The 55,580-nt window shown below is 75.7% G+C and carries 56 protein-coding genes (3 of these 56 running past the window's edge); 25 read left to right on the top strand and 31 right to left on the bottom strand.

Annotated elements, in window-relative coordinates:
• From O7628_RS24940 to O7628_RS24930, 3 genes are all read right to left on the bottom strand, one after another.
• Window positions 1-1,041, bottom strand: partial view of an FAD-dependent oxidoreductase gene (locus O7628_RS24940; RefSeq protein ID WP_278134170.1) — the 5' portion only. It extends 75 nt beyond the left edge of the window; only the first 1,041 of its 1,116 coding nucleotides appear in the window; its start codon is at window positions 1,039-1,041; the stop codon falls past the left edge of the window.
• A 123-nt stretch (window positions 1,042-1,164) separates the two neighbouring features.
• On the bottom strand, window positions 1,165-2,133 hold the full coding sequence (locus tag O7628_RS24935; RefSeq protein WP_278134168.1) for an aldo/keto reductase: 969 nt from the start codon (window positions 2,131-2,133) through the stop codon (window positions 1,165-1,167).
• Complete coding sequence (locus O7628_RS24930; protein WP_278134167.1) at window positions 2,130-2,939, bottom strand: SDR family oxidoreductase; 810 nt, start codon at window positions 2,937-2,939, stop codon at window positions 2,130-2,132. The genes O7628_RS24935 and O7628_RS24930 overlap by 4 nt, the downstream gene beginning before the upstream one ends.
• A 174-nt stretch (window positions 2,940-3,113) precedes the next feature.
• Between O7628_RS24930 and O7628_RS24925 the strand changes: the two genes are divergently transcribed.
• Window positions 3,114-4,118: an LLM class flavin-dependent oxidoreductase gene (locus O7628_RS24925; protein ID WP_278134165.1), complete on the top strand. Its 1,005-nt coding sequence runs from the start codon at window positions 3,114-3,116 to the stop codon at window positions 4,116-4,118.
• An 84-nt stretch (window positions 4,119-4,202) separates the two neighbouring features.
• Here O7628_RS24925 and O7628_RS24920 read toward each other — a convergent pair whose 3' ends face one another.
• Window positions 4,203-5,162 (bottom strand): helix-turn-helix domain-containing protein, encoded by a 960-nt coding sequence (locus O7628_RS24920; RefSeq protein WP_278136396.1) that lies wholly within the window; start codon window positions 5,160-5,162, stop codon window positions 4,203-4,205.
• A gap of 103 nt (window positions 5,163-5,265) precedes the next feature.
• On the opposite strand from O7628_RS24920, the gene O7628_RS24915 reads away from it, so the two are divergent.
• On the top strand, window positions 5,266-5,964 hold the full coding sequence (locus O7628_RS24915; protein ID WP_278134163.1) for a DJ-1/PfpI family protein: 699 nt from the start codon (window positions 5,266-5,268) through the stop codon (window positions 5,962-5,964).
• 12 nt (window positions 5,965-5,976) lie between these two features.
• Window positions 5,977-6,285 carry a hypothetical protein gene (locus O7628_RS24910; RefSeq protein ID WP_278134161.1) on the top strand — a complete coding sequence of 103 codons (309 nt, stop codon included), beginning with the start codon at window positions 5,977-5,979 and terminating at the stop codon, window positions 6,283-6,285.
• A gap of 58 nt (window positions 6,286-6,343) precedes the next feature.
• Here the strand turns inward: O7628_RS24910 and O7628_RS24905 are convergent, their stop codons facing one another.
• The 6 genes from O7628_RS24905 to O7628_RS24880 all read right to left on the bottom strand — a co-directional run bounded on the left by O7628_RS24905 (window position 6,344) and on the right by O7628_RS24880 (window position 12,704).
• A complete protein-coding gene (locus tag O7628_RS24905) occupies window positions 6,344-7,288 on the bottom strand; it encodes an acyltransferase domain-containing protein (RefSeq protein ID WP_278134160.1) in 945 nt (314 codons plus the stop codon).
• A gap of 69 nt (window positions 7,289-7,357) precedes the next feature.
• Window positions 7,358-7,810, bottom strand: a complete 453-nt coding sequence (locus O7628_RS24900; RefSeq protein ID WP_278134157.1) for a protein phosphatase — start codon at window positions 7,808-7,810, stop codon at window positions 7,358-7,360.
• A 23-nt stretch (window positions 7,811-7,833) separates the two neighbouring features.
• Window positions 7,834-8,742 carry a hypothetical protein gene (locus O7628_RS24895; RefSeq protein WP_278134155.1) on the bottom strand — a complete coding sequence of 303 codons (909 nt, stop codon included), beginning with the start codon at window positions 8,740-8,742 and terminating at the stop codon, window positions 7,834-7,836.
• 128 nt (window positions 8,743-8,870) lie between these two features.
• Entirely contained in the window at window positions 8,871-10,502 is a 1,632-nt protein-coding gene (locus tag O7628_RS24890) for an ABC-F family ATP-binding cassette domain-containing protein (protein WP_278134153.1), read from the bottom strand.
• 225 nt (window positions 10,503-10,727) lie between these two features.
• A complete protein-coding gene (locus O7628_RS24885) occupies window positions 10,728-11,522 on the bottom strand; it encodes a class I SAM-dependent methyltransferase (RefSeq protein ID WP_278134151.1) in 795 nt (264 codons plus the stop codon).
• 126 nt (window positions 11,523-11,648) lie between these two features.
• Entirely contained in the window at window positions 11,649-12,704 is a 1,056-nt protein-coding gene (locus O7628_RS24880; protein WP_278134149.1) for a substrate-binding domain-containing protein, read from the bottom strand.
• Window positions 12,705-13,165: 461 nt separating this feature from the next.
• Here O7628_RS24880 and O7628_RS24875 point away from each other — a divergent pair, with 461 nt between their 5' ends.
• Window positions 13,166-15,265, top strand: coding sequence for a cellulase family glycosylhydrolase (locus O7628_RS24875; protein ID WP_278134147.1), 2,100 nt, complete (start codon window positions 13,166-13,168; stop codon window positions 15,263-15,265).
• 99 nt (window positions 15,266-15,364) lie between these two features.
• On the opposite strand, the gene O7628_RS24870 is transcribed toward O7628_RS24875, so the two are convergent.
• Window positions 15,365-16,192 (bottom strand): PIG-L family deacetylase, encoded by an 828-nt coding sequence (locus O7628_RS24870; protein ID WP_278134145.1) that lies wholly within the window; start codon window positions 16,190-16,192, stop codon window positions 15,365-15,367.
• Between the two features lie 73 nt (window positions 16,193-16,265).
• Between O7628_RS24870 and O7628_RS24865 the strand changes: the two genes are divergently transcribed.
• A complete protein-coding gene (locus tag O7628_RS24865) occupies window positions 16,266-16,979 on the top strand; it encodes a hypothetical protein (RefSeq protein WP_178064341.1) in 714 nt (237 codons plus the stop codon).
• A gap of 120 nt (window positions 16,980-17,099) precedes the next feature.
• On the opposite strand, the gene O7628_RS24860 is transcribed toward O7628_RS24865, so the two are convergent.
• Window positions 17,100-17,918 (bottom strand): IclR family transcriptional regulator, encoded by an 819-nt coding sequence (locus O7628_RS24860; RefSeq protein WP_218107437.1) that lies wholly within the window; start codon window positions 17,916-17,918, stop codon window positions 17,100-17,102.
• A gap of 131 nt (window positions 17,919-18,049) precedes the next feature.
• On the opposite strand from O7628_RS24860, the gene O7628_RS24855 reads away from it, so the two are divergent.
• Both O7628_RS24855 and dmpG read left to right on the top strand, forming a co-directional pair.
• Complete coding sequence (locus tag O7628_RS24855; RefSeq protein WP_278134144.1) at window positions 18,050-18,985, top strand: acetaldehyde dehydrogenase (acetylating); 936 nt, start codon at window positions 18,050-18,052, stop codon at window positions 18,983-18,985.
• Window positions 18,982-19,995 (top strand): 4-hydroxy-2-oxovalerate aldolase, encoded by a 1,014-nt coding sequence (dmpG, locus tag O7628_RS24850; RefSeq protein ID WP_278134142.1) that lies wholly within the window; start codon window positions 18,982-18,984, stop codon window positions 19,993-19,995. The genes O7628_RS24855 and dmpG overlap by 4 nt, the downstream gene beginning before the upstream one ends.
• Before the next feature lie 26 nt (window positions 19,996-20,021).
• Here the strand turns inward: dmpG and O7628_RS24845 are convergent, their stop codons facing one another.
• The 6 genes from O7628_RS24845 to O7628_RS24820 all read right to left on the bottom strand — a co-directional run bounded on the left by O7628_RS24845 (window position 20,022) and on the right by O7628_RS24820 (window position 27,510).
• Complete coding sequence (locus O7628_RS24845; RefSeq protein WP_278134140.1) at window positions 20,022-20,852, bottom strand: hypothetical protein; 831 nt, start codon at window positions 20,850-20,852, stop codon at window positions 20,022-20,024.
• Window positions 20,849-21,358 carry a sigma-70 family RNA polymerase sigma factor gene (locus O7628_RS24840; protein ID WP_074478772.1) on the bottom strand — a complete coding sequence of 170 codons (510 nt, stop codon included), beginning with the start codon at window positions 21,356-21,358 and terminating at the stop codon, window positions 20,849-20,851. The genes O7628_RS24845 and O7628_RS24840 overlap by 4 nt, the downstream gene beginning before the upstream one ends.
• A gap of 103 nt (window positions 21,359-21,461) precedes the next feature.
• On the bottom strand, window positions 21,462-22,115 hold the full coding sequence (locus O7628_RS24835) for a hypothetical protein (RefSeq protein ID WP_278134138.1): 654 nt from the start codon (window positions 22,113-22,115) through the stop codon (window positions 21,462-21,464).
• A gap of 156 nt (window positions 22,116-22,271) precedes the next feature.
• Entirely contained in the window at window positions 22,272-23,873 is a 1,602-nt protein-coding gene (locus tag O7628_RS24830; protein ID WP_278134136.1) for a PucR family transcriptional regulator, read from the bottom strand.
• 74 nt (window positions 23,874-23,947) lie between these two features.
• Window positions 23,948-26,680 (bottom strand): molybdopterin cofactor-binding domain-containing protein, encoded by a 2,733-nt coding sequence (locus O7628_RS24825; protein WP_278134134.1) that lies wholly within the window; start codon window positions 26,678-26,680, stop codon window positions 23,948-23,950.
• Window positions 26,677-27,510, bottom strand: coding sequence for an FAD binding domain-containing protein (locus O7628_RS24820; RefSeq protein WP_278134131.1), 834 nt, complete (start codon window positions 27,508-27,510; stop codon window positions 26,677-26,679). The genes O7628_RS24825 and O7628_RS24820 overlap by 4 nt, the downstream gene beginning before the upstream one ends.
• Window positions 27,511-27,862: 352 nt before the next feature.
• On the opposite strand from O7628_RS24820, the gene O7628_RS24815 reads away from it, so the two are divergent.
• From O7628_RS24815 to O7628_RS24775, 9 genes are all read left to right on the top strand, one after another.
• Window positions 27,863-28,534, top strand: coding sequence for an NTP transferase domain-containing protein (locus O7628_RS24815; protein WP_278134130.1), 672 nt, complete (start codon window positions 27,863-27,865; stop codon window positions 28,532-28,534).
• On the top strand, window positions 28,527-29,636 hold the full coding sequence (locus tag O7628_RS24810; RefSeq protein ID WP_278134129.1) for an XdhC/CoxI family protein: 1,110 nt from the start codon (window positions 28,527-28,529) through the stop codon (window positions 29,634-29,636). The genes O7628_RS24815 and O7628_RS24810 overlap by 8 nt, the downstream gene beginning before the upstream one ends.
• Before the next feature lie 248 nt (window positions 29,637-29,884).
• A complete protein-coding gene (gene uraD / locus O7628_RS24805) occupies window positions 29,885-30,391 on the top strand; it encodes a 2-oxo-4-hydroxy-4-carboxy-5-ureidoimidazoline decarboxylase (protein WP_278134127.1) in 507 nt (168 codons plus the stop codon).
• Window positions 30,378-30,731, top strand: coding sequence for a hydroxyisourate hydrolase (gene uraH / locus O7628_RS24800; protein ID WP_278134125.1), 354 nt, complete (start codon window positions 30,378-30,380; stop codon window positions 30,729-30,731). Before uraD ends, uraH begins: the two co-directional genes overlap by 14 nt.
• Before the next feature lie 3 nt (window positions 30,732-30,734).
• Window positions 30,735-31,589 carry a factor-independent urate hydroxylase gene (gene pucL / locus O7628_RS24795; RefSeq protein ID WP_278134123.1) on the top strand — a complete coding sequence of 285 codons (855 nt, stop codon included), beginning with the start codon at window positions 30,735-30,737 and terminating at the stop codon, window positions 31,587-31,589.
• 4 nt (window positions 31,590-31,593) lie between these two features.
• Window positions 31,594-32,949 (top strand): 8-oxoguanine deaminase, encoded by a 1,356-nt coding sequence (locus O7628_RS24790; RefSeq protein ID WP_278134120.1) that lies wholly within the window; start codon window positions 31,594-31,596, stop codon window positions 32,947-32,949.
• A complete protein-coding gene (allB, locus tag O7628_RS24785) occupies window positions 32,946-34,262 on the top strand; it encodes an allantoinase AllB (protein WP_278134118.1) in 1,317 nt (438 codons plus the stop codon). Before O7628_RS24790 ends, allB begins: the two co-directional genes overlap by 4 nt.
• Window positions 34,259-35,335, top strand: a complete 1,077-nt coding sequence (gene alc, locus O7628_RS24780; protein WP_278134116.1) for an allantoicase — start codon at window positions 34,259-34,261, stop codon at window positions 35,333-35,335. The genes allB and alc overlap by 4 nt, the downstream gene beginning before the upstream one ends.
• A 125-nt stretch (window positions 35,336-35,460) precedes the next feature.
• A complete protein-coding gene (locus O7628_RS24775; protein ID WP_141724046.1) occupies window positions 35,461-36,009 on the top strand; it encodes a hypothetical protein in 549 nt (182 codons plus the stop codon).
• A 113-nt stretch (window positions 36,010-36,122) separates the two neighbouring features.
• Here O7628_RS24775 and O7628_RS24770 read toward each other — a convergent pair whose 3' ends face one another.
• Genes O7628_RS24770 through O7628_RS24760 form a run of 3 tightly spaced genes read right to left on the bottom strand, consistent with a single transcriptional unit; the run spans window position 36,123 to window position 39,207 of the window.
• Complete coding sequence (locus O7628_RS24770; RefSeq protein ID WP_278134113.1) at window positions 36,123-37,319, bottom strand: ABC transporter permease; 1,197 nt, start codon at window positions 37,317-37,319, stop codon at window positions 36,123-36,125.
• Window positions 37,316-37,996: an ABC transporter ATP-binding protein gene (locus O7628_RS24765; protein ID WP_278134111.1), complete on the bottom strand. Its 681-nt coding sequence runs from the start codon at window positions 37,994-37,996 to the stop codon at window positions 37,316-37,318. The genes O7628_RS24770 and O7628_RS24765 overlap by 4 nt, the downstream gene beginning before the upstream one ends.
• Entirely contained in the window at window positions 37,993-39,207 is a 1,215-nt protein-coding gene (locus O7628_RS24760) for an efflux RND transporter periplasmic adaptor subunit (RefSeq protein ID WP_278134109.1), read from the bottom strand. Before O7628_RS24760 ends, O7628_RS24765 begins: the two co-directional genes overlap by 4 nt.
• Window positions 39,208-39,385: 178 nt before the next feature.
• On the opposite strand from O7628_RS24760, the gene O7628_RS24755 reads away from it, so the two are divergent.
• Both O7628_RS24755 and O7628_RS24750 read left to right on the top strand, forming a co-directional pair.
• Complete coding sequence (locus O7628_RS24755; protein WP_278134107.1) at window positions 39,386-40,075, top strand: response regulator transcription factor; 690 nt, start codon at window positions 39,386-39,388, stop codon at window positions 40,073-40,075.
• Window positions 40,076-40,086: 11 nt separating this feature from the next.
• Window positions 40,087-41,886 carry a HAMP domain-containing sensor histidine kinase gene (locus O7628_RS24750; protein WP_278134106.1) on the top strand — a complete coding sequence of 600 codons (1,800 nt, stop codon included), beginning with the start codon at window positions 40,087-40,089 and terminating at the stop codon, window positions 41,884-41,886.
• An 84-nt stretch (window positions 41,887-41,970) separates the two neighbouring features.
• Here O7628_RS24750 and O7628_RS24745 read toward each other — a convergent pair whose 3' ends face one another.
• Window positions 41,971-42,576, bottom strand: a complete 606-nt coding sequence (locus O7628_RS24745; RefSeq protein WP_278134104.1) for a YdeI/OmpD-associated family protein — start codon at window positions 42,574-42,576, stop codon at window positions 41,971-41,973.
• A gap of 65 nt (window positions 42,577-42,641) precedes the next feature.
• Window positions 42,642-43,058 (bottom strand): helix-turn-helix domain-containing protein, encoded by a 417-nt coding sequence (locus tag O7628_RS24740; protein ID WP_278134102.1) that lies wholly within the window; start codon window positions 43,056-43,058, stop codon window positions 42,642-42,644.
• 53 nt (window positions 43,059-43,111) lie between these two features.
• Between O7628_RS24740 and O7628_RS24735 the strand changes: the two genes are divergently transcribed.
• Window positions 43,112-43,930: an SDR family NAD(P)-dependent oxidoreductase gene (locus O7628_RS24735; protein WP_278134100.1), complete on the top strand. Its 819-nt coding sequence runs from the start codon at window positions 43,112-43,114 to the stop codon at window positions 43,928-43,930.
• A 12-nt stretch (window positions 43,931-43,942) separates the two neighbouring features.
• Here O7628_RS24735 and O7628_RS24730 read toward each other — a convergent pair whose 3' ends face one another.
• From O7628_RS24730 to pcaH, 7 genes are read right to left on the bottom strand one after another with little or no spacing between them, the layout of a single operon-like run.
• Complete coding sequence (locus O7628_RS24730) at window positions 43,943-45,052, bottom strand: Gfo/Idh/MocA family oxidoreductase (protein ID WP_278134098.1); 1,110 nt, start codon at window positions 45,050-45,052, stop codon at window positions 43,943-43,945.
• On the bottom strand, window positions 45,022-45,732 hold the full coding sequence (locus tag O7628_RS24725) for a ThuA domain-containing protein (RefSeq protein WP_178064319.1): 711 nt from the start codon (window positions 45,730-45,732) through the stop codon (window positions 45,022-45,024). Before O7628_RS24725 ends, O7628_RS24730 begins: the two co-directional genes overlap by 31 nt.
• A 41-nt stretch (window positions 45,733-45,773) precedes the next feature.
• Window positions 45,774-46,160 (bottom strand): 4-carboxymuconolactone decarboxylase, encoded by a 387-nt coding sequence (pcaC, locus tag O7628_RS24720; RefSeq protein ID WP_278134095.1) that lies wholly within the window; start codon window positions 46,158-46,160, stop codon window positions 45,774-45,776.
• Window positions 46,157-46,954 (bottom strand): 3-oxoadipate enol-lactonase, encoded by a 798-nt coding sequence (gene pcaD, locus O7628_RS24715; protein ID WP_278134093.1) that lies wholly within the window; start codon window positions 46,952-46,954, stop codon window positions 46,157-46,159. The genes pcaC and pcaD overlap by 4 nt, the downstream gene beginning before the upstream one ends.
• Window positions 46,951-48,303, bottom strand: a complete 1,353-nt coding sequence (gene pcaB / locus O7628_RS24710) for a 3-carboxy-cis,cis-muconate cycloisomerase (protein ID WP_278134091.1) — start codon at window positions 48,301-48,303, stop codon at window positions 46,951-46,953. The genes pcaD and pcaB overlap by 4 nt, the downstream gene beginning before the upstream one ends.
• Entirely contained in the window at window positions 48,278-48,850 is a 573-nt protein-coding gene (gene pcaG, locus O7628_RS24705) for a protocatechuate 3,4-dioxygenase subunit alpha (protein WP_278134089.1), read from the bottom strand. The genes pcaB and pcaG overlap by 26 nt, the downstream gene beginning before the upstream one ends.
• On the bottom strand, window positions 48,843-49,598 hold the full coding sequence (pcaH, locus tag O7628_RS24700) for a protocatechuate 3,4-dioxygenase subunit beta (RefSeq protein ID WP_278134087.1): 756 nt from the start codon (window positions 49,596-49,598) through the stop codon (window positions 48,843-48,845). Before pcaH ends, pcaG begins: the two co-directional genes overlap by 8 nt.
• Window positions 49,599-49,877: 279 nt before the next feature.
• On the opposite strand from pcaH, the gene O7628_RS24695 reads away from it, so the two are divergent.
• From O7628_RS24695 to O7628_RS24670, 6 genes are all read left to right on the top strand, one after another.
• Window positions 49,878-51,050, top strand: a complete 1,173-nt coding sequence (locus tag O7628_RS24695) for a 4-hydroxybenzoate 3-monooxygenase (RefSeq protein ID WP_278134085.1) — start codon at window positions 49,878-49,880, stop codon at window positions 51,048-51,050.
• 359 nt (window positions 51,051-51,409) lie between these two features.
• Window positions 51,410-52,231, top strand: coding sequence for an ABC transporter substrate-binding protein (locus O7628_RS24690; protein WP_278134084.1), 822 nt, complete (start codon window positions 51,410-51,412; stop codon window positions 52,229-52,231).
• A 72-nt stretch (window positions 52,232-52,303) separates the two neighbouring features.
• Entirely contained in the window at window positions 52,304-53,104 is an 801-nt protein-coding gene (locus O7628_RS24685) for an ABC transporter permease (protein WP_278134082.1), read from the top strand.
• Entirely contained in the window at window positions 53,101-53,925 is an 825-nt protein-coding gene (locus O7628_RS24680) for an ABC transporter permease subunit (protein ID WP_278134080.1), read from the top strand. The genes O7628_RS24685 and O7628_RS24680 overlap by 4 nt, the downstream gene beginning before the upstream one ends.
• A complete protein-coding gene (locus tag O7628_RS24675; protein ID WP_278134078.1) occupies window positions 53,918-54,727 on the top strand; it encodes an ABC transporter ATP-binding protein in 810 nt (269 codons plus the stop codon). The genes O7628_RS24680 and O7628_RS24675 overlap by 8 nt, the downstream gene beginning before the upstream one ends.
• A gap of 26 nt (window positions 54,728-54,753) precedes the next feature.
• A protein-coding gene (locus O7628_RS24670; protein ID WP_278134075.1) for a PaaX family transcriptional regulator C-terminal domain-containing protein crosses the window boundary here: on the top strand, window positions 54,754-55,580 show its 5' portion. The gene runs 61 nt beyond the window's last position; only the first 827 of its 888 coding nucleotides appear in the window; it begins with the start codon at window positions 54,754-54,756; the stop codon falls past the right edge of the window.
• Window positions 55,565-55,580 carry the final stretch of a long-chain fatty acid--CoA ligase gene (locus O7628_RS24665; RefSeq protein ID WP_278134073.1) on the bottom strand. Its footprint extends 1,511 nt past the window's final position, so 16 of the gene's 1,527 nt are visible here — the last part of the coding sequence; the start codon falls outside the window, past its right edge; it ends in the stop codon at window positions 55,565-55,567. The genes O7628_RS24670 and O7628_RS24665 overlap by 77 nt on opposite strands.

Genomic DNA, 55,580 nt, shown 5'->3' with positions numbered 1-55,580 from the left:
CAGGTCACCGGCGTGCACGCTCAGGGTCACCCCGCTGTGCGAGACGGCGAAGTGGAAGTTGGGCAGGTCGACCACGCGACCCAGCACCGGCAGGCCGTCACCGGGGATGGGGCGCTCGCCGACCCGCACGCTCTCCACGACCACGTGCCGCATCCCCGGGTACAACGCGCGGCCGGCGGCGAGCACCCTGTCGACCGCCGGTTGGTCGACGCTGGTCCGGCCGCCGTCGTCGAGGTGCACGGCATCGTCGATCTCGTGGGTGTGCAGCAGGAGCCGTCCGCCGCCGTCGGGGCGCAGGTGGACACCGGGCGCGTGGACGACGCGGGACACCGCGACCGCGGCCGGGGAGGTGTAGACGAGCACGCCCCGGGTGTTGCGCATCGGCAGGGCCAGCCCCGCCAGGCCGGCGATCCGGGCGGCCCCCGGCCCCGCGCAGTTCACGACCGCGTCGGCGACGATCCTCCGCCCCGAGGCGAGGCGCACGGACCGGACCAGGCCGTCCGCCACCTCCAGACCGGTGACGGCGTCGTCGCGCACCAGCTCCGCGCCGGCGACGACCGAGGTCGAGAGCAGGTGGCCGACCAGCCGGGTCGGCTCGATCCAGCCCTCCTGCGGGAAGTAGGCGATCCCGTCGTCGGGCAGCTCGGCGGGGTTCATGTCCGGCTCCAGGCGCAGCGCCTGCGCCCGGGTGAGCCAGCGCGCCTCGTATCCGTAGTCGAGGACGCCGTCGACCTTCCGGCGCAGTCTCGCGCGCCCGGCCTCGTCGTCGGCCCATTCCAGGTTGCCGCCCTCGTGGTACCAGTCGCCCAGTGGCGCCTCGGCTGCCAGCCTGCGGTGTGCCGCCATGCCCGCGACGCTCAGGTCGTGGTACGCCCGGGGCTGCTTGCCGCAGGAGTTGGTCCAGGAGAACGTCGCGCCGGAGACGCCGGAGGCCGGCGCCGCCGCGTCGACGACGGTGACGCGGGCGTCGCGCCGGGTCAGCGCGGCGGTCACCGCCGCGCCGTAGACGCCGGCGCCGATGACGACTACGTGCTCAGCCATGGTGATCGGGGCTCCGTTTCTCTCCGGGGGACGGGGCGGGTCTTCGACGGAGACGTCAACCGGACACCTGGGTCCGGCCGGTGCTCAGCCCGGCGGGGCGCGGGCGACCGGCGACGGAGCGGGTCACGGGTCGACGAGTCCGTCGGCCCGCAGCTCATCCCACAGGGCGTCGGGCACCGGCGCGGCGGCGAGGCGCGCGTTGCGCGCGACCTGTTCGGCGTCGGCCGCGCCGAACAGCACGGAGACGACGGCGGGATGCCGCGCCACGAAGGCCATGGCCGCCTGCGGCAGGCTCACCCCGTGCGCGCGGCACACCTGCGCGATCCGCACCGCCCTGGCGTACGTCGCCTCCGGCACCGGCCCGTAGTCGTAGGTCCGGCCCGGCGGCTCGGTGGCGAGGATGCCGCTGTTGAAGACCCCGGCGGCGAGCACCCCGACCGACCGTTCCCGGCACCGGGGCAGCAGCGTCCGCGCCGCCGACTGGTCGAGCAGGGTGTAGCGGCCGGCGAGCATCACGACGTCGACGTCGGTGTCGGCGACGAACCGCTCCAGCATCCGCCACTGGTTCATCCCGACGCCGATCGCGCCCACCACGCCGGCGTCGCGCAGCTCGTGCAGGGCCGGGTACGCCTCGTCGACCGCCTGCCGCCAGTGGTCGTCGGGGTCGTGGATCAGCACGACGTCCACCCGGTCGAGGCCGAGCCGGGCGAGGCTGGACTCCAGCGACCGGCGTACCCCGTCGGCGCTGAAGTCCCAGCGGCGCGCGTGGTCGGCGGGCACGTCGAACCCGCCGGCGTCGTCGCGCAGGTGCGCGGTCCGCGGCGACGGCACCAGGATCCGGCCGACCTTCGTGGAGACCGTGAACTCGGCGCGGGGCCGGCCCGCCAGCGCCGCGCCGAGCCGGCGCTCCGACAGGCCAAGGCCGTAGTGCGGGGCGGTGTCGTAGTAGCGGATGCCGGCCTGCCACGCGGCCTCGACCGCCCGGCGGGCCGTGTCGTCGTCGACCGCCCGGTACAGGTTGCCGATCCCGGCCGCGCCGAACCCCACGGCGGTCACCGGGGCCGACGAGCGCCCCAGGCGGGTGGTCCTCATGCCGTCTCCTCGTTGCCGGATCGGGGGTGGGCGCCCGGCGGGGAGCCGCCGGCGTCGGCCGTCCGGACGCGCAGCCCGTGCACGCCGCCGTCGACGGCGAGCACGGTCCCGGTGGTGGAGGCCGCCAGCGGGCTGGCCAGGTAGGCGATCGCGGCGGCGACCTCGTCGGCGGCGACCAGCCGCCCCATGGGTTGGCGGGCCCGCAGGGCGGCGAGCTCGGCGGCCGGGTCGGCGGCGGAATCGAGCAGCCGGCGCACCCAGGGGGTGTCGGCGGTGCCCGGGTTGACGCAGTTGACCCGGATCCCCTCCGCGACGTGGTCGGCGGCCATGGCGAGGGTCAGCGCCTGCACGGCGCCCTTCGTGGCGCTGTAGAGCGCCCGGTCGGGCAGGCCCACGGTCGCCGCGATGGAGCAGGTGTTGACGACGGCCGCGCAGGCGGAGGCCCGCAGGTGGGGCAGGGCCGCCCGGGTGACCCGGACGATGCCCACCACGTTGACGTCGAAGACCCGGTGCCACTCGTCGGCCGGGTTCGCCTCGACCGACCCCTGCGCGCCGACCCCGGCGTTGTTCACCAGGATGTCGATGCCGCCGAGGTGGTGGGCCGCGGCGGCGACGGCATCGGTCACCGACGGGTCGCTCGTGACGTCGCAGCGCAGGCCGTGCAGCGGGGCCGGCAGCCCGAACGGGTCCAGGTCTAGGCACGCGACGGCCGCCCCCCTCCCGGCGAGCATGCGGGCGGTCGCCAGGCCGATGCCGGAGGCGCCGCCGGTCACCACGGCGGTCAGTCCGGTGAACTCGCCGGTCATGACTCTCCCCACTCGGTCCGGACGCGGCCGTCCCGGCCGGCGCGGTCGCTCGTCGTCTCCCGTCGAAGCATCGCACCGAAACCCCGGCGACGCAGTCACCACCGGCCGCCCATTTCCCATGACCCAGGGGGGTTATCGTGGTGGCGTCCTCTCCCACCAGCGACGGAGCCCCCGGTGCCCCTGCACAAGCTCGGCTTCCTCACGATCGGCCTCTTCGACGAGGCGGACCCCCGGGCGGGCCACGAGTCGACGCTGAGCCTCATCGAGCTCGGCGAGCAGCTCGGCTTCGACAGCGCCTGGGTGCGCCACCGCCACCTCCAGTTCGGCATCTCCTCGCCGGTCGCCGTGCTCGCGGCGGCCTCGCAGCGCACCCGCCGCATCGAGCTCGGCACCGCGGTCACCCCGCTCGGCTGGGAGAACCCGCTGCGCCTCGCGGAGGACCTGGCCACGGTGGACGTCCTCTCCGGCGGCCGGTTGAACCCGGGGGTCAGCGTGGGCCCGCCGATGCACTACGACCGGGTGCGGCACGCGTTGTACCCGGACACCGGCGACGCCGAGGACTTCGGCCACGCCCGGGTCCGCCGGCTGCTCGACCTCGTCCGCGGGGAGCCGGCCGGCGACGTCGACGGCGTCGAGGGCTTCGAGGCGTACTCCCGCCGGGTGCAGCCGCACTCCCCCGGCCTGATCCACCGGATGTGGTACGGCGCCGGCAGCCTCCGGTCGGCGCGCTGGGCCGGCGAGCAGGGCATGAACCTGCTGACCAGCAGCGTGGTCAAGGCCGAGGAGTCCACCGACTTCGACGACATCCAGCTCGCGCACATCCGCGCGTACCGCGCCCACCACCCGGACGGTCCCGCCGCGCGGGTGTCGCAGGGGCTGGTGGTCGTTCCCACCGACAGCGCCACCGCCGGGCAACGCGCCCGCTACGAGGAGTACGTCCGGCGACGTCTCCCCCGGACGACGTCGCCGCAGGGGCCGCAGCGGATGGTCTACGCCCGCGACCTGATCGGGCCGGCCGAGCGGATCGCCGAGGAGCTGGTCTCCCTCGCCGCGTTCCGGGAGGTCGGCGAGGTGGCCTTCGCGCTGCCCTTCACCTTCGACCACGCCGACTACGTGCAGCTGCTCACCGACATCGCGACCCGGCTGGGGCCCCTGCTCGGCTGGCAGCCGGCGCGCTGACGCCGAGCGGGCCCGCCCGCCGGGCGGCTCGGTGCGGCAACCGCGGATGGCCAGGGGCGGCCGCGGCATCCCGGCCATCGGCGCTCAACGTGTGGTGGCCGGCGACGGTGGACGGAAGGTGGTGCGGTAGGCGTGCGGGGCCACGCCGCTCAGTCGCTTGAACTGGGTGCGGAAGTGGGCCGGTGACGCGAAGCCGGCCAGGTGCGCGATGTGGTCGATGCCGAGGTCGGTGGTCTGCAGGAGTTCCTGTGCCCGGCGCACGCGTGCGGCGGTGACCCGCTGCATGGGTGTCTGGCCGGTCTGCTCGTGAAAGCGGCGGTTGAGCGTACGCACGCTGAGCCTGGCGCGGTCCGCGAGTGTCGCCAGGGTTATCTTCTCGTGGGCGTGGGCCTCGATCCAGGCGAGCACAGCGTCGAGGCCGGCTCCGGCGGCGGGCGCGTTCGGGCGTCCGATGTACTGGGCCTGCCCGCCGTCGCGGTGCAGTGGGGCCACGGCGAGCCGGGAAGCGTCGGCGGCGACCGCGGCTCCGTGGTCGCGGCGCACCAGGTGCAGGCACATGTCGACGCCGGCGGTCGCCCCGGCCGAGGTGATGAACTGCCCGGCATCGACGTAGAGGACCTCGGGGTTCAGGGAGACGGCCGGGAACGCGGACCGGAACTGATCGGCGGCGGCCCAGTGGGTCGTGGCTTGCCGTCCGTCGAGCAGGCCGGTCGCCGCGAGGGTGAAGGCGCCGACGCAGATCGAGGCGATGCGGGTACCGGTGGCCGCCGCGGCCCGCAGTGCGTCCAGTGCCGGGGCCGGGACTGCCGCGGCAGGGTCGTTGCGGCCGGGCACGATGATCGTGTCGGCGTGGGAAAGAGCGTCGAGGCCGTGGTCGACGGCGAGGCGTAGCGGCCCGGCGTCGATGACGGGCTCGCTACCGCAGATCTGCACCTGGTAGCCGGGTCTTCCGCTGGCCAGCCGCGCCCGGCCGAGTACTTCGATCGGCGTGGCGAGGTCGAATGCGATCGTGTCGGGCAGGGCCAGGACGAGCACGGTGTGGATGGCGACCTCCTGGGGGCGCGGGCCGGCTCTGTGGCAGAAAAGAGTCGGTGGATGGCAATCCTGCCACTGTTCGCGGTGATCGGCGGGCCCGAGAATCGACGGCATGTTGGTGCAGATGGTGTTGTTCGACGGATTCGACCCGCTTGACGTCGTCGGGCCCTTCGAGGTCCTGGCCGCCGGAGGAGACGCCGTCGCCGGAGTCACCGCCGGGGGGCCCGCGGCCGGGGAACGCGCGGCAGCGGGTGCGCTGGACGTCGAGCTCGTCACCGCGGAGGGTCCTCGGGAGGTGGTCAGCGGCACCCGCGGCCTGACGCTACGGGCGACCGCGAAGCTGCGACCCGACCGGCCGGGTTACGTCGTGGTGCCCGGCGCCAGCGGCCCCGTCAGCGGTGACCCGGATGAAGGCGTCCAGACCATCCCGGTGCTGTTGGCCCGGTTCGCCGAATCGGCGGCTCCGTTGATGCGAACCGCTCTGGACAATCCTGACGTGACTGTCGCCACCGTCTGCGGCGGTTCGCTGGCCCTGGCCATGGCCGGCCTGATCGAGGGCCGGCATGCGGTGACGCATCACCTCGGCATGGATGTGCTCGAGGCGACGGGTGTGCACGCCGTGCGAGCCCGGATCGTCGACGACGGCGACCTCATCAGCGCCGGCGGCGTCACGTCCGGCCTGGATCTTGGTCTCTACCTCCTCGAACGCGAGTTCGGCCCCCGGATCGCGCACGCGGTCGAAACCCTGTTCGAGCACGAACGGCGTGGCGTCGTGTGGCGTGCAACCGGCCGTACGCCGATCGCGGTCTGAAAGGAGATGCCCGTGCTGCCCATTCTCGGTTCCTGGGACGTCAGCCTGAAGACCCCGATCGGCACGCTGCGCGCGACGTACGTCTTCACCGAGGCCGACGGCGTGATCACCGGCACCGCCTCCACCACGTCCGAGACCGTGCCGCTCAGCACCGTCGTCTGCGCCGGCAGCCGCGTCACCTGGCAGCAGTCCGTGACCCGCCCCATGCGCCTCAACCTCGACTTCGACGTCGTCGTCGACGGTCAGACCCTCTCCGGCCACTCCCGCGCCGGACGCCTGCCCCGGACCGCGGTCACCGGCATCCGGCGCCCCACGGGATAGGTCCAGACGATTCCGCCACCGCCGACGCGGCTACCCCTGGCCGACCGCCCTTGCCGCACTAGAGCGGAAAGCGGCCCTGCCGCCACTGCCAGTGCCGCCCGGCCGCCAGGTGGTCGACCACCGCGCGCTGGAGCGCGGTGCGGCGCGGCAGCCGGTCCAGCGGCGTGCTCAGGGTGCGGAACACGAACCGCAGCACCTCGACGTCGGCGTCGAGCCCGTCCGGCTCCTCGTAGGGCTCCAGCGTGAACCTCCGCTGGAACCGCACGATGTTGGAGCTCTCGGGCAGGTATTCCCGAAGCTGCGGGTCGAGCAGCCACGAGCCGCAGGCGAAGGCCCGGTAGCGCTCGTCGGGGAAGTGGCGTGGGAAGAACGCCCGGGCCGCGTCGAGCGACGCCGCGACCGCCTCCGGGGTCAACGGCCCCGCGTCGGGGACGTGCAGGCCGATGGCGTCGTCGCCCCGGTGGTGCTGCAACCGGCCCAGCTCGTAGAGGCCGCCGCGCGCGTGCAGCGTCAGCCAGCTCTGCATGACCGGCCAGCCCTCGCCGTGCATCCGCCGGTCGACCGCGAGGTTGCGGCCCAGGTCCGCGAGGGTCGTCCAGGACACGGCGTCGGGGATGCCGTGGTCGCGGTGGTAGCCCCGGACGACGTCGACCAGGGCCAGGTACGCGTAAGCGTAGAGGTGCCGCCAGGCGGGGCCCCGGTCGCGGGGCAGCGCCGGGCCGGGCGACAGCCAGCCGTGGCCACCGAGGTCGGCGCGGACCAGGGCGACGGAGCGGTCGAGCAGCCAGCGCAGCTCGGGTGTCCACAGCGGAGAGTCGGCGTCGGGCCAGCCCGCCATGATCTCGGCGGCGTCGTCCGGGGGCACCGCGAGCCGGTCGAGGATCGCGGGCGCGTCGGCCCGGGCGGGCAGCGGAGCCGACGGCCGGTCCCCGGCGAGCCGGTGCACGCGCTCGACCTCCTCGACGGGCACCCCGAGCCGGGCGGCGATGTCGGCGCAGTCCACGCCGACGACGCTACCGGCCGGCGGGCCGCCGCGACAGGCCGCCGACCGCCGGAGCGGGACGCCGGCCGGTCAGCGCCGCGGGCGCGCCGCCGGGTCGAAGCGGGCGACGAAACGCCGCTGCCACGGCGTCTCGACAGCCTGGGGCAGGTAGTGCTCGCGGACGTAGGCGACGGCCTCGGCCGGGGGGACGCCGTCGAGGATCGCCAGGCACGACAGCCCCGTCCCGGTCCGCCCGAAGCCGCCCCCGCAGGCCAGTTCGACCCGCTGCGTGCCGGCCCGGTCCAGCGCCTCACGCAGGGCGGCGGCGAAGTCCGCGCGGTCGGCCGGCAGCCAGAAGTCGCGGCAGCGGACCCACCGGCTGTCCCACGGGACCGGCTCCGGCGGTGCACCCACCAGGTAGACCCCGAACTGCGGCTCGGGCCCGTCCGGCAAGGGGTTCCGCAGGCCACGGCCGCGCACCAGCCGCCCGGACGGCAGTCGCATCACGCCCGGCGCGCCCGGCCGCCAGCCGGTTCCGGTCATCCTGATCCCTCCCGCCGCCGGCGTCAGCGCCGGGCGTCGCCGGGGCGGCCCCGGCCGGCACGGGCGGTCCGCTGACCGACGCGGGGAACCTGCACCACCGGGGAGGTCGCGCGCCCGGGGCGGCCGCTCCGCGCCGCGTCGGCGACCAGCTCGTCGGGGTCGTCACGGAGCGCCTGCCGGATGTGCGGCGGGACCAGCTCCGACGTCGCCACCGCCATCCGCACCTGCACCGAGCGGTCGTCGACCAGGCGTCGCAGGTCCGCCTCGGTCAGCTCGACCGCGAGGACCAACGCGACCCGCACGTCCGCCACCGGGTCCCGGGCGAGCGCGCCACGTTGGGCGGGGGTGGTCCGCGGGTTGCGGGCCAGCCCCTTGCGGACGCGCGCGGTGCGGTCGGCCATCAGGGCGGTGATCACCTCGGGGTCGTGGGTGTGGGTGGCGAGCCGTTCCCGCACCTCGGGCGAGACGTCGTCGACCAGCCGCGCGGCCAGCTCGGGCTCCAGCTCGCGCGACTCGGCGAGCAGGCCGCGAAGCTCCTTGTCGTGGGCCTGCGCCATCACCTCACGAACCGACCCGTCGCAGGCCGGGTTGCCGGCGACGGCCCAGCGGACCCACCGGTCGGCGTCCTTGACCAGTCGCACGAGGTTGCCGACCGAGGCCGAGGGGTTCCTCGCCACGGCCTCCCGGACCTGACGGTCGTGGTCCCGGGCCAACGGCCGCAGCGCCTGCGCGGGCGCGTCGGCGCGGCTCGCGACCGCCCTGCGGACCAGCGGCGACGGGTCGGCCGCCAGGTCGATGAGGGCCAGGTGGGGCGTCCCGGGATCCTCGGCGCGGGCGAGCCGCGCCTCGGCGTCGGCACCGTCCACGCCGTCCGCGAGAGCGCCCGACCCACTGCGGCGGTGGGCCCCGCCGACATCCCCCTGGTTTGCCATGGGCGCCATCATGTCACGGGCCCACGGGGCGGGCCCCGTCCCGGGCGGTGGCCCACCCGGCCGGCCGGACCGGCGCACACCCCCTGGAGCGTCCTAGGACAAAAGGGGTGGCCGGGTGGGCGCGCCGGTCACTGCGGCCCGGCCGCCTCGGTGAGCCGGCCGCCGGCCAGCCGGAGCCAGCGGTCCACCCCGATCGCGGCCAGGAAACGGTCGTCGTGGCTGACCACGACGAACGCCCCCCGGTACGCCAGGAGCGCGCTCTCCAGCTGCGCCACGCTGGCCAGGTCGAGGTTGTTGGTGGGCTCGTCGAGCAGCAGCAGCTGCGGTGCCGGCTCGGCGTTCAGGACGCACGCCAGCGTGGCGCGCAGCAGTTCGCCGCCGGACAGCACGCCGACGGGCAGGTGGGCGCGGGCGCCCCGGAACAGGAAGCGGGCCAGCAGGTTCATCCGGTCCGCCGCGCTGCGCGAGGGCGCGAAGACGGCGAGGTTGTCGGCGACCGTCCGGTCCGCGTCGAGCAGGTCGAGGCGCTGCGACAGGTACGCCACCCGGCCCTCCGCCCGCGTGACGACGCCGGAGACCGGCTCCTGGTGGCCGCCGACCAACCGCAGCAGGGTGGACTTGCCCGCGCCGTTCGGCCCGACGAGGGCGACCCGTTCGGGGCCGCGGATGTCCAGGGCGATGCCGTCGCCGGCGAACACCGGACGCCCGTCGTAGGCGGTTTGGAGGGCCTCGCCGTGGAAGACGGTGCGGCCGGCGGGCACCGTCGTCTCCGGCAGGTCGAGGGCGAGGTCGTCGTCCCGGCGGGCAGCCGCGCTCGCCTGGTCCAGCCGGGCCTGAGCCGCGCCGAGGCGCGCGGCGTGCACGTCGTGGGACCGGGCCGCCGACACCTGCGCGTCGCGCTTGAGGTTGCCGGCGACGATCCGGGCCAGCCCCGCGTCGGCCAGGTTGCGCGAGGCGGTGGAGGCGCGGCGGGCGGCCCGCTCGCGGGCCTGCTGGAGCTCGCGCTTCTGCCGCTTGACGTCCTGCGCGGCCTGCCGCACCTGCCGCTCGACGACCTCCCGCCCGGCCCGCACCGCCTGCTCGTACTCGGTGTGGTTGCCGCCGTACCAGCGGATCTCGCCGTGGTCGAGGGCGGCGATGCGGTCCATCTCGTCCAGCAGCGCCCGGTCGTGGCTGACCACGAGCAGGCAGCCGGTCCAGGAGCGGAGCACGGCGGTCAGCCGCGCCCGCGCCTCGCCGTCGAGGTTGTTGGTCGGCTCGTCGAGCAGGAGCACGTCGGGCCGCTTGAGCAACTGGGCGGCGAGGCCGAGGGACACCACCTCGCCGCCGCTGAGGGTGCCGAGCCGGCGGTCCAACGCGACGTCGGTCAGCCCGAGGCGGTCGAGTTCGGCGCGGGCCCGTTCCTCGACGTCCCAGTCGTCGCCGACGGTGGTGAAGTGCACCTCGGCGGCGTCGCCGGCCTCGATGGCGTGCAGCGCGGCGACGACGTGGTCGACCCCGAGCACCCGGGCGACCGTCTGATGCCGGGCGAAGGGCAGGTGCTGGGGCAGGTAGCCCAGCGTTCCCTCGACGGTGATGCTGCCGCCGGTGGGCCGGAGCTCGCCGGCGACGAGCCGCAGCAGGGTCGACTTGCCGGCGCCGTTGGGCGCGACCAGGCCGGTGCGGCCGCCGGGCACGGAGAACGACAGGTCCTGGAAGACGGGGGTGCCGTCCGGCCAGGAAAAGGACAGGGCGGAGCTGGCGACATGACTGTCGGACATGGGGAACCTCAGCAGACAGGTGATCCGGGCGCGCACGCGCCGCCCGGCGTGAGCAGGGCACGACGACATGGGCGACGCGACGGCACGGGTCGTGCTCCGTCGGTCACCGCTCCGGGGCGCTCACCCGGAGATGTCGTCGTCACCTGCCACGTCGTGCTCCTGTCCCGTCGGCTGGAGCCAGGATAGCCCACCGGGCCGTCGTCGCCCGGCGTCGGGGAATCCGGCTCAGGCCGCGCCGCGTCGGCCCGCGGCGCGGCCGCTGACCTGGATGAAGTGGAAGCCGTTCACGATCACCCGGGGATCGCCGAGCGCCTCGATCGCCGCCCCCTGGTCCGCGTCGGTCAGGCCCTGCGCCAGCAGCGCGGGCCGCAGTTGCGGGATGCTGGCGCGCAGCAGCCGGCAGCCCGGACCGCCGCCGCGCCAACTGCCGCCCCGCACCCGGAAGGCCACCTCGGTGAGGCCTGCCGCGACGAAGGCCGCAGGCGCCCGCTGGGGCCACGCGAGGTCGTAGCCGGCGGCCACGAGGGCCGCCGTGTGGGCCGCCAGGTAGCGGGTCAGCACGTCGGCGGTCGCCTCGTCCGGCGCGTACGTCACAAAGTCGCCGGGGGCGGGCGCGAACTCCCCGACGAGCAGCACGCCGCCGGGTGCCACGGCCGCGACCAGCCGCCGCAGGGCCTCCTCACGTCGGGGCAGGTGGCCGAGCAGCAGGCGGGCATGGACGAGGTCGAAGAGGCCCGGCGGCTCGTCGACGACGATGTCGTGTCGGCGGACGGTCAGGCGCGCCCGGGCCGGGATGTGCTGCGGCGCGATGTCCGTGGCGACCACCTCGGCGGCCCGTTCGGCCAGCCACGCGGCGATGCTCCCCGCGCCGGCGGCCACCTCGAGGCAGCGCTTGCCGTCCAGTTCGGTCAGCTCCCCGATCAGCTCACGGGTCGACCCGTCCAGCAGGTCGGCCAGCGCGTCGTGGTGGCTGACGGCCTGTTCACTCGCGTTGTCGAACGCATAGCCCTTCGTGCTCATCCCGCCATCGTGCCCCGTGACGGTGACGAGGAAGTGACGCGCCTCCCGCCGGACGGCCGGGCCGCCCCCTGCGCCAGCCGCGCAGCCGGTCCGGCGGGCCGGGACCTGTCGCGGCCCGGGGCCACGTCAGCTCGCCGGGGGCGGCGCGGTGCTGCGGCGGACCGTGAGGGTCGTCGCCAGCTCCAGTCGCACCTGGGCGCTGCGTTCCCCCCGCCCGAGGGCGAGCGCCAGCTCGGTGGCGGTGACGGCCATCTCGACCAGCGGCTGGTGGACGGTGGTCAGCGGGGGGTCGAGCAGCGCGGCCAGCGGCAGGTCGTCGAAGCCCACCACGCTGAGGTCGGCGGGGATCCGCAGCCCGCGCTCCCGCGCGGCCTGGTAGACGCCGAGGGCCTGCTGATCGTTGCAGGCGAAGATCGCCGTGGGCCGGTCGGGCCGCGCCAGCAGGTCGAGCGCGGCGGACCTGCCGTCGGCGAGGTTCAACCCGGTGTGGACGACCATGCCGGGCCGGACCGGCAGGCCGGACGCGTCGAGGGCGGCACGGTAGCCGTCGAGCCGGGCCCGGCAGCACAGGATGTCCCGGGGGCCCCCGATCATCGCGATCCACCGGTGGCCCAGCTCGATCAGGTGGCGGGTGGCGGACCGGCCGCCGGCCCAGTTCGTCGCGCCGACGAACGGAACGTCGTCGGGCAGCTCGGTAGTGGGGTCGAAGACCACGAACGGGATGCCACGGGCGCGTAGCTGGTCGTGCTGCTCCTCGTCGAGCTGGGCCACCACCACCAGGCAGTCCGGTCGGCGGGCGAGGGTGTCGTCGATCCAGTACCGGATGGCGTTGCGCTGCGGGCCGAACTCGGTCAGCACGACCCCGACCCGCTGCTTGCGGGCCGCCCGCTCGACGCCGCGGATGATCTGTAGGCCCCACATGTCCTCGATCTCGTCGAAGACGAGCTCCATCATGTTGCTGCGGGTGGCCGGCGCCGACCGACGGTAGCCGTGCTCGCTGAGGGCGGCCTCCACCCGGGCCCGGGTGTCGGCGGCGACGCCGGACCTGCCGTTGATCACCTTGGACACGGTCGGGATGGACACTCCCGCCGATCGGGCGATGACGGCGATCGTCACCGGCCTGGTCGGGTCGGCGGCCGGCCCCGCCCCGGCGACCGGCTCGCCCGACTCGGCGTGCGTCAACCCGGCCTCCTCCTGCGCGCTTCCGCGCCGGCCGCACGCCGCGCCAGTCCCGGCCGCGTGGCGGGCCACCAGCGTCGTTCCGGGCGCAAGGATAGCCGTTCCGTCGTCGCGCGGGGGGCGCCGAGGGCATTGCGGCACCGTAGCGGAAAGTTTCCAAGGTGGATCATGGCGCGCCTGGGCGCCGTCCCGCCTGGCAGGGAGGCTGCGAGGCCGTCCTACCTCACCCTCGCGTCCCCAACGGGGAGCTTCATTGACGCGCATCAGCGCGTGCCGTACGGTCGGACCGGAAACTTTCGGCCTTGATGGTCCGATCGTTTCCATTCGGGAGCCTTGAAGGTCGCGGCGGACGCCTGGGCAGCGTCCGCACCCTCCGCATTCCCCGGTCGCGCGACCGGGCGGCGACGTCCACCGGCGCGCCCCGTGTACCCCCTCACACGCGCCACCATGGCGAGGAGTCCCTGATGAGTTCGCAATACCTCGGAAAGACACGCCGACGCATCGGCCTGATCGCCGGCGCGGTCGCCGCGCTGATGATGGCGGGCACGATGGTCGCCGGCAACGCCCAGGCGGCGGCCGGCTGCCGGGTGGCGTACGCGGTGCCGTCCCAGTGGCAGGGCGGCTTCACCGCCGACGTCAAGGTCACCAACCTCGGCGACGCGGTCGACGGGTGGACGCTGGGCTGGACGTTCCCGTCCGGCCAGCGGGTCACCCAGGCGTGGAACGCCACGGTCACCTCGTCGGGTGACCAGGTCACCGCGAAGAGCATGAGCTACAACGCGGCGATCGCCACGAACGGCTCGGTCTCCTTCGGCTTCAACGGCTCGTGGTCGGGCAGCAACACCGCACCGACCTCGTTCACCCTCAACGGTGTGGCCTGCACCGGCAACGTGGGCGGCACGCCGACCCCGACCCCGACCAGCACCCCTCCCCCGTCCCCGACGCCCACCACCTCGCCGTCGCCGTCGCCGGGTGGTGACCCGATGGCCACGGTCGCGGCGATGCAGCCCGGCTGGAACCTGGGCAACACCTACGACGCCATCCCCGACGAGACCGCCTGGGGGAACCCGCCGGTCACCCAGGCCCTGCTCCAGAAGATCCGGTCCCAGGGCTACCGCAGCATCCGGATCCCGGTGACCTGGAGCAACCACCACGGGCCGGCGCCGACGTACACACTCGACCCGGCCTGGCTGGCCAAGGTCCGGCAGGTCGTCGACTGGTCGCTCGCGGAGGGCCTCTACGTCCTGGTCAACCTGCACCACGACTCCTGGCAGTGGATCAACACCTACCCGGGCGACCGCACGAACGTGATGAACCGGTACACCGCCCTGTGGACCCAGCTCGCCACCACCTTCCGGGACTACTCCTCGAAGCTGACGTTCGAGAGCATCAACGAGCCGCAGTTCACCGGCACGTCCGGGGACGCCCAGAGCGACGAGCTGCTGCGCGAGCTGAACGTCGCGTTCGTCCGCCTGATGCGCCAGTCCGGCGGCAACAACGCCACCCGGCTGCTCGTGCTGCCCACCCTCTACACCAACTCCAACCAGGAGCGGCTCGACGCGCTGACGGCCACGATCGACCAGCTCGGGGACCGCAACATCGCCGCGACCGTCCACTTCTACGGCTGGTGGCCGTTCAGCGTCAACATCGCCGGCGGCACCCGCTACGACGCCAACGTCGAGCAGGACATCGTCGACGGCTTCGACCGCGTCCAGCAGACGTTCGTCTCCCGGGGCATCCCGGTGATCGTCGGCGAGTGGGCGCTGCTCAGCTACGACTACACCCGGCCGGGCATCATCGAACGCGGCGAGCTGCTCAAGTTCTTCGAGGCCGTCGGCTACCACGCCCGGATCCGCAAGCTCACCACGATGCTCTGGGACGCGGGCTCGTTCCTCAACCGCAACACGCTGCAATGGCGGGACCAGGGCATCTACGACATGATGAAGGCGAGCCTGACCACCCGCTCCGCCACCGCCTCCTCCGACCAGGTCTACGTGCCCCGCACCGGCGCCATCACCAGCAAGTCGCTCACCCTGAACCTCAACGGGGCGACGTTCCAGGGCCTCCGGCAGGGCAGCACCAACCTGGTCAACGGCACCGACTACACCGTCTCCGGCAGCACCCTCACCCTGACCGCCTCGGCCCTGACCCGGCTGGTCGGCAGCCGCGCCTACGGCGTCAACGCCACCATCGAGGCCCGCTTCTCACAGGGCGTGCCGTGGCAGATCAGCATCATCACCTACGACCCGCCGACCCAGGCGGCAGCCACCGGGACGACCAGCTCGTTCACCATCCCCACCCAGTTCCGCGGCGACCAGCTCGCCACCATGGAGGCCACGTACGCCGACGGCAGCCCCGCCGGTCCGGCCAACTGGACCCCCTACAAGGAGTTCTGGTCCAACTTCCAGCCCGACTACCCGGCGAACACGATCATCATGAAGCCCGAGTTCTTCGCCGAGGTGAAGGACGGCCCGGTCACCCTGACGTTCCACTTCTGGAGCGGCACGAAGATCAAATACCAGGTGACCAAGTCCGGGACGTCGGTCTCGGGCGCGCCCGCCTGACCCGCGCCCGGCAACAGGCGGGGCCCGCAGCCAGACGGCTGCGGGCCCCGTCGCGTCGGGCGGCAGCGGGGTCCGGCCGCCGGCCGGGCCCGGGAAGAGTCAGCGCAGCCCGGCGAACAGGTCGTTCTCGGGCGTCGGCGCGCCGGTGGTGTCGCGGACCCGGACGAAGGTCTCCACGCCCATCAGCTCGGTGAACCGCTCCTGGCCCAGTTGCAGGAAGAAGATGTTCTCGGCCTGGCTGGCGTGGGTGGCCAGCGACGCGAACTTCTGCGCGCCGTAGGCGCTCGTGTCCACCCAGGTGGTGATCTCCTCGTCGGGCAGGCCGAGCGGCGGCAGCTCCGCCTGCCCCTCCGGCACGGGAAACTCGATGCCCATCTCCGCCATGACGCGGCCGAACTCCTGGAACGCGCTGCGCGGCACGGTGGTCCAGTAGACCTTCGCCGGGATGCCCGTGCGCTCGACGGCGGCCATCGTGACGCGGTGCGCCTGGATGTGGTCCGGGTGGCCGTAGAAGCCGTTCTCGTCGTAGGTGACGACGACGTCGGGCCGGTAGCGCCGCATCAGCTCGGCCAGCCGGTCGGCCGCCTCCGCCACCGGCGTGTTCCAGAACGCGTGCGGCGCGTCGTTGGCCGCCCAGCCCATCATCCCGGAGTCGGCGTAGTCCAGCGTCTCCAGGTGCGTGATCTTCAACGCCTCGCAGCTGGCCGCCAGCTCGGCCCGGCGCATCGCCACCACGGCCTGCGGGTCGTGCCCCTCGTCGCCCGGCTTCACGCCGCCGGGGCCGTCGCCGCACCCGCCGTCCGTGCAGGTCACGAGCACCGTCGTGACGCCCTCCGCCGCATAGCGGGCGAGGACGCCGCCGGTGCTGGTCGCCTCGTCGTCGGGGTGCGCGTGCACCGCCATCAGGGTCAGGGTTCGCTGGGCCACCCCACCACGATACGGGGCGGGCCCCGCCCACTAGCATTGCCGCGGTCCACGACGTCTGCTGAATCGAGGCGAGATGCGTTGGCTGCGGCAGTTGCTGGGTGGCAACCGGGTCCAGCTCGACCCGGAGCGGCAGCAGACACTGCTGCGCGACGTCCGAAACCGCTACGGCGCCCGCTCGCCGCAGCGGTTCCCCGAGCAGGCCGAGGCGATCGCCCGGCTGCTGGACGACGACGACGGGCTGGTGGTGGCGGCCCGGATCCTGGGCGAGGCCGCCGACGAGGCCCATGCGGCGCTCCAGGCCCAGGTGCACGACGTGCACCGGCGCACGGGCCGGCGGCTGCTGCTGCACCGGCGCAACTACCGGCCGCTGTGGAAGGAGGCCGGCCCCTCGCTGCGGTGGCCCCTGTTCGCGCTGCCGTCCGGCCTGCACCCGTACGCGCAGGTGGCCGCAGCCGCCACGGTGGTCGGCAGCCGGGCCGCCCGGCTCGACCGGGTGACCGACCCGACCCCGCTGGTGACCCACGTGTTCGAGGTGCTCGACCTCACCACCGCCGGCTGGGAGTACGGCCGGGTGCGGGTGGACACCGACGCCGCCGCCCTGGCCGAGCGCCTGATCTCGGCCGCCGGCCGGGTCCTCGCCACCATGGACGACCCGCCCCGGCTGCCGCCCGCCGTGCGCGAGCTGATGCGCCGCAACAACACCCTCGACGTGCACGACCCGGCCGGGCCCCGGGTCGTCGGCGGGTTCAACCCGGGCGCGCGGATGCGGGAGGTCCTGCTCGCCTGAGCGGCGCGCCGGCCCCGGCCGCGTGGCGCGGCACCGAGCCGGCGCGGTCGGCCGGGGCCGTCCGCAGTGGCCGCCGGTGTCCGCAGTGGCCGCCGGCCGCCGCGCGCCGGGGCTGCCGGCTCACCGGCGCGGGCCGGCCCGGGACAGGACGCGGGAGAGGGCGAGGCTGGCGGTGCGCACCGCCGGGGCGAGCCGGGCCGGCGGCGCCTGGTGCGCGGGCACCGAGATGGACAGCGCGGCGACGATCCGGCCGTGCACCAGGACGGGCGACGCCACGCAGGACAGCCCGGGGGCGGCCTCCTGCCGGTCGTAGCCGACCCCGCAGCGGCGGATCCGGGCCAGCTCGTCGGCGAGCCGCCCGGGGTCGGTGACGGAGTGCGCGGTCAGCCGGGGCAACGGCTGCGCCAGCACCTCGTCGATGAGCTCCTGCCCGGACCAGGCGAGCAGCACCTTGCCGACGCCGGTGCAGGTCAGCGGCAGGCGTCCGCCGACCCGCGCCGGGGTGTCGATGCCCGTGTGCCCGCGGATCCGGTCGGCGTAGACCACGTCGAGGCCGTCACGGACGGCGAGGTGGATGGTCTCGTGGGTGGCCTCGTAGAGGTCCTGGAGGAACGGCAGCGCGGCCTCGCGCAGGCGCAGCTTGACCGGCACCAGCTCGCCCAGCTCGAACAGCCCGATGCCGAGCCCGAACCCGACCGGGGCGCGTTGCAGCAGCCCCAGCCCGACCAGTTGCTCGGCCAGCCGGTGCACGGTGGCCTTCGGCAGGCCAGTGCGCCGGGACAGCTCGGTCAGGCGCAGTGCCTCCTCCCCCGGGCGGAACGCGCGCAGCAGCCGTACCCCCCGGTCGAGCACGTTGCCCCGGCCCGGGCCCGCCGGGCCGGGCGGCGACGCCCCCGGGCCGTCCGTGTCGGCGAATCCCGCCGTGTCGTTCCGTGGCATGGAACACGAGGTTGCCAGCCGGCCGGCGCGGCGTCTACACCTGGAGGCCGGATGCCGGGCACCCCGGCAGGCCGTTCCGCCGGGGGCGACGGCCGGGTGTCCGTTTCGTCCCAGGCCAGGGAGCAGGAGACATGCCCAAGACGAAGGTCGCCATCATCGGCTCCGGGAACATCGGCACCGACCTGATGATCAAGATTCTGCGGGGGTCGGAGACGATGGAGGTGGCCGCCCTCGTCGGCATCGACCCCCGCTCCGACGGACTGGCGCGGGCGGCCCGGCTCGGCGTGCCGGTCGTCCCGACCGGCGTGCGGGGGCTGCTCGACCACCCCGACTTCGGCGACGTCCGGATCGTGTTCGACGCCACGTCGGCGCAGGCCCACCTCGCCAACGACGCCGCCCTGCGCGGGGCCGACCTCACGCTCGTCGACCTGACGCCGGCGGCGATCGGCCCGTACGTGGTGCCGCCGGTCAACCTCGACGAGCACCTCGACGCGCCCAACCTGAACATGGTCACCTGCGGCGGCCAGGCCACCATCCCGATGGTCGCGGCGATCTCCTCGGTCGCCACCACGCACTACGCCGAGATCGTCGCGTCGATCTCGTCGCGCTCGGCCGGGCCCGGCACCCGGGCGAACATCGACGAGTTCACCGAGACCACCGCGCGGGCGATCGAGCGGGTGGGCGGGGCCCGGCGCGGCAAGGCGATCATCGTGCTGAACCCCGCCGAACCGCCGCTGATCATGCGCGACACCGTCTTCTGCATCGTCGACGACTGCGACCGCGACGCGGTCACGGCGGCCGTGCTGGCCATGGTCGGGAAGGTCCGGGAGTACGTGCCCGGGTACCGGCTCAAGCAGGACGTCCAGTTCCGCAGGATCACGGCGGGCAGCCCGGAGGCCGACCTCGTCCCGCACGCCCCACCCGGCGACCGCTGGGTGGTCAGCGTGTTCCTGGAGGTGGAGGGGGCGGGCCACTACCTGCCCACGTACGCGGGCAACCTGGACATCATGACCTCCGCCGCGCGGCAGGTCGGCGAGCGGCTGGCGACGGCGGTGACGGCCCGATGAGCACCCGGATCTACGTCCAGGACGTCACCCTCCGCGACGGCATGCACGCCATCCGGCACCGCTACACCCTCGACCAGGTCCGGGCCGTCGCCGCGGCCCTGGACGCGGCCGGCGTCGCCGCGATCGAGGTGTCGCACGGCGACGGGCTGGCCGGCAGCAGCCTCAACTACGGCCCCGGGGCGCACACCGACTGGGAGTGGATCGAGGCCGCCGCCGAGGTGGTCGGGCGGGCGACCCTCACCGGCCTCCTGCTGCCCGGCATCGGCACCGTGCGCGAGCTGCGGAAAGCCTGGGACCACGGCATCCGCTCGATCCGCATCGCCACCCACTGCACCGAGGCGGACATCGCCAACCAGCACATCGCCGCCGCCCGGGAGCTGGGCATGGACGTCTCGGGCTTCCTGATGATGTCGCACCTGGCGCCGCCGAAGGTGCTCGCCGAGCAGGCGCGGATCATGGAGGCGGCGGGCGCGCACTGCGTCTACGTCACCGACTCCGGCGGCCGGTTGACCATGGACGGCGTCCGGGAGCGCGTGCGCGCGTACCGCGACGTGCTCGCGCCGCAGACCCAGATCGGCATCCACGCCCACCACAACCTGGGCCTCGGCGTGGCCAACTCGGTCGTCGCCGTCGAGGAGGGGGTGTACCGGGTCGACGCGTCCCTCGCGGGCCAGGGCGCCGGGGCCGGAAACTGCCCGATCGAGGCGTTCGTCGCCGTCGCCGACCTCACCGGCTGGGAGCACGGCTGCGACCTGTTCGCGCTCATGGACGCGGCCGACGACCTCGTCCGCCCGCTCCAGGACCGCCCGGTGCGCGTCGACCGCGAGACGCTGACCCTGGGGTACGCGGGCGTCTACTCCAGCTTCCTGCGCCACGCCGAGGCCGCCGCGGCCGAGTACGGCCTCGACACCCGCAGCATCCTCGTCGAGGTGGGGCGGCGGCAGCTGGTCGGCGGCCAGGAGGACATGATCGTCGACATCGCGCTCGACCTGCGACGGCAGCGCTCGTAGCGGCCGGCGCGGCCCCGCCGGGCGGTTCAGTCCGGCGCGGACCCGTTGTCGACCAGGCGGAACCGGTCGGTCACGGGCGCGTCGCCGGCCTCCTCCAGGATCAACCCCCGCGTCGGCGAGTGTTGCAGGTACGCCGACTGGCTGCTGATCGCGTACGCCGAGCCGTCGCGCACGACGGTGAACCGCTGCCTCGGTTCGTCCGGGGCGCATGCGGCCGCCTCGACCCGCAGCGGCTCGCTGCCGGAGGACCGGACCTCCCAGCAGGTGTCGGTCCCGTCGGGGCCGGGCTCGGCGGCGCGGATCTGGTAGCCGTCCCCCTGCGGCGCGAACACGAACAGCTGGCGGCCCTCGTCGCCGTCGACCTCCGCCAGCCGGCCGTCGTCGAGCAGCGACACGCCGCCCTCCGCGGCCACCCGCACGACGGTGACCTGACGCTGTCCCGACAGCACCCGGTCGCCGGCCGGCGGGCCGGACGATCCGGTGGGCGGGTCGGACGTGCCGCCGGTCGGCCCGGACGTCGTGTCGTCCTCCGAGCCGGGCGACGTGCGCTCCGGCGTGGGCGAGAGGCGGTCCGGCCCGGGTGACGTCGGGTCCGGCCAGGGCGACGCGGCCGGGGCGGAGGTGGGGCCCGCCGGACCGATCGGGACGGGCTGCGGCGGGCCGCCGGACCCGGCGAGGGCGACACCCGCGCCGAGCGCGACGACGGCGAGGGCGGCGAGCGACACCGAGGCCGCCCGGCGTCGCCGGCGGCGGGCGTCGCCGCGCCGCCGGACGTCGGCGGCGGCGGGGACGCCCCCCTGCCCGCCGTGGCCCGCCAGCGCCCGCAGGGCGTCGGCGAGCTGGTTGTCGGAACTCATGACCGCGCCCTTTCGTCCACCCCGTGGTGCTCCGGTTCGGTCAGGTGCGCGGCGAGGGCCCGCCGGCCCCGGGCCAGCCGCGTCTTGACGGTGTTCTCGTTGGCGCCGACCTCGGCCGCGATCTCGGCCACGCTCAGCCCGACCAGGTGGTGCAGCACCACGGCCCGGCGCTGCTCGGCGGAGATGTGCCGCAGCGCGGCCACGATCGCGACGTGGTCGACCGAGGCGGCGTCGACGCGTTGTTCGGTGGCCTCCCGGCGGTGGGCACGCATCCGGTTGACGGTCTTGCGCCAGGCGCTCACCGCCACCCGGTACGCCACCCGGCGCACCCACGCCTCCGGGCTGTCGCACCCCCGCACCACGGCCCAGCGGTCCCAGGCCCGGGCATAGGCCTCGGCCACCGCGTCCTCGGCCTCGGCCCGGTTGCCGACCATCGCATACAGCTGTCCCAGCACCCGGTGGGCGGACGCGGAGTAGAAGGCGTCGAACTCCGCAGCGTCACGCATCGGTCAAAGTCTCCACCAGACCTGGTCGGTTCGGTAAACGGGGTCCTCCCGGGTGGCGTCGGCGGCCCGGCCGGGGAACGGCCGGCCGGGCCGCCGACGGTGGTCACCGGCGCGGGGCCGGTCCGGTGTCGTTGAACCGGAAGCTGCTGGCCGGCGGGGCGTCGCCCAGCTCCTCCAGGATCAGCCCGGAGCGCGCCGAGTCGCGCAGGTACGCCCACCGGTTGCTGATCAGGTACTCGCGCGCCCCGCCGCCGGGGGCGGGCGCGATGGCGAACCGCTGCGCCGGGTCGTCCGCCCGGCAGGGGGCTCCGGCGACGTACAGCGGCTGGCCGTTGTCCGGGTTGCGCGCCTGCCAGCAGACCGGCTGCCCGGTGCCGCCGCCGTAGTACGCCTTGATCAGGTATTCGCCCGCGCCCAGCGGGGTCGGCACGAACACCTGCCGGCCACGGTCGTCATCCACCTCCGCCAGCCGCCCGCCGTCGAGCAGGGACAGCCCCGACTCGAACGACCCCACCCGGACGATCGTGACCCGGCGCTTGCCCGACAACAGCGGGTCCTTGCTCGCCCGCGGCACCGGGACCGCCGGGGCCGCGGCACGGGGCGCCGCCTGCGGCGCCGCCCCGGCCGCCACCGGCGCCGGCGCCACCCCGGACGGCGCGGCGTCGCCCGCGGACGCCGACAACGCCCCGTAGAGCGTCGCGGCGGCACCGGTCAGCACCACCAGGCCCGCACCGGCGAGCCACCTACGCACCAACACCGTTACCTCCCCACCGCCCCGGCTCCCCGGGGCCCAGGCCGAGACCGGCCAGCCCTGCCGGCTGGCGGTCCTCACTCGACTCGACCTGATGACGCGTGCGGGGGCCGGCAGGTTTCAGCAGCCGGCGCGGAAAAGCGTCGGCGGCCCCCGCCGGGGTCAGGAACCGGACGGCTCGCCCAGCCGCAGGGCCAGGAAGAGGTCCACCCGGTCGGCGAACCGGTCGAGGTCGCGGCCGGTGAGCCGCTCGATCTGGCCGATCCGGTACCGCAGGGTGTTGACGTGCACGTGCAGCGACTCGGCGCACCGCCGCCAGGCCCCGTTGGCGGACAGGAACGCGTTGAGGGTGTGCACGAGGTCCGTGCCGTGCTGCCGGTCGTAGCCGGTCAGCGGGTCGAGCAGCCGGGACCGGAAGGCGCGCTGGGTGTCGGCCGGCACCCCGGCGAGCAGCATCAGGTGGGAGGCCACCTCGTCGGAGCGGACCACGGCCACCGGCCCGGGCCGGGCCGCCGCCGCGCGCAGGGCGTGGGTGGCCTCCTGCACGAGACCCGGCAGCGCCGTGGCGGCCCGGCCGGCGGTGCTGATGCCGACGGCGAGCCGCCCGGGGCCCAGCCCGGCCGCCAGGACGTCGAGGGCGTCGCGGAGCGCGCCGGCCACGCCCGCGGCGGTCGGCCCCGACGCGGCGTCGCCCACGACCGCCAGCACGGGCGCGTCCGGCGCGCCGGGCAGCGCCGCCGTCACGGCCGCCGGCAGGCCCGTGGCGCGGACCGCCTCCCGCAGCACGGCCAGGGCCAGCGCCGGGGGCGTCCGCAGGCCGGTCAGGGTCGCGGCCAGCGCGACGAAGCCCCGGTCCGGCGACAGCCCGCAGGCCCGCAGCCGGGCCCGCAGGTCGGCCTCGTCGCCGTCGCCGGCCAGCGCCCGCCCCACCTGGTCGGCCAGGCGTTGCTCGACGCGCTCGGCCTCGTCGGCCTGGGTCCGTTCCAGGGCGACCACGTCGACCAGCTCGGCCAGCGCGTCACCGCCGGGCTCCGGCCCGCTCGGGGCCCACCCCTGCGGGACGGCCGGGGCGCAGGCGAGCAGCCAGGACGCCATCCGGTGCTCCGGGGACCCGGTGATCGCGGTGACCGACACCGGGACCCCGTCGACCCGGGTGGTGAACGGCAGCCGGGTGGCCGTCAGGAAGGCGGCGCACAGGTCCCGGGCGGCCGGGGCCGGCAGCGGGGCGGTGCCGGCGATCCGCCGGCCGGCCGGCGAGAGCAACCAGCAGCGTACGCCCAGGTCGGCGGCGATGGCCGGCAGCAGGTCGGGCAGCCGGGCCCCGGCGGTCATCGCCGCGACCACCCCGCGCTGCCGGCCGAGCACGGTGGCCAGCCCGTTGGCCCGTTGCTTCCACACCGACGGCGCGAACGCCTCGATCACCTCGCGGAAGGACACCTCCACCGGGACCTCGAACAGGGGCACGCCGTGCCGGCGGCACGCCTCGACCAGGTCGCCCGGCACCCGGCCGAGGGCCGCGTGGCCGGCGCCGATCGCGGCGACCCGGGCCGTGGCGCAGGCCCGGACGAAGTTCTCGGCGTCGGTGGCCCCCCGCCGCCACATCAGGCCGGTGAGCACCACCTCGCCGCCGCAGAGGTAGCGGCGGGGGTCGGGCAGGTCGGTGACGAAGACCTGGGTCACCGGCCGGTCCAGCCCGTCGTCGCCGGTGAGCAGGGTCAGCCTGAGGGCCGGCAGGGCCAGGGCGTCGCGCAGCAGCATCGTCATCCCCGTCGTCGAGGAACCCGATCGGAAAACGGTAGGACGGTGAGGTTTCCGTTTCGTATCGGATCCTCGCCGGTTCACGGCGGAACGCGCCGGCCGTCCTGCCCGGACAGGCGTTGCCAGACCCGGTCGCGGGTGAACGGCAGGTCGGTGAAGCGGACCCCCGTCGCGTCGCGCAGCGCGTTGGCCATGGCCGCGGCGACCGGGTTGAACGGGCTCTCGCTCATCGACTTCGCCCCGGCCGGCCCCAGCGGGTCGGCGGTGCGGGCGAAGTGCACCTCCGTACGCGGCACGTCGGCGAAGGTCGGCAGGTGGTAGTCGCGGAAGCCGGTGGTGGTCACCCGGCCCTCGGCGTCGAGACGGACGTGCTCGGCGAGGGTGGCCCCGAGCGCCTGCGCCACGCCCCCCTCGACCTGGGCGCGGCACTGCATCGGGTTGAGCACGGTGCCGGCGTCCGCGGCGTGCACGCTGCGCAGCACCCTGATCTCGCCGGTCTCGGGGTCGACGGCGACGCGGAACCAGTGGACGTTGAACGCCACCGACCGTTCGGCCCCGTCGGCGTGCCCGGTGGCGGTCGGCGGGACGCCCCGGGCGGCGGCCAGCCGGTGCAGGTCGGCCAGGGGCAGCGGCTCGCCACCGCCGTGGACGGCGTCGGGGCCCAGCCGCAGGCCGCCGGGCCCGCCGGGGCGGGCCCCGGCGGCGAGGTCGAGCAGCAGCGCGCGCAGGGCGGTCGCCGCCCGGAGCACGGCGGTGCCGGCCACCGTCGTGGCGGTCGAGGCGAACGCGCCGGTGTCGTGCCCGACCAGCGCGGTGTCCGACTGCCGGACCCGGATCCGGTCCACCGTGGTCCCCAGCACGTCGGCGGCGATCTGCCGGTGGACCGTGGTGGAGCCGTTGCCGAACTCGGCCGTCCCCACGTCGAGCTGGTAGCCGCCGGTGGGGGTGAGGCTCAGCCGGGCCCGGCCGTGGTGTCCCCCCGGCGGGCCGGTCGCGATCATGGCCAGCGCGGATCCCTCGCCGACCTGCCATCCCGCCGGCGCGTCGGCCCCGGTGTCCGGCTGCGCCGCCGCCGAGCGGACGACGTCGAGGCACTGGTCCAGGCCGTAGCTGCGGATCGCGAGGTCGTCGGGGTGCCCGGCCGGGGTGATCAGGTCGTCGCCGTCGCGGACGACGTTGCGGGCACGGAACTCCGCCGGCGCGACGCCCAGCCGGCGGGCCAGCTCGTCGACGGCGGACTCGACGGCGAAGGAGACCTGACCGAGGCCGTATCCCCGGAAGGCCCCGGCCGGGACCGTGTTGGTGTAGACCGCGTAGGCGTCGATCCGCTTGGCGGGGCACCGGTAGACCGCCACCGACTCGGCGCAGCCGTGGAAGAGCACCCCCGGCCCGTGGTTGCCGTACGCGCCGGTGTCCGAGACCACCCGCAGCCGCAGCGCGGTCAGCGTCCCGTCGCGTCGGCCGCCGACGCGGACCCGGACGGTGAACGGGTGCCGGGTGGTGGCGGCGGTGAACTGCTCGGCCCGGGTGAACTCCAGCTTCACCGGCCGACCGGTGCGCAGGGCGGCGAGCAGCGCCACGTCCTCGACCAGCATCTCCTGCTTGCCGCCGAAGCCGCCGCCGACCCGGCCGGCGACCACCCGGATCCGCTCGGGCGGCAGGTCGAAGATGCCGGCGAGGGCCCGCCGGGTGAGGAACGGCGTCTGGGTGCTGCTGCGCACGACGATCCGCCCGTCCGGGTCGAACGAGACGATGGCGCAGTGCGTCTCCAGGTGCGCGTGCTGCACCCGCTGGGTGCGGAACGTCTCCTCGTAGACCACGTCGGCGGCGGCGAACCCGGCGGCCACGTCGCCGCACTCGCCGTGCAGCTCGGCGGCCACGTTCCCGGCCGGTCGGGCGATGCGCGACCGCGCGTCCTTGTCGCCGTGGATCGCCGGCGCGTCCGCCCGCATCGCCCGCTCGGGGTCGGTGACGGCGGGCAGCGCCCGGTAGTCGACGCGGACCAGGGCGCAGCCCTGCTCGGCGGCGGCCTCGGTCTCGGCGACCACGGCGGCGACCCGCTGCCCGACGTGCCGGACCACGTCGTCGAGGACGCGGGTGTCGGCCGGGTCGTCGGCGGCGTTCTCGTGCTGGGCGGTGGAGAAGAGGGCCGCCGGGGCGTCCCGGTGGGTGAGCACGGCGAGCACGCCGGGCACGGCCAGGGCCGCGCTCGCGTCGATGTCGACGATCCGGGCATGCGGGACGGTGGAGCGGACCAGCCGGACGTGGGCGAGGCCGGGCACCGAGACGTCGGCGGTGAACCGGGCCGCGCCGGTGACGATGTCGGGCCCGGCCGGGGCGGGCAGGTTGCGGCCGACCGTCTCGCCCGCCGGCGCGTCCTCGGTGGTGCGGACGCCGTGCAGCGCGTCGGCGATCGACCGGTATCCGGTGCACCGGCACAGGTTGCCCTTGAGCGCGGCGGGCAGGTCGGCGCGCTGCGCCTCGTCGAGGGCGACGGCGGTCATGATCAGCCCGGCGGTGCAGAAGCCGCACTGGAAGCCCTGGGCGTCGAGGAACCGCTGTTGCGTCTCGGCCCCGCCGGGCACCGCGGCGACGCCCTCGATGGTGGTCACCTCGCGGCCGACGGCCCGCACCGCGGGATAGAGGCAACTGTGCACGGGCACGCCGTCGACGTGCACCGTGCACGCCCCGCAGTCGCCGGTGTCGCAGCCCTTCTTCACCCCGAACCAGCCCTGTTCCCGCAGGTAGCCGCGCAGGCACTGGCCGCCGGCCGGCGCGACGGCGCACGGCTGGCCGTTCACCCGCACGCTCACCGCGCCGTCACCTGCGCCAGCTCGGCGCGGACCTGCTCGGCCAGCCGCAGGGTCATCCGCCGCCGCCACGCCGGCAGGCCGTGCACGTCGTCGTGCCAGTCCCCGGCGGGGATCCGGGCGTCCAGCAGCTCGGCCAGCTCACCCGGCCGGGGCGGGCCCGGCAGGGCGATGCCGACCGGCCGCCGGGTGGCGGCGGTCACGGTGAGGGTGACCGCGCCGGTGTCGGGGTCCCGGTGGCCGACGACGAGCGCCGCCGAGCGGCCGAGCGGATGCAGCGACGCCCGGCGCAGCGCGAACCGGCCGCCCAGCACCCGCGCGGGCAGGCGGATCGTGTGCAGGTACTCGTCGGGGCGCAGCACCGTGACGCCCACGTCGCGGACCAGCTCGGCCGCCGGCACGCGTCGTCGCCGCCCGGCCAGGTCCCGGATCAGGCAGCTCCCGGCGGCGGCGGTGACCAGCGAGATCATCGGCCCGGCCGGCAGCGCCGCGCAGAGGTTGCCGCCGACCGTCGCGACGTTCCACACCTTGAACGAGGCGAGGAACGCGTCGCAGCAGCCGCGCACCAGCGGGCCCAGCGACGGCCAGTGCGGCGGCGGCGCGTACCGGGACAGCTCGGCGACGGTGCAGGTCGCGGCGATGTCGAGGCCCGGCTCGGCCGGGTCGGGGCTGAGCCGCAGCGGGGGCCAGGCCAGGGCGGTGAGGTCGCGCAGCCGGCGCGCCTGCGGCTGCGGCTGCGCGAAGAGGTGGGTGCCGCCGCCGAGCCAGCGGTCGCCCTCCCGCCACGCGTCGGCGTCCGCGGCGATCACGTCCTGCACGGTGAACAGGTCCACAGGCTTCGCGCTTTCGTTCGGGGCGGATGCCGCCGGCCGGGCGTCCACCGCCGGGTGGGGCGGGCACGGGCCGGTGGCGGTGGCCGTTCAGGGGAATCCAAGCAATCCGGCCGCCGGCCCGACAATGCGCGCCGGGGACAACGCGACCGGGGGCCGGACCGTCCGCGTTGGACGAAGCTCCAAACCGGGGCGGGCCGCGCCCCACCCGGGGCGGACGCCCTTGACAGCCGCCGGGCCCGCTCCGCATGGTGGGCCGGTCCGACGCCCGCGGGCCACGCCGCGACGAGGCGGCCCGCGACCCGACGCGGGCGTCGGTGGGCGGGGCGCTCCACCCGGCGCGAGGGGAGACGTCGTGCAGCTGTCCCGTACCCCCGGTCCGTCCCCCGCGGCCGTCGCCGGGCTGGTGCTCGCCGCCGGCGCCGGCCGCCGCTACGGCAGGCCCAAGGCGCTCGTGCGCCACCGCGGCTCGCTGCTGGTGGAACGCGCGGTGCGGACCCTGGTCGAGGCCGGCTGCGGGCCGGCGCTGGTGGTGCTCGGCGCGGCGGCCGACCGGGTCCGCGCCGACGCCGACCTCTCCGCCGCCCGGGTGGTCGGCAACCCCCGGTGGGCCACCGGGATGGGCTCCTCGCTGCGGGTGGGGCTGCGGGCGTTGGCCGGCACCGAGGCGGTGGCCGTGGTGGTGCTGCTGGTCGACATGCCGGGCGTCTCCGCCGAGGCGGTGCGACGGGTCGCGGCCGACGCCACCCCGGCGTGCCTGGCCACGGCCGGCTACGGGCCGGGCCGCCGGGGGCATCCGGTGCTGCTGGGCCGGGAGCACTGGGCCGGCGTGTGCGCCTCGGCCGTCGGCGACAGCGGCGCGGGCGGCTACCTGCGGCAACGGCTCGCCCGGGTGCGGATCGTGCCGTGCGCCGACGTGGCCGACGACGCCGACCTCGACATCCCGCCCGCCGGGGCCACCGCGCCGCCCGCCGCCGGGGCCACCGCCGCCGCCCCGGACGCCGACGGGCGGCCCGGCCGTGGATGAGGTGCTCGCCGAGCTGCTCCGCCGCTGCGCCGACGGCGACGCCGTCGGCCTGGCCACCGTCGTCGAGACCTGGCGCAGCGCCCCCCACCCGGCCGGCACCGCGATGCTGGTCGGCCCGGACGGCGCGGTCACCGGCAGCGTCTCGGGCGGCTGCGTCGAGGCCGCGCTGCACGACGCCTGCCGGGAGGCCGTGCGCACCGGGCGGCCCGCGCTGCTGCGCTTCGGCGTGGCCGGCGCCGACGCCCTCGCGGCGGGCCTGACCTGCGGGGGCACCATCGAGGTGTACGTCGAACGGGTCGACCGCGCCGGCTTCGCGGAGCTGCCGGCGCTGGCCGGGGCCGTCCGGGCGGGCACGGCGGCGGCGGTGCTGACCTGCGTGCAGGGGCCGCCGGGGCGGCTCGGCCGGCGGATCGTGGCCGGGCCGGACGGCCACCAGGGCAGCCTCGGCGACCCCAGGCTGGACGAGGCCGCGCTGGCCGCCGGCCGCCGGCTGCTGGCCGCCGGACGCAGCGGGCCGGTGCGGCTGCCGCCCGCCGGTCCCGGCGCGGCGGGGCCGGTGCGGGTGCTGGTGCGTTCCTATCCCCCGCCGCCCCGGTTGATCGTGTGCGGCGCGATCGACGTGGCGGCCGAGCTGGCCCGGGTCGGCGTCGTCCTCGGCTACCGGGTCACCGTCTGCGACGCCCGCCCGGTCTTCGCCACCGCGCGCCGCTTCCCGCAGGCGCGGGAGGTGGTGGTCGACTGGCCGCACCGCTACCTCGCGGCCGAGGCCGCGGCGGGTCGGCTGGACGGACGCACCGCCGTCTGCGTGCTCACCCACGACCCCAGGTTCGACGTGCCGGTGCTGCGGCTGGCCCTCGGCCTCCCGCTGGGCTTCGTCGGGGCGATGGGCTCCCGGCGGACCCACCGCGACCGGCTCGGCCGGCTCCGCGAGGCCGGCGTCACCGACGCGGAGCTGGCCCGGCTGAGCTCCCCCGTGGGCCTGGACGTGGGGGGCCGCGACGCCGCCGAGGTCGCGGTCAGCATCGCCGCGGAACTCGTCGCCGTGCGGCACGGCCGCGCGGGCGGGCGGCTGCGCGACGCCACCGGCGACATCCACGGCTGACCGGCCCCGCCGGGGGCCACGGCTGCGCCCCTGGCCACGACTACGGCTCCGGCTGCTGGCTGCGGCTCCGGCCACGAGCTGCGGCTGCGGTCGGAGCCCGGTCGGGGCGAGGCGGAGCCGGTGGGCGCTGGACGAACGTACAACGGCGGGGCCGGCGGGCCCCGCGGTTTTGGTCATCGCGGCGCTGTCGACCCCGCCGGTCGGCCTGTTTGACTACTCCTGCCAGGCGGGGCCAGGGGAGGCGACCGGTGGGACGGATCGAGGAGTTCAACGCGCTCGCCGCGCAGCGGGCCGAGGACGACCTGCTGGCCTGCTGCGCCGTGCCCCGCTGGGCCCGCGAGGTCGCGGCGGGGCGGCCGTACCCGGACCTGGCCGCGCTGCTGGCCGCGGCGCACGCCGCCAGCGCCCGGCTCACCTGGCCGGAGGTCGCGCAGGCGCTCGCCGCCCACCCGCGCATCGGCCAGCGTCCGACGGGGCAGCGCCGGGAGGACGGCTGGTCGCGCGGGGAACAGTCCGGCCTGGACGCGGCGTCCGACGGCACCCGGGCCGCCGTCGCCGAGGCCAACGAGGCGTACGAGCGCCGCTTCGGGCACCTGTTCCTGGTCTGCGCGGCCGGCCGCACCGACGCGGAGCTGCTGGCCGCCGCGCGGGCCCGGCTGGCGCACGACGAGGCCACCGAGCGGGAGGTGGTACGCGGGGAACTGGCGAAGATCGCCGCGCTGCGGATCAGGAAGCTGCTCGATGAGCCGGCCTGACGCGGGGGCGACCGCGCCGCTGTCCACGCACGTGCTGGACACGGTCGTCGGCGCGCCCGCGCCGGACGTCGGCGTCCGGCTCGACCGGCTCGACGGCGCGCGGTGGCGGCAGGTCGCCGCCGGCCGCACCGACGCCGACGGCCGGCTGCGCGACTGGGTGCCGGCGGCACAGTGGACGGCCGGCCGCTACCGGCTCGTCTTCGACCTCGACGCGCGCTCCGGGCCGGCCCCCTTCTTCCCGGAGGTGGTGCTCACCTTCACCGTCGGCGATCCCGCGGCGCGCCTGCACCTGCCGCTGCTGCTCAGCCCGTTCGGCTACACCACCTACCGAGGGAGTTGACAGATGGGAATCGTGCTGGGGCCCAACCGGTACGGCAAGGCCCAGGTGCGCGTGGTCCACGTGGTGCGCGACGGCGACCGGCACACGCTGCGGGACCTCGACGTGCGCACCGCCCTCGCCGGCGACCTGGCCGCCACCCATCTCACCGGCGACAACGGCCAGGTGCTGCCGACCGACTCGCAGAAGAACACGGTGTACGCGTTCGCCCGCAGACACGGCGTCGCCTCGCCCGAGGCGTTCGCGCTCCTGCTGGCCCGGCACTTCGTGCACGCCCAGCCGGCCGTCCGGCGCGCCGAGGTGGCGGTGCGGGAGTTCGGCTGGCAGCGGCTCGGGCAGCACTCCTTCCAGCGCGGCGGCGCGGAGACCCGCACCGCGACGGTCAGCTACGACGGCGAGACCGCCCGGGTCGTGTCCGGGCTGACCGACCTGGTGCTGCTGAACACCACGAACTCCGAGTTCCACGGCTTCGTGCGCGACGAGTACACGACGCTGCCGGAGACCACCGACCGGATCCTGGCCACCGCCGTGGACGCCCGCTGGCGGCACCTGGACGCCGACGCCGACTGGGACGCCGCCCACCGGCAGGTACGCGAGGCGCTGGTCGCCGCGTTCGTCGAGACGTACAGCAGGTCGTTGCAGCAGACCCTGTACGCGATGGGCCGCCGGGTGCTGGAGACCCGGCCGGAGGTGGCGGAGATAAAGCTCTCGCTGCCCAACCGGCACCACCTCCCGGTCGACCTGTCGCCGTTCGGGCTGGACAACCCCAACGCCGTCTTCGTCGCCACCGACCAGCCGTACGGGCTGATCGAGGGCACCGTCGGCCGCGACGGCGTCGCCCCGGCCGACGGCGACTGGTGACGCCGTGATCGTCATCGACAACTGCGCCGTCGCCACGGTCGACGCCGCCGGCACCGAGCACCGCGCCGGGCACCTGGTGATCGGCGACGACGGGCGGATCGCCGCCGTGGGGGCCGGGCCCGCCGGCCCGGTGGACCCGGCGGCCCGTCGGATCGACGGCACCGGCTGCCTGGCCACCCCGGGCCTGGTCAACACCCACCACCACCTCTACCAGTGGGTGACCCGGGGGCTGGCCCAGCAGTCGGACCTGTTCGGCTGGCTCACCACCCTCTACCCCGTCTGGGCGCACCTGGACGCCGACATCGTGCACGCGGCGGCCGCCGCCGGGCTGGGCTGGCTCGCGCTGTCCGGCTGCACCACCAGCACCGACCACCACTACGTGTTCCCCCCGGGCCGCGACGACCCGCTGGCCGCCGAGATCGAGGCCGCCCGGCTGGTCGGGCTGCGCTTCCAGCCGTGCCGGGGCTCGATGGACCTCGGCCGGTCGGCGGGCGGCCTGCCGCCGGACTCGCTGGTGGAGGACACCGAGGCGGCGCTGCTGGCCACCGAGGCGGCCATCGACCGCCACCACGACCCGTCCCCCGGCTCGATGCTGCGGATCGCCGTGGCCCCGTGCTCGCCGTTCTCGGTCACCGGCACCCTGATGCGGGAGTCCGCCGCGCTGGCCCGGCGGCGGGGCGTCCGGCTGCACACCCACCTCGCGGAGACCGTCGAGGAGGAGGAATACTGCCGCGCCACGCACGGCTGCGCCCCCGTCGACTACGCCGAGCAGCTCGGCTGGCTCGGCGACGACGTGTGGCTGGCCCACGGCGTACACCTGGACGACCCGGCGGTGGCGAAGCTGGCCGCCACCGGCACGGCGGTGGCGCACTGCCCCAGCTCCAACGCCCGCCTCGGCGCCGGCACCGCCCGCGTGCCGGACCTGCTCGCCGCCGGGGTGCCGGTGGGCCTCGGCGTCGACGGCGCGGCCTCCCAGGAGGCCGGCCAGCTCGGCGCGGAGCTGCGCCAGGCGTTGTACGCGGCCCGGCTGCGCGGCGGCCCGGCGGCGCTGACCGCCCGGCAGGCCCTCGCCCTGGGCACCATGGGCGGGGCGCGGTGCCTCGGCCGCGCCGACGAGATCGGCTCGCTGGAGGTGGGCAAGCTCGCCGACGTCGCGCTCTGGCGCGTCGACGGGCTGGGCCACGCCGGCATCGACGACCCGGTGGCGGCCCTGGTGTTCGGCCCACCGGCGCCGCTGGCGCTGCTGCTGGTCGGCGGCCGGGCCGTCGTCGAGGACGCGGAGCTGCGCACCGCCGACGCCGACGCCCTCGCCCGGGCGGCCGCCGGGGCGCACCGCCGGCTGCTGGAGCGGGCCCGATGAGCTACGACCTGGTGCTGCGGTCCCGCCGGGCGGTGCTGCCGGACGGGCAGCGGCCGGCGGCGGTCGCCGTGGCCGCCGGCCGGATCGCCGCGCTCGCCGGCTACGACGCGCCGCTCGACGCCGTCGTCGACGACGACCTCGGCGACGTCGCCCTGCTGCCCGGCCTGGTGGACACGCACGTGCACGTCAACGAGCCCGGCCGCACCGAGTGGGAGGGTTTCGCCAGCGCCACCCGGGCCGCCGCGGCCGGCGGCGTCACCACCCTGGTCGACATGCCGCTCAACAGCGTCCCGCCGACGGTCACCGTGGCCGCGCTGGAGGCCAAGCGCGCCGCCGCGCGGGGCCGCTGCCACGTCGACGTCGGGTTCTGGGGCGGCGTCGTGCCGGGCAACCTCGGCGACCTCATGGCGCTGCGCCGGGCCGGGGTGTTCGGCTTCAAGGCGTTCCTCGTCGACTCCGGGGTGCCGGAGTTCCCGCCGGTCGACGCCGGCCTGCTGGAACGGGCCCTGGCGACGGTCGACGCGCTCTTCGTCGTGCACGCCGAGGACCCGGGGTCGGTGCGCGGGTCGCCCCCGTCGCCGCGCTACGCCGACTTCGTGGCGTCCCGGCCGCCGGAGGCCGAGCGGTCCGCCGTCGCCACGGTGGTGGCCGCAGCCCGCCGCGCCGACGCCCGCGTGCACGTGCTGCACCTGTCGTCGGTCGCGGCGCTGGCCGAGCTGGCCGCCGCGCGGGCCGACGGCGTGCGGCTGACCGTGGAGACGTGCCCGCACTACCTCGCGTTGACCGCCGAGCAGGTGCCCGACGGGGCGACGGAGTTCAAGTGCTGCCCGCCGATCCGGGACCGGGACAACCAGGACCGGCTCTGGGCGGCGCTGGCCGACGGCGCGGTGGACTGCGTGGTCAGCGACCACTCACCCTGCCTGCCGGAGCTGAAGCGGGCCGACACCGGTGACTTCGCCACGGCCTGGGGCGGCATCGCGTCGGTGCAGCTCAGCCTGCCGGTGGTGTGGACCGAGGCCCGCCGCCGGGGGCACGGCCTGGCCGACGTGGCGCGGTGGATGGCCGCCGGCCCGGCCGACCTGGTCGGGCTGCCCGGCAAGGGCCGGATCGCGGTGGGCGGCGACGCCGACCTGGTGGCCTTCGACGCGGACGCCGGCTTCCGCGTCGAGCCGGGGCTGCTGCACCACCGGCACCCCGTGACGCCGTACGCCGGTCAGCGGCTGACCGGGGTGGTGCGGGCCACCTGGCTACGCGGCGAACCGGTGACCGGCGACGCCCCGCGCGGTCGGCTGCTGCGGGCGGACGCGCCGTGAGCGGCCGTCCCGAACCGGCCGCCGGCCGCACCGACCTGGCCGACCTCGCGGCCCTGCCCGACCTGGCCTCGCGCGCCTTCGGCGGTGGCGTGGTCGTCGCCAACGACGAGTTCTTCGCCGCCGCGGACAACCTGGTCGACCCGCTGCCGCCGATCTTCTCGCCCCGCACGTTCGCCGCGAAGGGCCAGGTCTACGACGGCTGGGAGACCCGCCGCCGCCGCGAGCCCGGCGCCGACCACGCCGTCGTCCGGCTCGGCCTGCCGGGCGTGGTGCGGCTGCTGGTCGTCGACACCAGCTTCTTCACCGGCAACTATCCGCCGTTCGCCGCCGTCGACGGGTGCGCCGTCGACGGCTACCCGGGGCCGGACGAGCTCGCCGGGGCGCGCTGGGTGCCGCTGCTCGACCGCTCGCCGCTGGCCGGGGACAGCCGCAACGTCTTCCCGGTCGACGTGCCCCACCACGTCACCCACGTGCGGCTCACGATCTTCCCCGACGGCGGCGTCGCCCGGCTGCGGGTGCACGGCGACGTGGTGCCCGACCCCCGGCTGCTGCCCGACGTGCTCGACCTGGCCGCGACGGAGCACGGCGGCCGGGTGCAGGCGTGCAGCGACCGGTTCTACGGCGCCCCGCAGAACCTGCTCGCCCCCGGCCCGGCCCGGGTGATGGGCGAGGGCTGGGAGACCGCCCGCCGCCGCGACGACGGCAACGACTGGGTGCTGGTCCGGCTGGGCGTGCCGGGGGTCGCGCAGTTCGTGGACCTCGACACCAGCCACTTCAAGGGCAACGCCCCGGGCCGGGCCACGTTGCGCGCCGCCGACGAGCGCCACGGCGACCTCGACGACCCGGCGGCGTGGTTCCCCCTGCTGCCGGAGACCCGGCTGCGGCCGGACACCCGGCACCGCTTCCCGGTCGACGCGCCCCGGGCCGCCACCCACGTCCGGCTGGACATCTTCCCCGACGGCGGGATGGCCCGGCTGCGGGTGACCGGCCGCGTCGACGCCGCCGGCCGCGACGCCATGGCGGCCCGGTGGCGGCGCACCCGGCCGCCGGCGGCCGACCCCACCGGCGGCTGAGCCGTGCCGGTCACGCGATCGGCGCCGGCGGCACGCGGCGGGCACACAGCTTCCTGACAGTTGGCGGCGATCCTGGGCACCGGCGTGACCGCGTCACGCCGAACGTCCGACAGGAAGGCGTCACGATGAGGAAGTACCCGATGGCCGCGCTCCTCCTGGCCGTCATGATCGGTGGCACGGGGTGCTCGACCACCGGATCCGACCAGGCCGACACCGCCGAGCCGCCGGAGGTGGCCACGCTGCGCACCGAAACGCCGTCCGTCGCCGCGTCGACGCCGGGGGCCGAGCGTCCCCGCGAGCGCCTCGACGACACCGAGGAGGACGCGAAGGCGCGCGTGCGGCCGTACGAGAAGTGCATGGCCGACCACGGCGTCGACGTCCACCGGGAGCGGGCCGGCGGCGTCACCACGGGCCGGATCGGGAAGGCGAACAAGGCCTGCGAGAACCTGCTGCCGCTGCCGCCGTGGGAGCTCGACCCGGCCAACCCGGAGGCGCGGGACTTCGCGCGGGACGTGGTGGCCTGCCTCAAGGAGAAGGGCGTGCGCTACGTCGAGGTCAACCCCGACGGCCCGGGCTGGTCGTTCGGCGGCGAACAGAACGACGCGGAGTCGATCTCGAAGGGCATGCGGTTCTCGCCGGAGTGCGAGCGTGAGGTCGCCGCGAAGCGCAAGTGACCACGCGGACCGGAGGCGCCACCCGCAGTGCGGGTGGCGCCTCCGTCGTTCGCCGCCCGCGACGGTGCGGTCGGTCGCCGCCTCCCCCGCGTGCTCCGTCTTCCCCGCGCCGGTCAGGTCGAGGCGAGCGCCTCGGTCGGCGTGAGCCGGGCGGCCCTGATCGACGGGTAGACCCCGGCGACGACGCCGACCACGACGGCGCCGCCGAGCCCCGCGAGCGTCGCCGGCAGCGGGACCACGACCGGCCAGCCCTGACCGATCGCGTACGCGGCGGTGGCGGCCAGCCCCACCAGGGTCCCGGCGACACCGCCGAGCGCGGCCAGGGCGGCCGACTCGGTGAGGAACTGGGCGCGGATCTGGCCCCGGTGCGCGCCCAGCGCCCGACGCAGGCCGATCTCGGTGCGGCGTTCCCACACGGCGATCACCATCGTGTTCGCCACCCCGATCCCGCCGACGAGCAGCGCGACCGCGGCGAGGCCGAGGAGCAGGGCGGAGAAGGCGCCCTCGGTGGCCCGCTTCGCGGCGAGGGCGTCCGACGGGCGGGTCACCACGACCTGCCCGGGCTGCTCCGGCGAGACGGTGGCGGGCAGGACCGCGCGGACGGTCTCGATCGCCGGCTCGCGGCACTGGACGTAGATGACCGTGGGGTGGCCGTCGAAGCGGAGCTGGCTGCGGGCCGCCTCCCAGCCGACCAGGACCGAGCGGTCGATGTCCGGGGAGAGCGGCGTGGCGGCGAGGATGCCGACGACGGTGAACCACCGGTCGCCGATGATCACCATCGGGGCCGGGCCGCCGGTGGCGGGCAGGTCCGCGAACCCGAGCCGGGTGGCGGCGACCGAGCCGAGCACCACGGTCGGGAAGCGCTCGGTGACGGGGTCGAGCCAGCGCCCGGAACGCACCGTGGCGTTGATGGCCTGCGGCAGGTCGAGGCGCGCGGCGAGCACGGTCAGGCCGGAGCCGTCGCGGGCGTCGGTGCGGTCGTTGCGGCGCACCAGCGTGTGGGTGTTGGCCACGGCGCTCGCGACCGTGACCGGGCCGATGCGCTGCACCATCGCCACCGACTCCGCGGGCAGCCGCGGCGGGTCCGTGCCGGGTTGCGCCATGACCTGGAGGCTGTTGGTGCCCAGGGCGGACAGCTCGCGCAGCAGCGCCGCCTGGCTGGCGGCGGGGACGCCGGTGACCAGGACCGTGGTGGCGATGCCGATCGCGATGCCCAGGGCCGAGAACGCGGCCCGCATCCTGCGGGTACGGATGCCGAGCAGCCCGACGTCGAGCAGGTCGAGCGGGGAGAGGCGGACCGGACGGATCATCGGACGGCCGCCGTGTCCCGCACGAGCCGGCCGTCGCGGATCTCGACGCGTCGGGGCAGGCTGTCGGCGATCTCGTTGTCGTGGGTGATGACGGCGATGGTGGTGCCCTCCTCGTTGAGTCTGCGCAGCAGGCGCAGGACGGCCTGCCCGGTGCCGGTGTCGAGGGCCCCGGTGGGCTCGTCGGCCAGCACCAGGGCGGGGCCGTTGACGATGGCCCGGGCGATGGCGACCCGCTGGCGTTCGCCGCCGGAGAGCTGGGCCGGGCGGTGGCCGACCCGGTGAGCGAGGCCGACCCGGTCGAGGGCGTCGAGCGCGAGCGCCCGGCGACGCCTGCGCGCGACACCGGCGTAGAGCAGGCCGGTCGCCACGTTCTCGGCGGCGGTAAGGCCCTCGGCGAGGTGGAACTGCTGGAAGACGAAGCCGAGCCAGCGGCCCCGCAGGGCGGAGAGCTGACGGTCGGAGAGCGCGGCGACGTCCTGCCCCGCGATCCGGATCGTGCCGGAGCTGGGTCGGTCGAGGGTGCCCATGAGGTGGAGCAGGGTCGACTTGCCGGAGCCGGACGGCCCGACGATGGCGAGCAGCTCGCCCTCGGCGATGTCGAGGCAGATCCCGCGCAACGCGTCGACCCCGCCCGGGTAGCGCCTGCTGACGTCGCGCGCGGACAGGACGGTCCTCACGAGGTGGTCACCACCCGCGTGCCCGCGACGAGCCCGGCTCCGCTGATCTCGACGAGGCCCTTGGCGAACAGGCCGGTCTCGACCGCGACCAGGCCGCCGCCCTCGACCTGGACGGCGTAGCCGCCCTCGGCGAGCGCCAGCAGCGCGCCGACCGGCGCGACGAGGACGTCCTCGTGGGTCTCGGCGACGAAGTCGACCTGCACGTCGGCAAAGCTGATCTTGGAGACGGCGGCGGACCTGTCCAGGGTGACGGTCACGGTGACCTTGGCCGGGCCGCCGCCCGTCGGGTCGTCGCCCGCCGCGGCCTGCACGGCCTGGCCGACGGCGGCGACCTTGCCGCCGGCCGCGCTCTCGTCGGGCAGCCGCACGTCGACCACGTCGCCCGGGCCCACCGAGGCGGCGTCACCGACGTCCATCTGCACCGTGACCACCTTCGCGGTCTGGGTCACCGACATCAGCGGGGAGTTCGCGCTGTCGCCGGGCTGGGCGGCGACCGAGTCGACCCGGACCGCGCCGACGAGCACCGCCACGTCCCCGGGCTCGACCGCGCCGGTCGCCGGGACCCCCAGGTCGACCTGCCAACGCTTGACGGCCGCGCGCAGCCCGGTGGTCAGGACGGCCTCGCCCCGGCCCACCGTCACCGCCGGGCGGGACGCGGACGGCGACGGAGCCGGCGACGGGACCAGCCGGGTGCCGGGCCTCGGCTGGTCGCCGATCTCGTAGCCGAGGGCGTCGAGGTTGTCGGCGACGATCCGCACGTCCCGGCCGACCGTGCCGAGGTCACGCAGCGGGCGGTACAGCGGCATCCCGCCGTAGAACAACGGCACCGGCCGGTCGTCGACGCGGTAGAGCTGCTTCCCGCGCCGGACCGCCGCCCCCGGCGCGGGCAGCCACGTCACCGTGCCGTCCCTGCCGCCCCTGACCACCCGCGCGGCGCCGTAGCCGAGCGTGCCCGGCAGCGACTGCGACATCGACATGTCCTGCTGCACCAGCGCCACGCTGCGCACCCCGGCGGATCCGTCGACGGCCGGCGGGGGCCCGGCGTCCCGGCCGGACCAGACGACACCGGCCGTGACGGCCAGCACCGCGAGCACGACGGCGGACGCCACCGGCCTCGGCAGGCGTCGGCGGCGCTGGGCCGGCTCCGCGCCGACGACGGGGATGACCTGGGTTTCGGTGTCCGACGGCGGCACCGTTCGGGGCAGTGGCATGGCGCGATGGTGGCCCGGGAATATCAGGATCCTGTCAGGCCCGGACGTGACCTGTTCCGCACCGTCGCCACGCGGCCGCGGCGCACCGCCCCTGGGCTGCGCGGGCCCGCTGCCGCCCCCGTCACCGCCGAGGTCACGGCCGGTTCGGGGGCGTCGCGCCTGACCTATAGTCCCCACCATGTGCGCACAGGTGATGCTCGCGGAGGACGACCGGCGGCAGGCCGAGGCGCTGCGCCGCTACCTCACCGCGGCGGGGCACGAGGCGACGGTCGTGCACGACGGCGAGGCGGCGCTGCGGCAGGCCCGGCAGCGGCCGTTCGACCTGCTCGTGCTCGACGTGATGCTGGCGGGGCTGGACGGCATGCAGGTCTGCCGCATCCTCCGGCAGGAATCGGACGTGCTGATGCTGATGCTGACCGCCCGGTCGAGCGAGGACGACCTCCTGCGCGGCCTGGACCTGGGCGCCGACGACTACATGACCAAGCCGTTCAGCCCCCGGGAGCTGGTGGCCCGGATCCGGACGCTGCTGCGGCGCGTCCGGACGACGGGGCAGGAGTTCCCCGTGCACCGGGTCGGGCGGCTCACGGTCGACGAGCCCCGGCACACCGTGACCGCCGGCGGCGTCCCGGTCGACTGCACCGCCGGCGAGTTCGCGATCCTGGCCGCGATGACCCGCCAGCCGGGGCGGGTGTTCACCCGCGGCCAGCTGCTGGAACACACCCGGGGCGTCGACCGGGAGTCGACCGAGCGCACCATCGACGTGCACGTGATGAACCTGCGCCGCAAGATCGAGTTGAACCCCCGCCGGCCCCAGCAACTGCTGACCGTCTACGGCGTCGGCTACAAGCTCGGCCCCGGCGCGCCGTGAGGCGGCAGCGGGTGCCGCCGCACCGGAGCCTGGTGGTGCGGCTGCTGGCCACCTCCCTGCTGGTGGCGGTCTGCGCGATCCTGGCGACGACCTGGCTGGCCGTGCAGTCGACGACCCGGGCGATCCGGCAGGAACAGGGCCGCTCGCTCGCCGACGACAAGAGCATCTACGACACGATGGTGGGCTACGCCGCCACCCACCGGGACTGGTCGCAGGTGGCCCCCGTGCTCGCCGAGCGGGCCGGCAAGCTCGAACGCCGGATCACCCTGATGACCCCCGACCGGCAGGTCATCGCCGACTCCGCGCCGCAGGGCCCGTCGCTGCACGGGGCGCGGCCGTCGGCGACCGTCGACCCGTTGCAGGTGGACCTGGGCCTGACCGGCGGGACCGAGCGGATCGACCCGCGCGTGCTCGGGCCGTACGTGCTGACCGCGCAGGAGAGCGCCTTCAGCCGCGCGCTGGCCTCCCGGTGGCTCGGCTGCATCCGCGGCGAGTCCACGCTGGACGGCAAGGTCGTCGTCGGCCCGGGCGGACGGGCGGCGGTGCAGGTGACCGGGCCGGACGTGCGCGACGTCGCCGGCTTCTGCCTGCCGACCGAGCTGGCCGAGCCGATGCCGAGCGAGGCCAAGGGGATCGCGCAGCTGACGACCGCGACGAAGACGTGCCTGCGCGAGGCGGGGCTGCCCGACCGGGTCACGATCCGGGCGGACCGCAGCATGGTCCGCAGCGGCGACGCCCGCGTCGACCGCCAGGCCGACGCCTGCTTCCAGAAGGCGCGGCTCGCCCAGCTCAGGTCGTACGTGGCCCCGCCGGCCCTGCTCTTCGTGACCGACGAGGCCCAGGGCTCCACCGGGCCGGTGTTCAACCTGTCCCGGGGGAACCTGGTCCGCATCGCCCAGGTGACGGGAGCGGTGCTGGCCGCCACCGTGCTGATCACCGTCCTGGTCGGGCGGCGGCTGGTCCGGCCGCTGCGGGCACTGACCGACGCCACCCGGCAGCCGATGGACGAGCAGGCCCGGGTGCCGGTGACCACCCGCGACGAGATCGGCCTGCTGGCCACCGCCCTCAACGACCTCGCCGCCCGGCGGGAACAGACCGAGGAGCTGCGCAAGAGCATGGTCAGCGACGTGGCGCACGAGCTGCGGACGCCGCTGAGCAACATCCGCAGCTGGCTGGAGGCCGCCCAGGACGGCCTCGCCCAGCCCGACGCCCAGCTGCTCAGCCTGCTGCTCGACGAGGCGCTGCTGTTGCAGCACATCATCGACGACCTGCGGGACCTGGCCGCCGCCGACGCCGGCGACCTGCGCATCCACCGCGAGCCGCACTTCGTGGCGGACCTGCTGGAGCAGGTCGTCGAGGCGCACCGGGGCGCCGCCGAGGCCGCCGGGGTGCGGCTGGGCACCGAGCTGCTCGCCGACCCGGAGCTGCCGGTCGACGGCCCCCGGCTGCGGCAGCTCGTCGGCAACGTGGTCGCCAACGCGGTCCGGCACACTCCCGCCGGCGGCTCGGTCACCGTGCGCTGCGCCGTCCACGACGACCAGGTCGCCATCGCCGTGTCCGACACCGGCACCGGCATCGCACCCGCCGACCAGGCCAGGATCTTCGACCGCTTCTGGCGGGCCGACGACTCGCGGGCCCGCAGCACCGGGGGCAGCGGGCTCGGCCTGTCGATCGCCCGCAAGCTCGCCGAGGCCCACGACGGCACGATCGGCGTCGAGAGCGTCCTCGGCCGGGGCAGCACCTTCACCATCCGGCTGCCGGCCGCCGAGCCGGTGGCCGCCGGTCACCGCCGTCCGGCCGCGCGGCGATAGCAGCGGGGCGGCTGGGCGGGGCCTGTCGGGCCGCCGCACCGGGGTCGTCGGGCCGGGCGCGCGGCGACGCCACGGGCGGACCGGTCACGGCGGGTCGAGCGGCCTGGCCTTCTGCGGGTGGAGGGTCTCGTGGCGGGCCAGCATCGCGACAAACTCGGCGATCTTCCGCTCGCGGGTCTGCGCCCGCTTGACGGCGTTGAGGCGGTAGACGAGAGCGAACCGGTTGGTCCTGGTGAGCACGTCGAACATGGCCTGGGCGGCGGGGTCGGCGGCGATGGCGGCGAGGAGGTCGGCCGGCACCTCGGCCTCCGACGACGGGGCGTAGGCGGCCGTCCACCGCCCGTCGGCCTTGGCGGCCTCCACCGCCGCGCGGCCCGGGGGCCGCATCCGCCCGTCCGCCTCCAGCCGGGCCACGTGGGCGACGTTGCGCTGCGACCAGACGCTGCGGGGCCGGCGCGGGGTGAACCGGATCCAGGAGGTCTCCTGGTCCCGCTTGCGGGCCTGCCCGTCGATCCAGCCGAAGCACAGGGCCTCGTCGACCGCCTGCTGCCAGGTCAGCGTCGTGACGGTGCCGCCCTTGCGGGTCAGGGCGAGCCAGACGCCGGGCGACGTGGCGTGGTGGGTCGACAGCCACGCGCGCAGCGCGTCCGCGTCGGCGACGATCAACTCGTCCAGCTCGGCAGTCGCCATGAGGGCAGGTTAGCCCTCCGTGGCTGGGGCGGTGGCCGCGCCCTCCGGGTCACCGTGCCGCCGGGTCAGACCCGCTCCCGGGCGGATCGCCGACGGGCCGCGGCGATCTCGGGATGGTGGCCGACGGCCCAACCGGCCAGCGCGGAGAGTGGCTCCAGCAGGCTGACGCCGAGCGGCGTCAGCCGGTACTCGACGCTCGGCGGCGACGTGGGGAACACCTCCCGCTCGACCAGACCGTCGCCCTCCAACGTGCGCAGGCTCCGGGTGAGCATCCGCTGGCTGATGCCGTCGACCGCCCGGTGCAACTCGTTGAACCGGTGCGGCCGCCGGTCGAGCAGGGTGAGCAGCAGCAGCGTCCACTTGTCGCTCACCCGCCGCAGCACGTCGGTGACCGGGCAGTTCTCGTACTCGCCGGCCGGCACGGGCTGCGGCAACCGGTGGTCGCCCAGCCCGGCACGCACACCGGTGTTCCCTGTGGCCATGAAGGTGCCTTCTTTCGCTCGCGCCGGTCGACTGCCGAGGATGGACCCGGTCGGTGACGAACCGTAGTGGAGGCGGCATGGGCTTCGTGGTGGTCAGTGGCGGCACCAACGGAATGGGACGGGCGTTCGCCGTCGGGCGGGCCGAACGCGGTGACCGGGTGCTGGTGCTCGGCCGCAACCGCGAACGCGGCGAGGCGCTGGCGGGTGGGTCCGTCGCGTTCCTTCCGGTGGACCTCTCCAGCGTGGCCGAGACCCGGCAGGTCGTCGCGCACATCCTCACCGAGCACCACGTCGTGGATGCGCTGACGCTGTTCGCCAACGCGGTGGCGCCGCGTCGGGTCGTGACCGACGAGGGGCTGGAGCAGACGTTCGCGCTCTACTATCTCAGTCGCCATCTGCTCAGCTTCGGCCTGCGTCCCGCCCTGGACCGGGCCGCCGCCCCGGTGATCGTGAACGTCGCCGGCGTCGGCGTCACGCGGGGCGGGGTGCGCTGGGCCGACCCGCAGCTGACCTCGGGCTACTCGGCCGTCACCGCCCAGTTGCAGGCCGGTCGCGCCAACGATCTGCTCGGCGTGGGCTTCGCCGCGCAGTCCGGCAGTCGCGCCCGTTACGTGCTCTACCATCCCGGTTTCACCCGCAGCGGCGACCGTGGCCCGCTGCCGCTGCTCGTGCGCGGGCTGCTGGCGGCGGCGTCGGTGGCGGCCCGCCCCGTCGCGGACTCGGTCGCCCCGATCCACCGGTTCCTCGACGCGCCCCCGGCCGAGCCGCTGACGGCCGTCGACCGCCACAAGCGGCTTCCGCTCGACCTTCCCACGCTCGACCCGCGGAACGCCGCACGTCTGATGCAGCTCACGGAGAAGCTGCTCGACTGACCGCGCGCGGCGTCACGCCCGGTGTGCCCGCCACTGCTCGGCCGGGGTGAGCGGCACGAGCGGCGGCCGCCTGACGGCCGTGGTCAGCTCGATCCGCCGCCCCTCGGCGGCCGAGCGCAGCAGGGCGGTCATCGTGTCGAGCACGTGCAGCGCCACGTCGCCGCCGGCCCGCGGCGCACGCCGGCCGTCGGCGGTGACGGCGTCGATCAGGCCGACGCCCCGGGCGCCGTCGACGTAGCCGGCCCCCGGGGGCAGAGCGCGCCACCCGCCGTCGCCGAGCGCGAACAGCCGGACCTCGCCGTCGAAGTGGTTCGGGTCTGGCACGGCGAGGGTGCCATTCTCCCCGTGCACCTCGATCGGCGCGGCCGTGGTCGCGACGCCGTCGAAGCTCGTGGTGAGGGTGGACAGCACCCCGTCGGCGTGTTCGAGCACGCCGGTGACGTGGGTGTCCACCCGCACCGGCACCCGCTGGCCCAGGCGCGGGCCCGAGCCGATGACGCGCTCGTCGCGCAGCCGGCTGGCGGCTCCGTGCACCGCCCGGACCGGCCCGAGCAGGTGGACCAGCGCCGAGATGTAGTACGGCCCCATGTCCAGCAGCGGCCCCCCGCCAGGGGCGTAGTAGAAGTCGGGGTGGGGATGCCACCGCTCGTGCCCGGGGGTGACCATGACGGCCGACGCGGACAGCGGGCGGCCGATGAGCCCGCCGTCGATCGCGGCGCGCGCCGTCTGCGTGCCCGTGCCCAGGACGGTGTCCGGCGCGCACCCGACGCGGACGCCGGCCGCCGCGGCCCGCTCGACGGTCGCCCGGCCGTCCGCGAAGGTGGCGGCGAGCGGCTTCTCCACGTACACGTGCTTGCCGGCGTCGATCGCGGCACGGGAGACCTCGGCGTGCGCCGCGGGGATCGTCAGGTTGAGCACCGTCTGCACGTCGGGGCGGTCGAGCAGCCGCTCGACGCTCACCGCCTCCGCGCCGGGCAGCCGGGCGGCGGTCGCGGCGGACCGGGCGGGGTCGAGGTCGGCCACCGCCACGACGCGCACCGCCGGGTGGTCCGCGAGCGTGTCCAGGTAGGCGCGGGAGATGACCCCGAGCCCTACGACGCCGACGCGGTGCGGGTCGCCCACACCATCCCCCTCTCGATGACGGTGCGGATGCTCGGGTGCTCCAGCACGTCGAGGCTGTGCCCCGGGGTGGTCACGACGACGCGCCCGGCGCCCCACCGCCGGGTCCAGATCGCCGGCGAGGTGACCGGCCGGTGCCACGGCTGCCACGGCTGCGCCGGGTGGGTGGTGGTGGCCAACACGTCGATCAGGTCGTCGTGCAGCACCCAGTACTGCTCGGTGACCAGCTCGACATCGCCGATCCCCGCGGTGATCGGATGCTCCCGGCCCAGGTCGGTGAGGCGGATCGTGTGCGGCAGGAAGTTGTCCTCCGCCCCGCCGTGGCGCTCGCACGGCTCCTTGCCCGGGTGGGTCGCGAACTGGCCGCCGACGAGGTGCAGGTAGTCCGACGACATCCGGAACGAGTCGACGATGCCGCCGTGCCAGCCGGTGAACCCCGTCCCGGCGGCGACCGCCGCGCTGAGGCCCGCGACCTGCTCCGGGGTGATCTGCGACATCGTCACGCACTGCACGACGAGGTCGGTGGCGGCCAGCTCGTCGGCGTCGGCGTAGACGTCCGTCGACTCCTCGATCCGTACGGCGTAGCCGCTGCGTTCGAGGAACGGCAGGAACAGCTCCGTGGCCCGGACCGGCTCGTGCCCCTCCCATCCGCCCCGCACCACCAGTGCTCTGCGCTGCGCCACCCTCGCTCCCTTCCTGGCCCGTGCGCCGAGGCCCACCGGGCTCACGCTCCGCCGGGCTCCTGCCGCAGGGCCTCCCGGGCCACCCTGAACGCCCGGTTCGCCGCCGGTACGCCAGCGTAGACGCCGACCTGGAGCAGGACCTCCGCCACCTCCTGCGGGCCCAACCCGTTGCGCAGCGCGGCGCGGACGTGCATCGCCAGCTCCTCGTCGTGGTGCAGGGCGGCGAGCACGGCGAGGGTCACGCAGCTGCGGGCGCGGCGGTCCAGGCCGGGCCGGCTCCACACCTCCCCCCACGCGTAGCGGGTGATGAAGTCCTGGAAGTCGGCGGTGAACGCGTCGGTGCCGGCGATCGCGCGGTCGACGTGCGCGTCCCCCAGCACCTCCCGGCGCACCGTCATGCCTGCGTCGTGCCGCTCGCGGTCGTTCATCGGTCACCGGGTTCCTCGTCGACGGGGTCGGGCGGGAGGAGGTGGTCCCGCAGGAGCCGGCCCACCCGCCCGGGTTGCTCCACGTTGGCCAGGTGCGCCGCCGCGTCGACCACGGCCAGCCGCGCCCCGGGGATCAGTCGGACGATCTCGCGGGCGTGCGCGACCGGGGTGGCCGGGTCGTCCGCGCCGGCGACGACAAGCGTCGGCGCGCCGATCCGGCCGAGATCCGCGCGCAGGTCCATCGTGGCGATCGCCTCGCAGCAGGCGGCGTAACCGGCCGGGGAGGTCGCGGTCAGCATGGCGCGGTAGCCGGCGACCACGTCCGGCCGGGCCGCGGCGAACGCCGGGGTGAACCAGCGGGCCACCACCGCGTCGGCGATCACCGCCAGGCCGCCGGCACGCACCGTCGCCGCCCGCGCCCGCCACTGCCCGGGCGGGCCGAGCGACGCCGAGGTGCACAGCAGCGCCAGCCGCCGCACCCGCTCGGGCGCGTGCGCGGCGAGCCACATGCCGACCATGCCGCCGAGGGACAATCCCGCGCAGTGGACCCACGGCACGTCGAGGTCGTCCAGCGTCCGCAGCAGCTCCCGGCCCAGCAGGTCCATCGTGTACGGCCCGGCCGGCACCGCCGAACGGCCGTGGCCCAGGTGGTCGTACCGGATGACCCGGAAGTGCCGCGCGAGCGCCGGGACCTGGGGTCCCCACATCGCCCCGGTGGTGCCGAGCGAGCCGCCGAGCAGCAGCACCGGCGCGGCGGCCGGGCCGTCGACGGCGAGGTGCAGGCGGGCGGTCACCCGTGGCCGTCCCGGGCGGCGGCCAGGGCGCGGTCGACGAGCCGGCCGGCGGAGCCGAGCCAGCGGCGCGGGTCGAGCGCCTCGTCGACGTCGGCCTCGGACAGGTGGGCGCGGATGTCGGGGTCGGCGAGCAGCGCGGCCCGGAACGCGGGCGCGGCGGCGGCGCGGGCGACCAGGTCGTGTGCGACGCCGCGGCCGACGGCCGGGGCGAGCCGCGCGGCGACGGCCTCGGCGAGCACGAGGCCGCCGGCCGCGTCGAGGTTCTCCCGCATCCGCCCGGGGTGGACCCGCAGCCCGGCCAGCATCCGGGCGCAGCGGGCGGCCGCGCCGCCGGCGCAGCGCAGCAGGTCGAGCAGGGGTTCCCACTCGGCGTGCCAGGCGCCGGCGGCGCGCTCGTGCTCGTGCACGGCCGCGGCGAACAGGGTGGCGACGAGGCCCGGGCCGCGGCGCGCCGCGGCGGTGACGAGGACCGAGTCCACCGGGTTGCGCTTGTGCGGCATGGCCGAGGAGCCGCCCCGCCCGGCGTCGCCCTCGGCGACCTCGCCGACCTCGGTCTGGGCGAGCAGCCCGACGTCGAGCGCGGCCTTGCCGGTGGCCGCGAGGAGTCCGCCGCAGGCGGCGGCCAGGTCGAGCCGGGGCTGCCGGCGGGTGTGCCAGGGCAGCGCGGTGGCGGGCAGGCCCAGGTGCGCCGCGAACCGCTCGGCGACCTGCGGGCCGGCCGGGCCGAACGCGGCCAGGGTGCCGACCGCGCCGCCGAGCTGCGCGGGCTGCGCCGCGGCCGCCTGCCGCAGCCGGTCGCGGGCGTCGGCCAGGCCGGTCAGCCAGCCGGCCGCCTTGAGTCCGAACGTGGTCGGCGCGGCCTGCTGCCCGAGGGTCCGGGCGACCATCACCGTGTCCCGGTGGGCGGCGGCGAGCCGGGCGGCGGCGTCGACGGCGGCGTCGAGGTGCCGCCGCAGCGGGTCGTGCGCCCGCACGGCCACCAGGGTCAGCGCCGTGTCCAGGACGTCCTGGCTGGTCGCCCCGACGTGCACCCAGGGCCGGGCGGACGCCGGCACGGCGGCGGTCAGCTCCCGCACGAGCGGGACGACCGGGTTGCCGGCGGCGTCGGCCGCCCGGCCGAGCGCCACCGGGTCGTACCGCCCGGAATGGCAGTGCGCGACGATCGCGTCGGCGGCCGCCGGGGGCGTCACGCCGGCGTCCGCCGCGGCGCGGGCGAGCGCGGCCTCCACGTCGAGCATCGCCCGCAGCAGGGCCGGGTCGCCGAGTTCCGCGTCGACGTCCGGGGCCCCGGAGAGGCCGCCGAGCAGCCCGCCGGGCAGGCCGTCAGACGGCGAAGAAGACGGTCTCACGGTCGCCCTGGAGGCGGATGTCGAAGCGGAGCCCGTCCGGCGCGGGAGCCGCCAGCAGCGTGTCGCGGCGGTCGGCGTCGACGCCGCGCAGCACGGGGTCGACGGCGTTGGCCGCCGGCTCGTCGGGGAAGTAGAGCCGGGTGACCAGGCGGTGCAGCAGCCCCCGCCCGAAGACGGACAGGGTCAGGTGGGGGGCCTCGGTGCCCCCGTCGGGGTCGGGCAGCGGGCCCGGCCTGACGGTCAGCAGCCGGTAGCAGCCCTGCCCGTCGGTCTCGCTGCGCCCGAAGCCGCGGAAGCCCGCGAGCGCCGGCGGCCGGGCCCCGCGGGGGTCGTCGGGGTGGTCGAACCGGCCGTCGGGGTCGGCCTGCCAGCTCTCCACCAGGGCGTCGGTCACCGGTCCGCCCGCGCCGTCGGTGATCCGGCCGCGCACCCAGAACGCGCCCGGGGTGCCCTCGGGCACGACGTACGGGCCGTCGGGCCAGCGCAGGCCGATGTGCAGGTACGGCCCGGCGGTCTGCGCGGGGGTGACGCCCAGCCGCTCACCCATCGCCGTCGGCCCCGTCCTCGAAGGGGGTGCCCTCCCGGCCCCGCAGCACGATGTCGAACTCGTACGCCAGCGCCCACTCGGGCATCGTGGCGGCGTGGTCGTAGCGGGCGACCATCCGCTGCCGGGCGGCGGGGTCGCGGACCGACTGGGCGATCGGGTCCCGGGCGAAGAGGGGGTCGTCGGGGAAGTACATCTGCGTCACCAGCCGCTGGGTGAAGGCCCGGCCGAAGAGGGAGAAGTGGATGTGCGCCGGCCGCCAGGCGTTGTCGTGGTTGCGCCAGGGGTAGGCGCCGGGCCGCACGGTGACGAAGCGGTACCGCCCGTGCTCGTCGGTGAGCGCCCGGCCGACGCCGTCGAAGTGCGGGTCGAGCGGCGCCGGCCAGGTGTCGCTGGCGTGGCGGTACCGGCCGGCGGCGTTGGCCTGCCAGATCTCCACCAGCGTGGCGGGCACCGGCCGGCCGTCGCCGTCGCGGACCCGGCCGTGCACGACGATCCGCTGGCCCTGCGGCTCCCCGTCGTGCTGGCGGGTCAGGTCGTGGTCGAGGTCGCCGAGCCGCCCCGCCCCCAGCAGTGGCCCGGTGATCTTGGTCAGCCGCTGCGGCAGGTGGGCCGGCGGCCGCCGTGGCGCGCGCGCCACGGTGGACCGGTAGCCGGGGCTGAGCAGGGGCGGGTGGGCGTCGACGTCGTCGCGCCGGTAGCGCGGCAGCGGCAGGCCGCCACCTACCTGGTGGACGGTGTCGTGGGTCATGGTCCTCCCGTCGGGCTGTCGGCGGTCGCGGGGACGCGCCCCGCCAGAGGTTTCCCGCCGGCCACGAGAACCCGGGCGACGCCGGACGTTCGCCATGCGGACCGCCGTACAGATGTCGAACGTAGGCGCGGCCGACGGCATCCGTCAACGCCGGGACCACCGTCCACCGGGGAGGGCCCCGCGCGCGGGCCGCGCGTTGACGCGGGCCGGGGACGCGTGCCAACGTTCCACAGGAGAACACCCGTTCGCTGAGCGAACACTCCCGGGAGGATTCCGCTGATGCGTACCCAGGTCGGGATCGTCGGCGCCGGGCCGGCGGGGCTCATGCTGTCGCACCTGCTGCACCTGCGCGGGATCGAGTCCGTGGTGCTGGAGAGCCGCAGCCGCGACCACGTCGAGCACCGGGTCCGGGCCGGGGTCCTCGAACAGGGCTCGGTCGACCTGCTCTGCCGCGCCGGGCTCGGCGAGCGGCTGCTGCGGGAGGGGCTGCGGCACGAGGGCATCGAGCTGCGCTTCGCCGGGGAGTCGCACCGGGTGCCGATGACGGAGCTGACCGGGCGGGCGATCACCGTCTACGGGCAGCAGGAGGTGGTCAAGGACCTGATCGCCGCCCGGCTGGCGGCCGGCGGCCGGATCCTCTTCGAGGCCGACGCCGTCCGCCTGGCCGGCCTCGACTCGGACTCACCGGTCGTCCACTTCCGACGCGACGGGCGCGAGGAGGAGCTGCGCTGCGACTTCGTGGCCGGCTGCGACGGGTTCCACGGGGTCAGCCGGCGCGCGGCGCCCGAGGGGGCGCTGACCACCTACGAGCGGACGTACCCGTTCGCCTGGCTGGGCGTCCTCGCCGCCGCCGCGCCGGCCGTGACGGAGCTCGTCTACGCCCACCACGACCGGGGCTTCGCCCTCTACAGCATGCGCTCGCCCGAGATCTCCCGGCTCTACCTCCAGGTCGCGCCCGACGAGGACGTCGCCGCGTGGCCGGACGAGCGGATCTGGGCGGAGCTGCGGGCGCGGCTGGAGACGGTGCCGGGCTGGTCGCTCACCGCGGGGCCGATCCTGGAGAAGTCCGTCACCCCGATGCGCAGCTTCGTGGTCGAGCCGATGCGCTGGGAGCGGCTGTTCCTGGCCGGCGACGCCGTGCACATCGTCCCGCCCACCGGCGCGAAGGGGATGAACCTGGCCCTCGCCGACGTCGCGCTGCTCGCCGACGCCTTCGCCGGATGGTACGACCGGGGGCGCGCGGACCTGCTGGCGGGCTACTCGGCCACGGCGCTGCGCCGGGTCTGGCGGGCGCAGCACTTCTCCTGGTGGATGACCTCCATGCTGCACCGGCTGGACCGCGACGACCCGTACGAGACGAAGGTGCAGACCGCCACGCTGCGCTACGTCGCCACGTCCCGCGCCTACGCCACGAGCCTGGCCGAGAACTACGTGGGCCTGCCCGAGGTCTGAGGGGAGCGACGCCGCCACAGCGGAGCGTTGTTCAACCTATTCATGACGGGCGTCAGAAATTCTTGACTTTCGATGCCCGGGTGGCCGACCATGGCCAGCACGGCGGCGTGCGCCCCCACGCGGCGGTCGATCCACCCGCAGGCCCGAGGCATCCGCCGGCTTCCGACGCACCACCACCCCGCGCCACCCCCGCCCAGGAAGGGCCCCGTCAATGAAGAAGGTCATGGCTCTCGGGCTGATCGCCGCCGCCGCGATCGCCCGGATGCACCGACTCCGACGCGTCCGCCCCGTCCGAGCAGACCTCGGGCGGCCTGCGCAAGGTCCGGGTCGCGGCGCTGCCCATCACCGAGACCGCCGCGTTGTGGGGCGGCATCAAGGCGGGCCTCTTCGCCGAGCGCGGGCTCCAGGTCGAGGTGCTGCCGGCCCAGGGCGGCGCGCAGGCCATCCCCGCCCTGCTCAACGGCGACATCGACTTCGCGATCGGCCAGCCCTTCGGCGCGTTCCGGGCCGACCTGAGCAACCTCGGCGTCGTCATCATCGGCAACTACGCCTCCTCGTACGCCGACGGTGACGACATCAACGCCGTGGTCGCCTCGGCGAAGTCCGGCATCAGGCGGCCGGCCGACCTCGCGGGCAAGCGGGTCTCGGTCAACAGCCTGGGCGCCGCCGGCGACGTGACGATCATGGCGGCGGTCGAGAGGGACGGCGGCGACCCGTCGAAGATCAAGTTCGTCGAGGTCGCCTTCCCCGACGCCCCGGCCCAGCTGGCGGCGGGCAACATCGACGCCGCCTGGGTGCCGGAGCCCTTCGTCACCCAGCTCAGGAGCCGGGGCGACACCTTCGTCGTCGCGCCCTACCAGGCGGTCGTGCCCGGCCTGACCACCCTCACCACGATCACCACCGCCGACCGCACGGAAAAGGACACCAAGCTGGTCGAGGACTTCTCGGCGGCGATGAAGCGGACCCTGGAGTGGGCCGGGGACCCCGCCAACGAGACGGCCGTCCGGCAGGCCATCAAGGACAACCTCCAACTGCCGCCGCCGGTGGCCGACTCGGTGCGGCTGCCGGCGTTCGGCTGGCAGGTCGACCGGTCGAGCCTCCAGAGGCTCGCCGAACTCGCGCAGAAGTACCAGGTGCTCGACCGGCAGCCCGACCTCGACCGCCTCGTCCGCCAGCGGTAGCGGGCGCGCCCGCGCCCTCCCCGGCCACCCGGGCGGAAGGGGCCGGGCCGCCCACGCGAACACGGAGGTGACATGAGCGTCCGCACCACCCGAGCCGCCCGGCCGCTGCGCCGGGCGCTGCTGGGCGTCGCCGGCCTGGCCGGGTTCCTCGTCGGCTGGCAGCTCGTCCCGGCCCTGGGCCTGGTCGATCCGCAATATTTGCCGTACGTCACCGACGTGCTGGCGCGGCTGTCCGAACAGCTCGTCGACCTCGCGTTCTGGCGGCGGCTGGGCGCCACCATGACGTCCTGGGCGATCGGCCTGACGGTGGCCACCTGCGCCGCCGTCGTCCTCGGCACGGTCGTCGGCCTCGCCCCGCCCCTGCGGCGCGCGACCCACACGACCGTCGAGTTCCTGCGGCCGGTCCCGTCGGTCGCCCTCATCCCGCTCGCCGTGCTGATGTTCGGCATCCAGCGGCAGGCCGCCCTCGTCATCATCGTCTACGCGTCGTTCTGGCAGGTGTTCGTGCAGGTGATCTACGGCGTCGCCGACGTCGACGCGGTCGCCCGCGACACCGCCCGCAGCTTCGGCCTGACCCGCCGCGAGCGGCTGACGCACCTGGTCCTGCCGACCGCCCTGCCGTACCTGATGACGGGCCTGCGGCTCGCGGCGGCGGTCGCGCTCATCCTCGCCGTGACCGCGGAGATGGTGATCGGCAACCCCGGGCTCGGGCGCATGATCGAGCTGTCCCGCTCCGCCGGGGACGCCGTCGGCCTGTACGCCCTCGTCGTGGTCACCGGGCTGCTCGGGCTTACGGTGAACCTCGTCTTCCGGATCATCGAGCGCCGGGCGCTGTCGTGGCACCAGTCCGTACGGGGGGAGGAGGCCGGATGACGACCCACCCGGGCCGGATCGCCACCACGCCGCGCCGTCGGGGCGTCGGGCCCCGGATCGCGGCGGGCCTCGGCCACGCGCTGGGGCTGCCGACGCTGCTCCTGGTGGCCTGGGGCCTGGCGGCGACGAGGGCGACGAACCGGTTCCTCCCCGGCCCGGCGGCGATCCTCGACGCCTTCGTGGACACCTGGGTCGGCCCCGCGTTCGTCGAGGACGTGCTGCCGAGCCTCTACCGCCTCGGCCTCGGCGTCGCCGCGTCGATCGTGCTGGGCGTCGCCGCCGGCACCGTCATCGGCCTGACCCCCTGGCTGCGCGAGCTGCTCGAACCGTTGCTGGAGTTCCTCCGGGCGGTCCCGCCGCCCGTGCTGATCCCGGTGGTCATGCTCCTGCTCGGCATCACCGACACCATGAAGGTCGTGGTGATCGTCTCCGGCGCGGTCTGGCCGATCCTGCTGAACACGGTCGAGGGCGTCCGGGCGACCGACAGCGTCATGACCGAGACGGCCCGGTCGTTCCGGGTGTCCCGGTGGCAGCGGCTCCGGTTCCTCGTGCTGCCGGCCGCCAGCCCTCGGATCATGACCGGGGTCCGGCAGGCCCTCTCGGTCGCGCTCATCCTGATGGTCATCTCCGAGATGTTCGCCTCGTCGGCCGGGCTCGGCTACCGGATCGCCTACTTCCAGCGCAACTACCTCATCGCCGAGATGTGGAGCGGCATCCTCCTGCTCGGCGGAGTCGGCGTCCTGCTCGCCGTCGCCTTCGGTCTCGTCGAACGGCGCGTCCTGCGCTGGTACCACGGAATCCGGGAGGTCCACCGTGCCTGACCGCACCCTGCTGCGGGTGGAGCACCTGCGCAAGGTCTACGAGTCCACGACGGGCGGCGTCGAGGCGATCGGGGACGTCAGCTTCACGATGGCGGCCGGCGAGCTGGTCTGCGTCGTCGGGCCGTCCGGCTGCGGCAAGACCACCCTGCTGAAGTGCCTCGCCGGGCTGCTGCGGCCCACCGGCGGCGTGGTCGAGATGGACGGCGCGCCGGTGACCGGGCCGAGCCCCGCCATGGCCGTCGTGTTCCAGGAGTACGGCCGCAGCCTCTATCCGTGGCTGACGGTGCGCGGCAACGTCGAGCTGCCGCTGCGGCACAAGAAGCTCTCCCGCGCGCAGCGGCGTCGGCTGGTCGACGACGCCCTCGACGCGGTGGGCCTGGCGCACGCCGCGCCCAGCCACCCGTGGCAGCTCTCCGGCGGGATGCAGCAGCGCGTGGCGATCGCGCGGGCCGTCGCGTACCAGCCGGAGGTCCTGATCATGGACGAGCCGTTCGCCGCGGTGGACGCGCAGACCCGGGCGGACCTGGAGGACCTGGTCCGCGAGCTGCATGCCAGCCGGCGGATGTCGATCGTCTTCGTCACCCACGACATCGACGAGTCGGTCTACCTGGGCCAGCGGGTCATCGTGTTGTCCAGCTCGCCGACCCGGGTCCAGGAGGACCTCGCCATCGACCTGCCGCCCGAACGCGACCAGATCGGCACCCGCGCCCTGCCCCGCTTCACGCACCTGCGCACGCACGTCTACGGCGAGATCCAGCGGGCCAAGCGCGGGCGGGCCGTCGCCCCACGGCCCGCGCCGTGACGGCGGACCCGGCGAAGGGAAGGGCCGTGGCCAGTCGTCAGCCGAAGCAACTGCTGCTCGCCTTCTTCGGCGAGCACGTCGTCGACGGCGCCACGGGGCCGATCCGGGCCAGCGTCCTGATCCAGGTGCTGGAGGGCGCGGGCGTCGCCGCGCCGGCGACGCGGGCGACCCTCGACCGGCTCGTGCGCAGCGGCATCCTCGCGCGCAGCCGCCACGGCCGGGAGATCCTGTTCGCGCTGACCGAGCACGGGGTGGCGGTGCTGCGGGAGGCGACCCACCGGGTGCGCGGGCCGCGGCCGTTCGACCCGCAGGGCAGCGGGTGGACCCTGGTGACCTTCTCGATCCCGGAGGACCAGCGGATGCTGCGGCACCGGCTGCGCTCGACGCTGACCTGGGAGGGCTTCGCGCCGCTGCGGGACGGGCTGTGGCTGGCCCCCGGCGAGGTCGACCTCGCCGGGTCGCTGGAGCCGCTGCGGCAGGACCTCCCGCCGCACGCCGTGGTGGCGTTCCACGCCCGCGAGCTCGCCGGGTTCCCGATCGCCGAGAGCGTCCGCGCCGCCTGGGACATCGAGGCGATCCGGCGCGCGCACCTCGCGTTCATCGACGTGTGGGGCGACCCGGCCGCGCCGGCGATGGCGTCGAGCGCCCTGACCGTGCGCACGATGCTGGTGGCCGACTGGCTCGCGCTGCTGCGCGCCGACCCGCGGCTGCCGGCCGAGTTCATGGACGCGCAGTGGCCGGCCACCCGGTCGGTGGAGACCTACCGGCGGGTGCACCGGGCGCTGGCCGAGGCGTCCACGGCGGAGTTCGCCGCGCTCGTCGCGGCCCGGCCCGCGGTCAGCCGGCGAACCGG

The organism is Micromonospora sp. WMMD956 (assembly GCF_029626125.1).
Taxonomy (GTDB): Bacteria; Actinomycetota; Actinomycetes; order Mycobacteriales; family Micromonosporaceae; genus Micromonospora; species Micromonospora carbonacea.
The sequence above is the reverse complement of the archived record's forward strand: the minus strand, read 5'-3'. Positions and strand labels throughout refer to the sequence as shown.

Bases quoted from the DNA above. Each gene is read 5' to 3' on its own strand.
- O7628_RS24845 (WP_278134140.1), bottom strand. From the start codon at position 20,852: ATGAGTTCCGACAACCAGCTCGCCGACGCCCTGCGGGCGCTGGCGGGC.
- O7628_RS24915 (WP_278134163.1), top strand. From the start codon at position 5,266: ATGTTGGTGCAGATGGTGTTGTTCGACGGATTCGACCCGCTTGACGTC.
- O7628_RS24900 (WP_278134157.1), bottom strand. From the start codon at position 7,810: ATGACCGGAACCGGCTGGCGGCCGGGCGCGCCGGGCGTGATGCGACTG.
- O7628_RS24775 (WP_141724046.1), top strand. From the start codon at position 35,461: ATGAGGAAGTACCCGATGGCCGCGCTCCTCCTGGCCGTCATGATCGGT.
- O7628_RS24840 (WP_074478772.1), bottom strand. From the start codon at position 21,358: ATGCGTGACGCTGCGGAGTTCGACGCCTTCTACTCCGCGTCCGCCCAC.
- O7628_RS24740 (WP_278134102.1), bottom strand. From the start codon at position 43,058: ATGGCCACAGGGAACACCGGTGTGCGTGCCGGGCTGGGCGACCACCGG.
- O7628_RS24745 (WP_278134104.1), bottom strand. From the start codon at position 42,576: ATGGCGACTGCCGAGCTGGACGAGTTGATCGTCGCCGACGCGGACGCG.
- O7628_RS24680 (WP_278134080.1), top strand. From the start codon at position 53,101: ATGACGACCCACCCGGGCCGGATCGCCACCACGCCGCGCCGTCGGGGC.
- O7628_RS24875 (WP_278134147.1), top strand. From the start codon at position 13,166: ATGAGTTCGCAATACCTCGGAAAGACACGCCGACGCATCGGCCTGATC.
- O7628_RS24865 (WP_178064341.1), top strand. From the start codon at position 16,266: ATGCGTTGGCTGCGGCAGTTGCTGGGTGGCAACCGGGTCCAGCTCGAC.
- O7628_RS24885 (WP_278134151.1), bottom strand. From the start codon at position 11,522: ATGAGCACGAAGGGCTATGCGTTCGACAACGCGAGTGAACAGGCCGTC.
- O7628_RS24770 (WP_278134113.1), bottom strand. From the start codon at position 37,319: ATGATCCGTCCGGTCCGCCTCTCCCCGCTCGACCTGCTCGACGTCGGG.
- O7628_RS24760 (WP_278134109.1), bottom strand. From the start codon at position 39,207: ATGCCACTGCCCCGAACGGTGCCGCCGTCGGACACCGAAACCCAGGTC.
- O7628_RS24930 (WP_278134167.1), bottom strand. From the start codon at position 2,939: ATGACCGGCGAGTTCACCGGACTGACCGCCGTGGTGACCGGCGGCGCC.
- pcaH (WP_278134087.1), bottom strand. From the start codon at position 49,598: ATGACCCACGACACCGTCCACCAGGTAGGTGGCGGCCTGCCGCTGCCG.
- pucL (WP_278134123.1), top strand. From the start codon at position 30,735: ATGGGAATCGTGCTGGGGCCCAACCGGTACGGCAAGGCCCAGGTGCGC.
- O7628_RS24755 (WP_278134107.1), top strand. From the start codon at position 39,386: ATGTGCGCACAGGTGATGCTCGCGGAGGACGACCGGCGGCAGGCCGAG.
- O7628_RS24890 (WP_278134153.1), bottom strand. From the start codon at position 10,502: ATGTCCGACAGTCATGTCGCCAGCTCCGCCCTGTCCTTTTCCTGGCCG.
- pcaG (WP_278134089.1), bottom strand. From the start codon at position 48,850: ATGGGTGAGCGGCTGGGCGTCACCCCCGCGCAGACCGCCGGGCCGTAC.
- O7628_RS24685 (WP_278134082.1), top strand. From the start codon at position 52,304: ATGAGCGTCCGCACCACCCGAGCCGCCCGGCCGCTGCGCCGGGCGCTG.
- O7628_RS24695 (WP_278134085.1), top strand. From the start codon at position 49,878: ATGCGTACCCAGGTCGGGATCGTCGGCGCCGGGCCGGCGGGGCTCATG.
- O7628_RS24830 (WP_278134136.1), bottom strand. From the start codon at position 23,873: ATGACGATGCTGCTGCGCGACGCCCTGGCCCTGCCGGCCCTCAGGCTG.
- O7628_RS24860 (WP_218107437.1), bottom strand. From the start codon at position 17,918: ATGCCACGGAACGACACGGCGGGATTCGCCGACACGGACGGCCCGGGG.
- uraH (WP_278134125.1), top strand. From the start codon at position 30,378: ATGAGCCGGCCTGACGCGGGGGCGACCGCGCCGCTGTCCACGCACGTG.
- pcaC (WP_278134095.1), bottom strand. From the start codon at position 46,160: ATGAACGACCGCGAGCGGCACGACGCAGGCATGACGGTGCGCCGGGAG.
- dmpG (WP_278134142.1), top strand. From the start codon at position 18,982: ATGAGCACCCGGATCTACGTCCAGGACGTCACCCTCCGCGACGGCATG.
- O7628_RS24935 (WP_278134168.1), bottom strand. From the start codon at position 2,133: ATGAGGACCACCCGCCTGGGGCGCTCGTCGGCCCCGGTGACCGCCGTG.
- allB (WP_278134118.1), top strand. From the start codon at position 32,946: ATGAGCTACGACCTGGTGCTGCGGTCCCGCCGGGCGGTGCTGCCGGAC.
- O7628_RS24895 (WP_278134155.1), bottom strand. From the start codon at position 8,742: ATGGCAAACCAGGGGGATGTCGGCGGGGCCCACCGCCGCAGTGGGTCG.
- O7628_RS24855 (WP_278134144.1), top strand. From the start codon at position 18,050: ATGCCCAAGACGAAGGTCGCCATCATCGGCTCCGGGAACATCGGCACC.